The organism is Streptomyces sp. NPDC056161 (assembly GCF_042268025.1).
Taxonomy (GTDB): Bacteria; Actinomycetota; Actinomycetes; order Streptomycetales; family Streptomycetaceae; genus Streptomyces.
Genome location: NZ_JBHJUV010000040.1, coordinates 1 through 54,737, shown reverse-complemented (window position 1 = coordinate 54,737; position 54,737 = coordinate 1). Strand labels below are relative to the sequence as shown.

Annotated in this window: 56 protein-coding genes and 1 pseudogene (1 of these 57 running past the window's edge); 32 read left to right on the top strand and 25 right to left on the bottom strand. The window is 73.3% G+C overall.

What is annotated here, in order from left to right:
* Positions 1-178, top strand: partial view of a hypothetical protein gene (locus ACFC09_RS31185; protein ID WP_376533695.1) — the 3' portion only. The gene continues 482 nt to the left of window position 1, outside the view; the window shows 178 of its 660 coding nt (coding positions 483-660); the start codon falls outside the window, past its left edge; it ends in the stop codon at positions 176-178.
* A 291-nt stretch (positions 179-469) separates the two neighbouring features.
* Positions 470-925: a tellurite resistance TerB family protein gene (locus tag ACFC09_RS31180; RefSeq protein WP_376533694.1), complete on the top strand. Its 456-nt coding sequence runs from the start codon at positions 470-472 to the stop codon at positions 923-925.
* An 89-nt stretch (positions 926-1,014) separates the two neighbouring features.
* Here the strand turns inward: ACFC09_RS31180 and ACFC09_RS31175 are convergent, their stop codons facing one another.
* Positions 1,015-1,965, bottom strand: a complete 951-nt coding sequence (locus ACFC09_RS31175) for a M56 family metallopeptidase (RefSeq protein WP_376533693.1) — start codon at positions 1,963-1,965, stop codon at positions 1,015-1,017.
* A 5-nt stretch (positions 1,966-1,970) separates the two neighbouring features.
* Entirely contained in the window at positions 1,971-2,354 is a 384-nt protein-coding gene (locus tag ACFC09_RS31170; RefSeq protein WP_376533692.1) for a BlaI/MecI/CopY family transcriptional regulator, read from the bottom strand.
* Between the two features lie 329 nt (positions 2,355-2,683).
* On the opposite strand from ACFC09_RS31170, the gene ACFC09_RS31165 reads away from it, so the two are divergent.
* From ACFC09_RS31165 to ACFC09_RS31145, 5 genes are all read left to right on the top strand, one after another.
* Entirely contained in the window at positions 2,684-3,259 is a 576-nt protein-coding gene (locus ACFC09_RS31165; protein ID WP_376533691.1) for a TerD family protein, read from the top strand.
* 99 nt (positions 3,260-3,358) lie between these two features.
* On the top strand, positions 3,359-4,030 hold the full coding sequence (locus ACFC09_RS31160) for a hypothetical protein (protein WP_376533690.1): 672 nt from the start codon (positions 3,359-3,361) through the stop codon (positions 4,028-4,030).
* 37 nt (positions 4,031-4,067) lie between these two features.
* The gene (locus ACFC09_RS31155; protein ID WP_376533689.1) at positions 4,068-4,652 is read left to right on the top strand and encodes a TerD family protein; all 585 of its coding nucleotides are present in this window, start codon (positions 4,068-4,070) and stop codon (positions 4,650-4,652) included.
* A gap of 106 nt (positions 4,653-4,758) precedes the next feature.
* Entirely contained in the window at positions 4,759-5,973 is a 1,215-nt protein-coding gene (locus ACFC09_RS31150; RefSeq protein ID WP_376533688.1) for a TerD family protein, read from the top strand.
* A gap of 171 nt (positions 5,974-6,144) precedes the next feature.
* A complete protein-coding gene (locus ACFC09_RS31145; RefSeq protein WP_376533687.1) occupies positions 6,145-6,840 on the top strand; it encodes a lytic transglycosylase domain-containing protein in 696 nt (231 codons plus the stop codon).
* A 29-nt stretch (positions 6,841-6,869) separates the two neighbouring features.
* Here ACFC09_RS31145 and ACFC09_RS31140 read toward each other — a convergent pair whose 3' ends face one another.
* Positions 6,870-7,091, bottom strand: coding sequence for a twin-arginine translocase TatA/TatE family subunit (locus ACFC09_RS31140; protein ID WP_376533686.1), 222 nt, complete (start codon positions 7,089-7,091; stop codon positions 6,870-6,872).
* A 229-nt stretch (positions 7,092-7,320) separates the two neighbouring features.
* Between ACFC09_RS31140 and ACFC09_RS31135 the strand changes: the two genes are divergently transcribed.
* The 5 genes from ACFC09_RS31135 to ACFC09_RS31115 all read left to right on the top strand — a co-directional run bounded on the left by ACFC09_RS31135 (position 7,321) and on the right by ACFC09_RS31115 (position 11,684).
* Positions 7,321-7,719 (top strand): cold-shock protein, encoded by a 399-nt coding sequence (locus tag ACFC09_RS31135; RefSeq protein WP_376533685.1) that lies wholly within the window; start codon positions 7,321-7,323, stop codon positions 7,717-7,719.
* A gap of 158 nt (positions 7,720-7,877) precedes the next feature.
* On the top strand, positions 7,878-8,555 hold the full coding sequence (locus ACFC09_RS31130) for a hypothetical protein (protein WP_376533684.1): 678 nt from the start codon (positions 7,878-7,880) through the stop codon (positions 8,553-8,555).
* A gap of 215 nt (positions 8,556-8,770) precedes the next feature.
* Positions 8,771-9,016 (top strand): ferredoxin, encoded by a 246-nt coding sequence (locus ACFC09_RS31125; protein ID WP_376533683.1) that lies wholly within the window; start codon positions 8,771-8,773, stop codon positions 9,014-9,016.
* A complete protein-coding gene (locus tag ACFC09_RS31120) occupies positions 9,006-10,397 on the top strand; it encodes an NAD(P)/FAD-dependent oxidoreductase (RefSeq protein WP_376533682.1) in 1,392 nt (463 codons plus the stop codon). Before ACFC09_RS31125 ends, ACFC09_RS31120 begins: the two co-directional genes overlap by 11 nt.
* A gap of 48 nt (positions 10,398-10,445) precedes the next feature.
* Positions 10,446-11,684, top strand: a complete 1,239-nt coding sequence (locus ACFC09_RS31115; protein WP_376533681.1) for a cytochrome P450 — start codon at positions 10,446-10,448, stop codon at positions 11,682-11,684.
* 77 nt (positions 11,685-11,761) lie between these two features.
* On the opposite strand, the gene ACFC09_RS31110 is transcribed toward ACFC09_RS31115, so the two are convergent.
* The 3 genes from ACFC09_RS31110 to ACFC09_RS31100 form a co-directional block, all read right to left on the bottom strand.
* Complete coding sequence (locus tag ACFC09_RS31110; protein ID WP_376533680.1) at positions 11,762-12,670, bottom strand: PfkB family carbohydrate kinase; 909 nt, start codon at positions 12,668-12,670, stop codon at positions 11,762-11,764.
* Positions 12,671-12,745: 75 nt separating this feature from the next.
* Positions 12,746-13,723 (bottom strand): hypothetical protein, encoded by a 978-nt coding sequence (locus tag ACFC09_RS31105; protein WP_376533679.1) that lies wholly within the window; start codon positions 13,721-13,723, stop codon positions 12,746-12,748.
* A gap of 165 nt (positions 13,724-13,888) precedes the next feature.
* Complete coding sequence (locus tag ACFC09_RS31100; protein WP_376533678.1) at positions 13,889-14,581, bottom strand: alpha/beta fold hydrolase; 693 nt, start codon at positions 14,579-14,581, stop codon at positions 13,889-13,891.
* A 432-nt stretch (positions 14,582-15,013) separates the two neighbouring features.
* Between ACFC09_RS31100 and ACFC09_RS31095 the strand changes: the two genes are divergently transcribed.
* Positions 15,014-16,123 carry a GNAT family N-acetyltransferase gene (locus tag ACFC09_RS31095; protein WP_376533677.1) on the top strand — a complete coding sequence of 370 codons (1,110 nt, stop codon included), beginning with the start codon at positions 15,014-15,016 and terminating at the stop codon, positions 16,121-16,123.
* A 46-nt stretch (positions 16,124-16,169) separates the two neighbouring features.
* Here ACFC09_RS31095 and ACFC09_RS31090 read toward each other — a convergent pair whose 3' ends face one another.
* The 3 genes from ACFC09_RS31090 to ACFC09_RS31080 all read right to left on the bottom strand — a co-directional run bounded on the left by ACFC09_RS31090 (position 16,170) and on the right by ACFC09_RS31080 (position 18,833).
* On the bottom strand, positions 16,170-17,330 hold the full coding sequence (locus tag ACFC09_RS31090) for an oxygenase MpaB family protein (protein ID WP_376533676.1): 1,161 nt from the start codon (positions 17,328-17,330) through the stop codon (positions 16,170-16,172).
* A gap of 179 nt (positions 17,331-17,509) precedes the next feature.
* Positions 17,510-18,565, bottom strand: a complete 1,056-nt coding sequence (locus tag ACFC09_RS31085; protein ID WP_376533737.1) for a polyprenyl synthetase family protein — start codon at positions 18,563-18,565, stop codon at positions 17,510-17,512.
* Positions 18,555-18,833 carry a polyprenyl synthetase gene (locus ACFC09_RS31080; RefSeq protein WP_376533675.1) on the bottom strand — a complete coding sequence of 93 codons (279 nt, stop codon included), beginning with the start codon at positions 18,831-18,833 and terminating at the stop codon, positions 18,555-18,557. Before ACFC09_RS31080 ends, ACFC09_RS31085 begins: the two co-directional genes overlap by 11 nt.
* A 189-nt stretch (positions 18,834-19,022) precedes the next feature.
* Here ACFC09_RS31080 and ACFC09_RS31075 point away from each other — a divergent pair, with 189 nt between their 5' ends.
* The 4 genes from ACFC09_RS31075 to pgm all read left to right on the top strand — a co-directional run bounded on the left by ACFC09_RS31075 (position 19,023) and on the right by pgm (position 22,984).
* Positions 19,023-19,637 carry an O-methyltransferase gene (locus ACFC09_RS31075; RefSeq protein WP_376533674.1) on the top strand — a complete coding sequence of 205 codons (615 nt, stop codon included), beginning with the start codon at positions 19,023-19,025 and terminating at the stop codon, positions 19,635-19,637.
* Positions 19,638-19,679: 42 nt separating this feature from the next.
* The gene (locus ACFC09_RS31070) at positions 19,680-20,225 is read left to right on the top strand and encodes an AAA family ATPase (RefSeq protein ID WP_376533736.1); all 546 of its coding nucleotides are present in this window, start codon (positions 19,680-19,682) and stop codon (positions 20,223-20,225) included.
* Positions 20,226-20,418: 193 nt separating this feature from the next.
* On the top strand, positions 20,419-21,243 hold the full coding sequence (locus ACFC09_RS31065; RefSeq protein ID WP_376533673.1) for a DUF427 domain-containing protein: 825 nt from the start codon (positions 20,419-20,421) through the stop codon (positions 21,241-21,243).
* A gap of 100 nt (positions 21,244-21,343) precedes the next feature.
* Positions 21,344-22,984, top strand: a complete 1,641-nt coding sequence (pgm, locus tag ACFC09_RS31060; RefSeq protein WP_376533672.1) for a phosphoglucomutase (alpha-D-glucose-1,6-bisphosphate-dependent) — start codon at positions 21,344-21,346, stop codon at positions 22,982-22,984.
* Positions 22,985-23,178: 194 nt separating this feature from the next.
* Here pgm and ACFC09_RS31055 read toward each other — a convergent pair whose 3' ends face one another.
* Complete coding sequence (locus ACFC09_RS31055; protein ID WP_376533671.1) at positions 23,179-23,679, bottom strand: carboxymuconolactone decarboxylase family protein; 501 nt, start codon at positions 23,677-23,679, stop codon at positions 23,179-23,181.
* An 85-nt stretch (positions 23,680-23,764) separates the two neighbouring features.
* Between ACFC09_RS31055 and ACFC09_RS31050 the strand changes: the two genes are divergently transcribed.
* Positions 23,765-24,718: a pirin family protein gene (locus tag ACFC09_RS31050; protein WP_376533670.1), complete on the top strand. Its 954-nt coding sequence runs from the start codon at positions 23,765-23,767 to the stop codon at positions 24,716-24,718.
* 88 nt (positions 24,719-24,806) lie between these two features.
* Here the strand turns inward: ACFC09_RS31050 and ACFC09_RS31045 are convergent, their stop codons facing one another.
* Positions 24,807-25,010 (bottom strand): hypothetical protein, encoded by a 204-nt coding sequence (locus tag ACFC09_RS31045; protein WP_376533669.1) that lies wholly within the window; start codon positions 25,008-25,010, stop codon positions 24,807-24,809.
* 126 nt (positions 25,011-25,136) lie between these two features.
* Positions 25,137-25,709 carry a TetR/AcrR family transcriptional regulator gene (locus ACFC09_RS31040; RefSeq protein WP_376533668.1) on the bottom strand — a complete coding sequence of 191 codons (573 nt, stop codon included), beginning with the start codon at positions 25,707-25,709 and terminating at the stop codon, positions 25,137-25,139.
* A gap of 277 nt (positions 25,710-25,986) precedes the next feature.
* On the opposite strand from ACFC09_RS31040, the gene ACFC09_RS31035 reads away from it, so the two are divergent.
* The 3 genes from ACFC09_RS31035 to ACFC09_RS31025 all read left to right on the top strand — a co-directional run bounded on the left by ACFC09_RS31035 (position 25,987) and on the right by ACFC09_RS31025 (position 27,566).
* On the top strand, positions 25,987-26,919 hold the full coding sequence (locus ACFC09_RS31035; RefSeq protein WP_376533667.1) for an SDR family NAD(P)-dependent oxidoreductase: 933 nt from the start codon (positions 25,987-25,989) through the stop codon (positions 26,917-26,919).
* Between the two features lie 106 nt (positions 26,920-27,025).
* On the top strand, positions 27,026-27,322 hold the full coding sequence (locus ACFC09_RS31030) for a DUF6400 family protein (RefSeq protein ID WP_376533666.1): 297 nt from the start codon (positions 27,026-27,028) through the stop codon (positions 27,320-27,322).
* Positions 27,309-27,566: a hypothetical protein gene (locus ACFC09_RS31025; protein WP_376533665.1), complete on the top strand. Its 258-nt coding sequence runs from the start codon at positions 27,309-27,311 to the stop codon at positions 27,564-27,566. Before ACFC09_RS31030 ends, ACFC09_RS31025 begins: the two co-directional genes overlap by 14 nt.
* 56 nt (positions 27,567-27,622) lie before the next feature.
* On the opposite strand, the gene ACFC09_RS31020 is transcribed toward ACFC09_RS31025, so the two are convergent.
* Entirely contained in the window at positions 27,623-29,200 is a 1,578-nt protein-coding gene (locus ACFC09_RS31020) for a glycerol-3-phosphate dehydrogenase/oxidase (protein WP_376533664.1), read from the bottom strand.
* Positions 29,197-29,796: a TetR/AcrR family transcriptional regulator gene (locus tag ACFC09_RS31015; protein ID WP_376533663.1), complete on the bottom strand. Its 600-nt coding sequence runs from the start codon at positions 29,794-29,796 to the stop codon at positions 29,197-29,199. Before ACFC09_RS31015 ends, ACFC09_RS31020 begins: the two co-directional genes overlap by 4 nt.
* A gap of 125 nt (positions 29,797-29,921) precedes the next feature.
* Here ACFC09_RS31015 and ACFC09_RS31010 point away from each other — a divergent pair, with 125 nt between their 5' ends.
* Both ACFC09_RS31010 and ACFC09_RS31005 read left to right on the top strand, forming a co-directional pair.
* Positions 29,922-31,529 (top strand): FAD-binding oxidoreductase, encoded by a 1,608-nt coding sequence (locus ACFC09_RS31010; RefSeq protein ID WP_376533662.1) that lies wholly within the window; start codon positions 29,922-29,924, stop codon positions 31,527-31,529.
* 97 nt (positions 31,530-31,626) lie between these two features.
* Positions 31,627-32,508 (top strand): diacylglycerol/lipid kinase family protein, encoded by an 882-nt coding sequence (locus ACFC09_RS31005; protein ID WP_376533661.1) that lies wholly within the window; start codon positions 31,627-31,629, stop codon positions 32,506-32,508.
* A gap of 59 nt (positions 32,509-32,567) precedes the next feature.
* On the opposite strand, the gene ACFC09_RS31000 is transcribed toward ACFC09_RS31005, so the two are convergent.
* Positions 32,568-33,047 carry a hypothetical protein gene (locus ACFC09_RS31000; protein ID WP_376533660.1) on the bottom strand — a complete coding sequence of 160 codons (480 nt, stop codon included), beginning with the start codon at positions 33,045-33,047 and terminating at the stop codon, positions 32,568-32,570.
* 266 nt (positions 33,048-33,313) lie between these two features.
* Between ACFC09_RS31000 and ACFC09_RS30995 the strand changes: the two genes are divergently transcribed.
* The gene (locus tag ACFC09_RS30995; RefSeq protein ID WP_376533659.1) at positions 33,314-34,909 is read left to right on the top strand and encodes a M1 family metallopeptidase; all 1,596 of its coding nucleotides are present in this window, start codon (positions 33,314-33,316) and stop codon (positions 34,907-34,909) included.
* Positions 34,910-34,930: 21 nt separating this feature from the next.
* On the opposite strand, the gene ACFC09_RS30990 is transcribed toward ACFC09_RS30995, so the two are convergent.
* A complete protein-coding gene (locus ACFC09_RS30990) occupies positions 34,931-35,545 on the bottom strand; it encodes a flavin reductase family protein (protein WP_376533658.1) in 615 nt (204 codons plus the stop codon).
* Positions 35,546-35,714: 169 nt separating this feature from the next.
* Here ACFC09_RS30990 and ACFC09_RS30985 point away from each other — a divergent pair.
* Positions 35,715-36,382 (top strand): annotated as a pseudogene (locus ACFC09_RS30985) (abortive phage infection protein); the annotation flags it as partial.
* A gap of 87 nt (positions 36,383-36,469) precedes the next feature.
* On the opposite strand, the gene ACFC09_RS30980 reads toward ACFC09_RS30985, so the two are convergent.
* From ACFC09_RS30980 to ACFC09_RS30965, 4 genes are all read right to left on the bottom strand, one after another.
* Positions 36,470-37,387 (bottom strand): carbohydrate ABC transporter permease, encoded by a 918-nt coding sequence (locus tag ACFC09_RS30980; protein WP_376533657.1) that lies wholly within the window; start codon positions 37,385-37,387, stop codon positions 36,470-36,472.
* A complete protein-coding gene (locus tag ACFC09_RS30975) occupies positions 37,384-38,373 on the bottom strand; it encodes a carbohydrate ABC transporter permease (protein ID WP_376533735.1) in 990 nt (329 codons plus the stop codon). Before ACFC09_RS30975 ends, ACFC09_RS30980 begins: the two co-directional genes overlap by 4 nt.
* A 228-nt stretch (positions 38,374-38,601) precedes the next feature.
* Positions 38,602-39,846 (bottom strand): extracellular solute-binding protein, encoded by a 1,245-nt coding sequence (locus ACFC09_RS30970; RefSeq protein WP_376533656.1) that lies wholly within the window; start codon positions 39,844-39,846, stop codon positions 38,602-38,604.
* A 226-nt stretch (positions 39,847-40,072) separates the two neighbouring features.
* Positions 40,073-41,161, bottom strand: coding sequence for a LacI family DNA-binding transcriptional regulator (locus ACFC09_RS30965; protein ID WP_376533655.1), 1,089 nt, complete (start codon positions 41,159-41,161; stop codon positions 40,073-40,075).
* A gap of 131 nt (positions 41,162-41,292) precedes the next feature.
* Between ACFC09_RS30965 and ACFC09_RS30960 the strand changes: the two genes are divergently transcribed.
* A complete protein-coding gene (locus tag ACFC09_RS30960; protein ID WP_376533654.1) occupies positions 41,293-43,428 on the top strand; it encodes a glycogen debranching N-terminal domain-containing protein in 2,136 nt (711 codons plus the stop codon).
* Positions 43,429-43,980: 552 nt separating this feature from the next.
* On the top strand, positions 43,981-44,886 hold the full coding sequence (locus tag ACFC09_RS30955) for a serine hydrolase (protein WP_376533653.1): 906 nt from the start codon (positions 43,981-43,983) through the stop codon (positions 44,884-44,886).
* Positions 44,887-44,941: 55 nt separating this feature from the next.
* On the opposite strand, the gene ACFC09_RS30950 is transcribed toward ACFC09_RS30955, so the two are convergent.
* From ACFC09_RS30950 to ACFC09_RS30940, 3 genes are all read right to left on the bottom strand, one after another.
* A complete protein-coding gene (locus tag ACFC09_RS30950) occupies positions 44,942-46,108 on the bottom strand; it encodes a S1 family peptidase (protein ID WP_376533652.1) in 1,167 nt (388 codons plus the stop codon).
* A 234-nt stretch (positions 46,109-46,342) separates the two neighbouring features.
* Positions 46,343-47,107 carry a GNAT family N-acetyltransferase gene (locus ACFC09_RS30945; protein ID WP_376533734.1) on the bottom strand — a complete coding sequence of 255 codons (765 nt, stop codon included), beginning with the start codon at positions 47,105-47,107 and terminating at the stop codon, positions 46,343-46,345.
* A gap of 306 nt (positions 47,108-47,413) precedes the next feature.
* Positions 47,414-48,100, bottom strand: coding sequence for a class I SAM-dependent methyltransferase (locus ACFC09_RS30940; protein WP_376533651.1), 687 nt, complete (start codon positions 48,098-48,100; stop codon positions 47,414-47,416).
* A gap of 123 nt (positions 48,101-48,223) precedes the next feature.
* On the opposite strand from ACFC09_RS30940, the gene ACFC09_RS30935 reads away from it, so the two are divergent.
* The 3 genes from ACFC09_RS30935 to ACFC09_RS30925 all read left to right on the top strand — a co-directional run bounded on the left by ACFC09_RS30935 (position 48,224) and on the right by ACFC09_RS30925 (position 51,128).
* Positions 48,224-49,498, top strand: a complete 1,275-nt coding sequence (locus ACFC09_RS30935) for a sensor histidine kinase (RefSeq protein WP_376533650.1) — start codon at positions 48,224-48,226, stop codon at positions 49,496-49,498.
* Entirely contained in the window at positions 49,495-50,166 is a 672-nt protein-coding gene (locus ACFC09_RS30930; protein WP_376533649.1) for a response regulator, read from the top strand. The genes ACFC09_RS30935 and ACFC09_RS30930 overlap by 4 nt, the downstream gene beginning before the upstream one ends.
* Positions 50,167-50,345: 179 nt before the next feature.
* Positions 50,346-51,128: a maleylpyruvate isomerase family mycothiol-dependent enzyme gene (locus ACFC09_RS30925; RefSeq protein WP_376533648.1), complete on the top strand. Its 783-nt coding sequence runs from the start codon at positions 50,346-50,348 to the stop codon at positions 51,126-51,128.
* Positions 51,129-51,274: 146 nt separating this feature from the next.
* Here the strand turns inward: ACFC09_RS30925 and ACFC09_RS30920 are convergent, their stop codons facing one another.
* The gene (locus ACFC09_RS30920; protein ID WP_376533647.1) at positions 51,275-52,459 is read right to left on the bottom strand and encodes an AI-2E family transporter; all 1,185 of its coding nucleotides are present in this window, start codon (positions 52,457-52,459) and stop codon (positions 51,275-51,277) included.
* 257 nt (positions 52,460-52,716) lie between these two features.
* On the opposite strand from ACFC09_RS30920, the gene ACFC09_RS30915 reads away from it, so the two are divergent.
* Positions 52,717-53,553, top strand: a complete 837-nt coding sequence (locus ACFC09_RS30915; RefSeq protein ID WP_376533646.1) for a chitosanase — start codon at positions 52,717-52,719, stop codon at positions 53,551-53,553.
* 35 nt (positions 53,554-53,588) lie between these two features.
* Here ACFC09_RS30915 and ACFC09_RS30910 read toward each other — a convergent pair whose 3' ends face one another.
* A complete protein-coding gene (locus tag ACFC09_RS30910; RefSeq protein ID WP_376533645.1) occupies positions 53,589-54,401 on the bottom strand; it encodes a TetR family transcriptional regulator in 813 nt (270 codons plus the stop codon).
* Positions 54,402-54,483: 82 nt separating this feature from the next.
* Between ACFC09_RS30910 and ACFC09_RS30905 the strand changes: the two genes are divergently transcribed.
* Positions 54,484-54,737 (top strand): acyl-CoA dehydrogenase family protein (locus ACFC09_RS30905; protein ID WP_376533644.1); only part of this gene is annotated, 254 nt, incomplete at its 3' end.

Sequence of the window (54,737 nt, the reverse complement as noted above, 5' to 3'; positions counted from 1 at the left end):
GGCGCGCAACCATCCCGGCAGCGAGCCCGGCGGCGCCCTGCCCGACACCGGCCCCGAGGTGGCCGCGGCGCGGGCGGCGTGGGAACTCGCCCTGCTGGAGCGGGGGATGGTGCCGTTCCTGCTCGGCCGCATCGAGGAGGCGCGCATGCGGGAGCGGGGCGATCACGCTGTGCGCTGAGTGCCCGCCGTACGGGCCGCGCCGCGCTGCCGTACGGGCGGTACGGCGTCGTCGTACCGCCCGTGCCGGCCCTGCTGTGTCCCTGCCGTACGGGCCGTGCGGGTACCGGCCGTGCCCCGCGAGGCGTCGCCGCACCGCATCGGCCGCCTCGCTCGACCCGCCCCCGGCGGGGCGGAGGCGGCCGCCGGGCCGGACGCCCGCCCTGCTATCTTCTACAGAACTGTAGAAGGAAGTTGGCTGCCGGTCCGTCTTGGGGCGTGGCGCGGCGGCCCAGGAGCGAGGGAAGCCGACATGGCCCTGTGGGACCGCATCAAGGACTCGGCGTCGCAGATGCAGACTCAGTTGGTGGCGAAGAAGAACGACCTGAAAAGCGGTGCGTTCCGGGACGCGAGCATGGCGATGTGCGCGCTCGTCGCCGCCGCCGACGGGACCATCGACCCGAGCGAGCGGCAGCGGGTCGCCCAGCTGATCGCCACCAACGAGGTGCTGCAGAACTTCCCGGCGGACGACCTGCGGCGCCGTTTCGAGGAGAACCTGGGCAAACTGACGGCCGACTTCGACTTCGGCAAGGTCAGCGTGCTCCAGGAGATCGCCAAGGCGAAGAAGAAGCCCGCCGAGGCCCGCGCTGTGATTCAGATCGGCATCGTCATCGGCGGCGCCGACGGCGACTTCGACGCCACCGAGCGAGCCGTGGTCCGGGACGCCTGTTTCGCGCTGGACCTGCCGCCCCACGAGTTCGACCTGTGAGCTAGTGCCCCGGCACTGGCCCCCTGTGGGCCGGACCGCGTCGCGCGGGCGAGGGGCTGCGGCCCGCCCGCCGCGTCACCGGGACCGGATCACAGGGGTGTGGCCGCGTGCAGGAGCAGCAGCAGCGTGAAGGCCGAGTTGGCCGAGAACATCGCCGACAGCAGGGCTCCGGTCGCGGCGGTCCACAGGGCCAGGCCCACGGCGGTGAAGACGGGCGGCCAGGCGCGCCCGGCCGGTGCCGGTCCGAGCAGGGCCGCCACCCGGCGGGGGAGCGGTCCCGGCGAAGCGAACGGGGCGAACGGGGCGAACGCGGCGAACGGGGAGGCGGGCGTGGAGCGTGAGACGAGCGCCGCCTTGCCGATCGCCCGAGCGACCACCCGGCGGCTGCCGACGGCCTGGGCCGCCGCCTCGTCGGCCCAGCGCTCCGTCGTATAGGCCACGGCCCTCCGCAGCGGCCACAGGAACGGGTTGGCGCAGGCGGCCAGCCGGACCAGCAGCAGATGGCGGTGGTGCCGGGCCGTGAGATGGGTGCGCTCATGGGCGAACAGGGCCCGGCGTTCCGGCGGGGCGAGGTGGCCGAGCATGCCCGTCGAGACCACGACGCGGTCACGCGGGCCGCCCGGCAGCGCGTAGGCGTACGACTCGGTGGCGGGCAGCACCGCCACCTCCGTACGGGGCAGCCCGGCCAGGGCCTGGTGGGCGCGGCGCCGCAACCAGTGGTGGCGCAGCAGCGTGCGCAGACCGCCGCCGAGCACCGCGAGCAGTGCGGGGATCGCGGCCTTGCCGACGATCTCGTGGCGCGGCACGCTCTCCCGCACCTCGGAGTCCGACCAGGCGTCCGGCAGCGGATTGCCGGGCAGCTGTGCCGTGCCGACCACCATCAGCAGTGCCAGGCACACCGTGCTGCACAGGGCCATGACCGAGGAGACACCGGTCAGCAGCAGTGTCGCGGTCCGGGGATGGAGGCGGTGTTCGGCCAGGCGGGCGATCGGCCACGCGGTCAACGGCAGCAGCAACGGGAGGAAGACGAAGATCCCCATGGTGGTCAGTCCTCGTCGTCTGCCTGGTCCAGCAGCTCGCGCAGCAGCTGCTCGTCGTCCTGCGGCAGCGTGGTGACGAAGCTGGCCAGCACTGCCTTGCGGTCCCGTTCGCCGTCCAGGACCCTGTGCATCTTCAGCGCGGCGAGACCGGCCTCGTCCGCGGCGGGCAGCCACACGAACGAGCGGCCTTCGCGCCGGCGTGTGACGGCGTCCTTGGCCAGCAACCGGGCCAGCACCGTCATCACGGTGGTGTAGGCGAGGCCGGCGGCCAGCCGGTCCTGCACCCAGCCGGCGGTCACCGGGCCCCCTGCCTCGTGGAGCGCCGCGAGCACCTGCGTCTCCAGTGCGCCCTGCGCCCGGCGCGGCCGGGTCGGATCCGGCTTCGCCACGTGCCCTCTCCCTTCTGCTCCCCCTGTGCCCGGCCTCTCCGGCCGGCGGCGTCACATCGTATAGAGCCGGCGTACGGAGCCGGACCGCAGCGGTCCGTCACCCGGCAGGGGCGTTCGGACCGGAGCCCGCCGGGAGCGCGGCGGCGGGGATCGCTACCGCCGAGGGCCCCGGCTCCCGCCCTCCGGCCGCCTGCGGCTGTGCGGCGACCGCCTGGCGCATTCGATGAGGTCCGCACGCGCCGTCTCCACGATTACTTCTACAGTGTTGTAGATTCTAGTTCGGGTCCCGACCCGGACCCGAACCGACCGTGTGTGTGGAGGAATGGAACATGGGTGTTTCCCTGGCCAAGGGCGGCAATGTCTCGCTGAGCAAGGAGGCGCCGGGTCTGAGTGCGGTGCTCGTGGGGCTGGGCTGGGACGTACGGACCACCACCGGGGCCGACTTCGACCTGGACGCGTCCGCGCTGCTGCTGAACTCCTCCGGCAAGGTCGTCTCGAACCAGCACTTCGTCTTCTACAACAACCTCAAGAGCCCGGAGGGTTCGGTGGAGCACACCGGCGACAACCTCACCGGCGAGGGAGAGGGCGACGACGAGTCCATCAAGGTCGATCTGGCCACCGTTCCCGTCGAGATCGAGCGGATCGTCTTCCCGGTCTCGATCCACGACGCCGATTCGCGGGGCCAGAGCTTCGGCCAGGTCCGCAACGCCTTCATCCGCGTGGTGAACCAGGCGGGCGGCGCCGAGATCGCGCGCTACGACCTGTCCGAGGACGCCTCGACGGAGACCGCGATGGTCTTCGGCGAGCTGTACCGCAATGGTGCCGAGTGGAAGTTCCGCGCGGTCGGGCAGGGATACGCCGCGGGCCTCGCGGGCATCGCCGCCGACTTCGGAGTCGATGTCTGAGCAGCCGGCGCACATCACAGACCCGTGTGAGGGCCGCGCCCCCGGCCCTCACACGCCTGTGCGGCCGACGGCGGGCCCGGCCGCCGGCCGGAGCGGAGCGTGAGCGACCGGCCGGGCCTGCGCCCGGCGGACCGGGCGGACTTCGGGCAGGTGGTCCTGGCGGCCCTGGACACCGCGGAGATCCGCGGCGCCCTGAGCGCCGATCCCACCGGTAGGGCCGCGCTGCGGCTGCGGACCTGGGCGCTGGCGGCGGAGACGGAGATCGCCGCGGCGGTCCCCGACGAATACGCCGCCCACGTGGCAGCCCGGTCGGCCACCGACGGCGTCCGGACCACTCCGTCCGCGCGCAACCGGCCCACCGGCGGGGATCTCCGGCTGCCGCCCGCCGCGCTGATGCCCCTGATCTCCGCCCTCTCCGCAGCCGTCCTGCTGCTCATCGGCTACGGGCTGCGCCTCGCCGGTGCGGCGACCCGGTTCGCGGCCTCGGTCCGCACGGCGGGCTGGACGCTGGCGGTGGTCGCGCTGGCCGCCGCCGGGATCGGGCTGTCGGCGCTGTCCCGGACGGTCCTGCGCACGGACGGCGGGCCGGACGCGCGGAGCACGCCCGGGACGCCGCTCCGACGCAGTGCGCCGGGGCAACCGGCCGGACCGTACGGGTCCGGGACGGCGGCGGACGCGGAGCGGGCCCGGCAGGCGTGGCGGCAGGCACTCCTGGACCGTGGCGTCCTGCCGTACCTGCGGCGCCGACTGCCCGAATCCCTCATTCCCTAGGCACCGAACACCCCCGTGACAGAAAGAGAGACGACGCATGTCGGTCAATTTGAGCAAGGGCCAGCAGATCAGTCTGAGCAAGTCCGACGGCAGCGCGCTGACCGCCGTCCGGATGGGTCTCGGCTGGCAGGGCGCCCAGCGCAAGGGCTTCCTGGCCAAGCTGGCCGGCTCCCGGGACATCGACCTGGACGCCTCGGCGCTGCTCTTCGGCGGTCGGCAACTCGCCGATGTCGCCTTCTTCCAGCACCTGACCAGCGACGACGGATCCGTACGGCACCTCGGTGACAACCTCACCGGCGGCAGCGGCGCCGGCGACGACGACGAGGTCATCCTCGTCGACCTCGACCGGGTCCCCGGGCACGTCGACCAGATCGTGTTCACGGTCAACTCGTTCACCGGACAGACCTTCGCCGAGGTGCAGAACGCGTTCTGCCGCCTGGTCGACGAGAACACCGGACAGGAACTGGCCCGGTACACGCTCAGCGGCGGCGGCTCGTACACCGCGCAGATCATGGCCAAGCTGCACCGCGGGACGGGTGGCTGGCAGTTGCAGGCCATCGGCGAGCCCGCGGCCGGCCGCACCTTCCAGGACCTGCTGCCCGCGATCGTCGAACACCTGTGAGCCGGGCATGGCGTTATTCATCCATTGCGCAATCGGGGAACTGTATGGGTCCGACGCCCGTTGATCACGATGGACGCGGGACGCGGAGCAGTAGCGGAGGACATGCATGAGTGTGCCCCTGACCAAGGGCGGCAATGTGGCACTGGGCCGGCAGGCCCCCGGCCTGACCGCGGTGACGGTCGGCCTGGGCTGGCAGGCGAAGACGGGTTACGACCTGGACGCCAGCGCGCTCCTGTGCGACGCCTCGGGCAAGGCACTGTCCGATGAACACTTCGTCTTCTTCAACAACCTGAGCAGCCCGGACGGTTCGGTCCGCCACTCCGGTGGCGGCCGCCCGGCGGGCCCGGACGACCAGCAGATCCAGGTCGACCTCGACCGCGTCCCGGCGGACGTGGTGAAGATCGTCTTCCCGGTCTCCCTCTACGAGGGCGTGGCCCGCGGCCAGTCCTTCGCACAGGTCCACCGGGCGCACATCCGCGTCCTCGACCAGCACGGCGGCGCCGAACTGGCCCGCTACGACCTCGCCGCGGGCGGCCTGTCGAACGAGACCGCGCTGGTCTTCGGCGAGTTGTACCGGCAGGGCGCGGAGTGGAAGTTCCGCGCGGTCGGCCAGGGGTACGCGTCCGGGCTCACGGGCATCGCCACCGACTACGGCGTGGACGTCCTGCGCGAGCCGGAGCCGCAGCCGGAGCCGGACCCGGTGCCCTTCGCCCCGGCGCCTTCCGTCCCCGCCCCGCCCCCGGCGGGCGCGGCGGCCCCCGCCCCGCCCCCGGCTGCGTACGGATCACCGCCCGCCTCCATGGCACCGCCGCCGACCGTCGTCTCCGCGCCCGCACCGACGTACCCCGTGTCATCCCCAGGGAGTTCCTCCGTGACCTGCTTCTTCGACCCCGACCACGGCCCCGGTGCGATGACGGTGAGCTGGTCCCCGCAGTGGGGCGTGCCGCGCCCGGTCCAGGCGTGCGGCGGTTGCGCGCAGCGCGTGCAGACCACGGCGCCGCCGTTCTACACACCGCCCCAGCCGGGATATCCGCAGCCGATGCAGCAGGGGTATCCGCAACAGGCACCCGTGCAACAGGGGTATCCGCAACAGGCACCCGTGCCGCAGGGGTATCCGCAACCGGGCCCCGTGCAGCAGGGTTATCCGCAGCAGGGCTACCCGGCTCCGCACGACGACCAGCACCAGCAGGGCGGCCGTCGTTTCGGCACCGGCGCGCTCATCGGCGCGGGCGCCGCGGGCCTGGTCGGCGGCGCCCTGCTGAACGAGGCGTTCTCCGACGACGAACCGGACGTAGTGGTCAACAATTACTACGAGGAGTGACCGGCATCGGCGAAGAGTGACCGGATGCCATGAGAAGTGACCGGCCGTACCCCGCGGCAGCACGCCGTCGCGGGGTACGGCCGGGACCGCCCGGCGCCGCCTCACCTGGCCCCAGGCCCAGGTGAGGCACAAGGACGCTGGTCGCGGGAGGGACACGAGGAAGGACGGGACATGTCCGATGCCCGAGGGCCGAGGCGCCTGCGCTGGCTGCTGGCCGTGGTGGTCTTCGCCCTCGCGGTGTACGTCATCGTGCGCGCGGCCAACACTCCGCAGGGCGAGGCATCGCAGGGCGATTCCCCGCCGTCGCCGGGGCCGTCGGTCTCCTCCTCGGTCACCCAGGCCGGTCGGCCCACCGCCCCCGAGTCCCCGGTGGCCGCGTCCACCTATGACCCCGCCGACTACGCCTCCCAGGTCCGGGACTGGGCCCGGCGCACGGGGGTCGGCGCGCAGTTGCTGATGGCGGTCCTCTACAACGAGGCGTACAAGCCCCACGACCCGAGCTTTGAGCGGGCCTGGCAGAAGATGAAACCGGACGCCGCCTTCGGGATCGCGAACATGCACCGCGCCACCTTCGACGAGGTCAAGAAGGGCCGCGACTTCGCCGGCCGCCGGTGGGAGGAACTGCCCGACGACCGGGACCTCGCCATCGAGTCCGAGGCGTGGTACCTGCACGACCTGGGCGCCCAGCTCCCCGCGCAGTGGCCCGCCTCCTACGACAGGGACGAACTGCTGGCCCTCGGATACAACACCGGCGCGAGCAACATGCTGGCCTTCGCCCGGGGCACGTCTCCGGGCAGCCAGGCCCGGTCCTACCTCGACAAGCTCCACGCCAACTGGGACAAGGCGGGCCGGGCGGTCGGCGCCTGACCCCGGGCGACCGGATGCCGGGGCGCCCGTCAGCTACGGGGTGTGCCGTCCCGGTCGACCACCCTGCCGGTGATCACGGTGCCGGCGGCGGACGAGCCGTTCGGCGGGTCGGTCTCCCTGAGCGCCTTGGCCTCGCTCTTGAAGATCCGCGCCGCCTTGCCCGCCGAGCGTGTCAGCTCGGGCAGCTTCTTGATGCCCAGGACCACGATGACGACGATGAGGATCACGGCCAATTCGCTCAAGCCGAACATCAGAGAAGCCCTTTCCCGGTGGCGGAGCCGACCGGCACGGCGCACCGGCGACACTCGGCAATCTACACTGCTGTAGAAGTCTCCCCCGGAGGGAGACCCCTCGACAAGCCCGCCCGCCGGCCGCGAAGCCCGCCGGCCGTCACCGGCCCCGTGACGGAGCCCGGGGTGACTGCTAAAATCGCGGGTCGATTCATTTCGGGCAGGTGGCCCGGGTTGTTTGGGGGTTGGTGTGGCAACAGGTCGTGTGGTGAGGTTCGACAGCGCTCGCGGATATGGGTTCATCTCTCCGGATCACGGGGACGAGGACGTCTTTCTGCACGTGAACGACCTCAAGATCGCCGAGTCCATGGTGCGTACCGGACTTGAGGTCGAGTTCGAGATCGAGGAGGGGGAGCGCGGCCCCAAGGCGTCGTTCATCCGGCTGGCACCGGGAGCGAGCGCACGGATCGGCTCCGCGGGGGCCGCCGGTGACGACTCGCTCTGCGACGTCCTGCAGACGGTCGAGTTCACCAACGAGATCACGGAACTCCTGCTCCAGGCGGCGCCGACCCTGACGGGTCAGCAGATCGTGCAGATCCGCCGCGAGTTCCTTTCGTTCGCCAAGAAGCACGGCTGGACCGAGGACTGATCCTCCGGCCGGCCAGGACGGACGCCGGGGCGGCAGCCGCCCCGGCGACTCCGTAGGACTCACCCGCGGCGGTTCCGTTCGGGTGTCCTCCGGTGGCGCCGGGGCTCGCGAAGCGGCTTGCTGGTGGCATCAGCCGCCGGACAGGAAGCGAGCCGCGGATGCAGACGACGGCGTCGGGCAAGCCGGTGCTGCGGACCCCACGGGCCGCCGGCGTCGCGGGGATCGTCTTCGCGCTGCTGCTCGGCGCGGCCATGGTGCTCATCCGGCTCGGCATCCCCGAAGGCGCCGAGGCGGTCACCGCCGCCGGTTTCGCCGACACCACGCGGCGCGACGCGGTGCACGCGGCGCTCGTCCTCGTACCCTTCGCCGGGATCTTCTTCCTGTGGTTCGTCGGCGTCGTACGCAGCTACGTGGGCGAGGCCGAGGACCGGTTCGTCGCCACCGTCTTCATCGGCAGCGGCCTCGTCTTCGTCGCCACCCTGTTCGCGGCGGCAGCGGCGGCCCAAGCGGTACTGGCCACCGCGCACACCCACGGTCCGCCCCCGGGACTGCCGACCTGGGACTTCGGCCGCCACCTGGCGTACACCCTGATGACCGGATACGCGATGCGCATGGCGGCCGTCTTCACCTGCTCCCTGTCGGTGATGGGCCACCGGTTCGGGGTCCTGCCGCGGTGGCTGACCCTGCTGGGCTTCCTCACCACCCTCACCCTGGCCTTCGTCTCCTCGAACGTCCCCTGGGCCGAGCTGGTGTTCCCGGCATGGGCGCTGGTCGTCAGCGTCCACATCCTCGTCGTCGGCGACCGCCCACCCCTGGCCCCGACGGCGGGGGCCTGACCGGTACGCGGCCGTGGTCCCGTGACCCGCACGCCCCTCAGGGCCGCAGCCGTACCGCCCGGGGGCGTCCGGCCGCGTCCCTCACCCGATCGGTCCGCGCCGACGGGCGGGGCCCGCCCCGCCGCTCCCATCCTGGCGAGGGGAGACCGCCGTCCGGAAGTGGCCGCCGAGCGGGCGGGGCGCGACGGACCTGGCCGCCGGAGGGCCGAGCGCTGATGAGGCTTGTCGTCGATCTCAACAAGTGTCAGGGATACGCCCAGTGCGCGTTCCTCGCACCGGACGTCTTCGTCATGCACGGCGAGGAGTCGCTCATCTACGACCCGCGGGCCGAAGAGGAACAGCGCGAACGAGTCGCGCGGGCCGTCGCTGCCTGCCCCGTACAGGCGATCACGGCCGACGGCATGGACGGCCACCCGGACCGGCCCGGCGGTTCTGCCCAGGAGACGACCCATGGCCGCTGACTACATCGAATGGCTCCGCCGCGAGGGCCGGATCGTCGTCGTCGGCGCCTCACTGGCCGGCCTGCGGGCCGCCGAGACGCTGCGCGCCGAGGGCTTCGCCGGGTCGCTCACCATGATCGGTGACGAGCCCCACGACCCCTACGACCGGCCGCCGCTGTCCAAGGCGGTCCTGCTCGGCATGGCCTCCGCGCACCACACCGAGTTGCCCAGGCGCCTGGAGATCGATGCGAAGTGGCGCCTCGGCGTCGCGGCGACCGGCCTCGACCTGACCGCCAAGAAGGTCCGGCTGGCGGACGGGGACGAGGTCGAGTACGACCGGCTGCTGATCACGACCGGCGTCCGGGCCCGACCCTGGCCCGACAGGTCCGAGGCATCCCTGGACGGCGTCTTCCTGCTGCGTACCCGGGACGACGCGGCCAACCTCTACCGCCGGCTGAAGGCCGGCCCGCGCCGGGTCTTCGTCATCGGCGCCGGTTTCTCCGGTTCGGAAGTCGCCTCCGCCTGCCGGGAGATGGACATTCCGGTCACCGTGGCGGAACGAGCCGGTGGACCCCTGGTGGGCGCCCTCGGCGGGGTGATCGGCGCCGTCGCCGCCGACCTGCACCGGGAGAACGGCGTCGACCTGCGCACCGGCGTCACCGTCACCGCCCTGCAAGGCGACTCGGTGGGCAGGGTGCGCGCCGCGCACCTCTCCGACGGGAGCGTCATCGAGACGGACGTCGTGATCGTCTCGCTCGGCGCGATCCGGAACACGGACTGGCTCACCGGATCGGGGCTCGCCGCGGGCCCGCGGGGCATCGCCTGCGACGCGGGCTGCCGCGCCTTCGACTTCCGGGGCATCGTCACCGACGACGTCTTCGTGGCCGGTGACGTCGCCCGCTCCCCGCACGCCCTCTTCGGCTACCAGTTCCTCTCCCTCGAACACTGGGGCAACGCCGTCGCCCAGGCCGAGGTCGCCGCGCACAACATGATCAGCCACGGCGCGGACCGACGGCCGCACCTGTGGGTGCCCGCGTTCTGGTCGTCCCAGTTCGGCGTGAGCATCAAGTCGGTCGGCGTGCCGCCGATGGGCGAGGAGATCATGATCACGCAGGGTTCGCTCGCCGAACGCCGGTTCGTCGGTGTCTACGGCCACCAGGGCCGGATCATCGCCGCCGTCAGCTTCGACAACACCCGGTGGCTGGAGTTCTACCAGCGGATGATCGAGGAGGGCGCGCCGTTCCCGGTGGAGTTCCCGACCGTCGACCGCCGGCCCGAGGGCCGCAGACCGGTCCCGGCCGACTTCCCCGATCCGTCCCTGCCGACGCACGGCCCGACCGTCACCCTCACCGGCTACTCACCGTCGGACCGGCGGCTGGTCTTCACCCCGGCCCGGCACTGACGGACCCCGGCCGCCGCCCTCGACCCCCCCACGCCCGAAGGACCCGTCATGACGCACGCCTCGCTCCTGCGCCAGATCACCGATTACGCCAACCGCGCCGACCCCTACCCGCTGTACGAGGAACTGCGCAAGACCCCGGTCCTGCACGAGGAAGAGGGCGGCCCGTACGTCATCAGCGGGTACTACGACATCGAGAGCCTCCTGCACGATCCGCGCATCAGCTCCGACGCCACCAACCTCGCCGCGATCGGCGACGACCAACCGACCGGGCCGGAGGCGGCGGGACTGCCGCCGAGCTTCATCCGGCTCGACCCGCCGGAACACGACCGGCTGCGGCGGATCGCCAACAGCTCCTTCGGCCCGCCGCACCGCCCGCGGCGGCTGGACTCCATGCGCGACGAACTCCTGGAGATCGTGACCGACCTGATCGACGGTTTCGGGGACGCCCGCCGGATCGACCTGGTCGACCAGTTCGCCTACCCGTTCCCGGTGACCGTGATCTGCCGGCTGCTCGGCGTCCCGCGCGAGGACGAACCGCGCTTTCGCACCTGGGTCGACCCGATCGTCGCGAGCCTGGACCCGGCCCTCCACGCGCAGGAGAACGCCGACCAGTGCAGGGCGGCGCAGGAAGCGCGGGTCCAGCTCGGCATGTACCTGGCCGGACTGGTCGAGCAGCGCGCCAAGGACCCCCACGACGACATGCTCTCCGACCTGGTGACCAGCCACGGCGAGGACGGCGCCATGACGATGATGGAGGTGCTCAGCACCTCGGTGCTGCTGCTCATCGCGGGCCACGAGACCACGGTGAACCTGATCACCAACGGCATGCTCACCCTGCTGCGCCACCCCGAGTACCTGCACCGGCTGCGCGACGACCCCGGCCTGGCCGCCAGGATCGTGGAGGAACTGCTGCGCTACGAACCCCCCGTGCAGTTCGTCACCCAGCGCACCAGCATCGCGGACGTCGACGTGCGCGGAGTGACCGTCCCGAGGGGCTCACGCATCTGGCTCGTCCTCGCCGCGGGCAACCGCGACCCGGAGCGCTTCCACGAGCCCGACCGGTTCGACCCCGACCGCGGGGACCTCCAGCACCTCGGTTTCGGCAGCGGCATCCACAGCTGCTTCGGCGCGCCGCTGGCCCGGATGGAGACCCAGATCGCGCTGTCGGAACTGGCCCGCCGCCTGGACAACCCCCGCCTCGTCGAGGACCCGCCGCCCTACCGGGAGAACGCACTGCTGCGCGGCCCCCGCCACCTGGACGTCAGCTTCGACGACCTGCGGCCCTGACCGGCGGCGCACCACGGGGACGATCACCGATCCCGGCGGGCCCAGCCACGAGGAGCCGGTCCGCCACGGCGGACACCTCACGTCCTGAACATCCAGGAACGGGTACCGAACGCCGTGCACGACCGCGACGCCACCTCCGCGGCCCGCGTCAGGGCCACGGCGAAGTGACCGGCGCGGTCCCGTTCGCCGTCCCGCCCGGCCGACGCCCAGTGGTAGGCGAACGCCCCGTGCAGGAAGTCGCCCGCGCCGAGGGTGTCCACCACCGCCGTCGGCCCCACCTCGACCAGGCCCTCCCCGTCGGGACCCGACCAGATGAGAGGCTCCGCGCCCCTGCTGACGGCGGCCCAGGTCACCCCCTGCTCATGCAGGTACGCCAGCGTCGAAGCGGGCGTCGTCGCGCCCGGCGGCCGGAAGTCGGCCGAGCAGACCGCCACGTCGACGAAGGACAGCAGGGTCTGCGTGCCCTCCTTCCAACTGCCGCCGTCCAGCACGGTGGGACGGCCCGCGGCACGCGCCGCCCGTGCGACGGCGATCGCCACCTCCATGTGGTGACCGTCGAGTTCCACGACGTCGCGGTCGGCCACCAGGACGTCAAGGTCGTCCGGCGCGACCAGCCGGTGGCGGGAGGCGTTGGTGGAGGCGACCGCCCGCCTGCCGGTCGCGGCGGTCACCAGGACCGACGAGACCGTGGGCGGCTCCGCCGTGTCACCCGCCAGGTCGTCCACCGTCACCCCCAGGGCCGCCAGATCGGCCGCGGCCGTCAGTGCCAGCGGATGGCGGCCGAGCCCGGTGAGCAGTCCGGCCCGGCCGCCCAGATGGCCGAAGACGGCGGCTGCGTTGGCGGCGGGCCCGCCGGCGGCCACCGTCTGGTCGAGGGCCGTCAGTTTCTCGTCGGGTCCGGGCACCCGGTCCACCAACTGGACCACGTCCAGGGTGCACAGGCCGACGAACAGCCCCGCGGGACGCCGCCGTGTGCCGTGTTCCATCCGCCGGCTCTCCTCCCGCCGTGGCGCCAGACGATCAGTGTACGAACGTGCCCGGCCCGCTACGGGGTGCGCCCGCTACCTGCTGAAGTGCCGGCGCAACTGGGCGACGAGCAGGTTCGGGTCCTTGCGGGTGGAGCGGGCGGCGCCGGGCACGTAGACGGTGCGCCCGCGCACGGCCACGGAGGTCGGGTCGGACAGGCCGTCACGCTGCACGAGCACGACCGAGTGGGTGCCGTCCGGGCGGACCAGAGCGACCCGGTTGCTCTCGGACAGCGCCGCGAAGACGGTCGTACCGGGCCCGGGGAAGGCGAAGTCGTCGATCCCGTCAAGACCGGTCGCCCGGGTCTCGATCGCGCCCGCCGAACCGTCCGCCCGGACCGGGATGCGCAGCAGCGTCCCGCGGTCGGAATTGGACACCCACACGGCGTCGCGGTGCACCTTGACCCCGTTGGCCCCGAAGCCGTCCGTCCGGCGGGCGGAGGCCGGCCGCAGCGCGGACGCCCTGGCCCAGGCAGTGGGCGTGCCGCCGTCCCGCGGAATGCGCCACACCGTGCCCAGCACCGAGTCGGCCGCGTAGAGCACGCCCCGCCGCTCGTCCAGGGCGAGGCCGTTGGGCAGCCCGTCGGTGGGCAGCCGGGCGATCTGCCGGGGCGCGGAGCCGTCCCGGCCGATGCGCCAGACGCCGGTCCTGCCGGTCCCGGTGGCGTAGGTGACGTACAGCGTGCCGTCCTGGGCGCGGGCGATACCGAAGACCAGGGCGTCGTGCACGACGGGCGTGTCCGGGTGGGCCTCGGCGGGCAGGGTGGCCACTACCCGGGTGCGGCCCTGCGGGGTGACGTTGGCGACCTGCCGGGCGGACGCGAAGGTCAGATCGGCCGAGCCGTCCGGCTCCAGCGCGATGTTCTCCGGCGTCTGACCGGCGGCCAGGTCGAAATGGGCGACGACCCGCGGAGCCGACATCAGCGGCTCGCCGCTCACCGCGGGAGCCGACGTGAGCACGCTGAGGCCGACCGCGGCCGCGGCGACACCGGCCAGGCGGGGGAGTCGGGGCATGGGTACCTCTCTTCGGGCGGAGCGGGTGGCACCGGCGTGCGGCGCGGCGCGACACCAAGATGGCGGCGGTCGTCCCGGGCGGCGGCAGCCGTGGCCGGAATGTCGCCCGAGCGGCCCATGCGGGTCGGCTGCTTGCCACGCGCCCGGGTGACGCCTGGACCGCCCTCAGACCCAGCCGTTCAGCGCCGCCATGAAGCCGTCGAAGTCGTCGCGGTGAAGGGTGTGGCCGGCCCCGCTGACCGTCCGCACCTCGAAGCCACGCCGCGTCAACTGCCCCTGCAGGGCGGCGGTGACGAGGGAGCTGGGGTCGGCCGCCAGCACCAGCGAGGGCACCACGGCACGCGCCGGGGTCCGGCTGACCGCGTACACGTCGGCGATCGCGTACGCGGTCGTGGGATCCCAGTCCGCGAGTGTGGCCAGTTCCACCTCCACGTCGGCCTCCTCCCAGCGCGGGTTGAGGCCGGAGATCACCTCCCGGGTGGCGTGCTTGAAGGCGGTGAACCGCGCCGCCCCGGCCCCGGCCGCCGGCCTCATCTCCCAGGCCGGGTCGCAGTAGACGGCGCGGGCCGGAACGAGCCGTTCGACGGCGCCGGCCAGCGCCATCGCCCCCAGTGAATGCCCGATCGCCAGCTCGGGAGCGGCCGGAAGGGTGTCGACCAGGTCGTCGGTCCAGCTGTCGGCGCCGTACTCGCCCCGTGCGCTCGCGCCGTGGCCGCGCAGGTCCACCGCGACCACCCGGTAGCCCCTGTCGGCCAGCGCCGGACCGACACGGCGCCAGGTCCTGTGGTCCGCCATGATCCCGTGGACCAGTACGGCGACCCGGTCGCCGTCGCCCCACTCACGGGTGTGCAGCTTCATCGGCATGTCCCTTCCGGCCCGGTTCGCCACGATCCTGGGCGCCGGGTTCCGCCGATCCTGTCACCGGACCGACGCCGGGACCGGGAACGGCGGCGCCGACGGCCTCCGTCTGCGGCGCGGGCGTCACCGTCCCGGCGCCCCGGGACGCGCTCCGCTGACTTCCGCTGCTTCAGGCGCCCTTGACAGTGTGCGTGGTGTTTCGCGACGTTTGACGCTCATGCAACGACGCGGAAACCGGCACGGGCCGACGGCCGGGGACGGGCAGCGCCGGCCGAGACGCACGGTGGCGGCGGGACGCGGCCACCGCGTCACAGGGGGGAAGGTCGACGATGCGAGCCATGAGCCGTGAACCGGACGGCACACACGTTCTGTCAGCCCGGTACGGGACCGGAACGTCCTGCGCGCAGCCCGCGGAAGGACGGTCGAGCTGAGGTGGACATCACCATCCACAGACCCGAGGAGCTGACCGCCGCCCACATGGGCTCCTGGCACCGGGCGATGGACGAATCACCCGAGTACGCCAATCCCTTCCTGGCACCCGAGTTCGCGCTGGGGATCGGCCGGCACCGCGGTGGCGCGCGGGTGGCTGTGCTGCACGAGGACGGCCGACCCGTGGGGTTCCTGCCCTACGAGCGCACCGCCCTCGGCGTCGGCCGGGCGATCGGCCTCGGCCTGTCCGACCGCCAGGCGCTCGTGCACCGGCCCGGTGTCTCCTGGGACACCCGCGAGCTGCTGCGCGCCTGCGGTCTCTCCCTCTTCGAGTTCGACCACCTCGTCGAGGAGCAGCGGCCGTTCGCCGCGCACGTGACCGGAGTGTTCGCCTCACCGGTGATCGATGTGAAATCCGGTGACGGCGGCTATCCGGAGTGGCTGCGCGGCGCCTACCCGTCGCTGGCCAGGACGACGCTGAAGAAGGAACGCCGCATCGGTCGCGACGTGGGCGAGGTGCGGTTCGTCTTCGACGAGCGCGATCCCCGGATGCTACGGCTGCTCATGCGCTGGAAATCCGCCCAGTACCGCAGGACGGGACGCATGGACCGGTTCGCGCGGCCGTGGATCGTCGACCTGACGGAGCACCTGTTCGAGGTCCGTGAGGAGCACTTCACCGGGGTGCTGTCCGTGCTCTACGCCGGCGACCGGCCGGTGGCGGCGCACTTCGGACCGCGGTCGAGCACGGTGCTGGCGGCCTGGTTCACCGCCTACGACCCCGACCTCCAGTACTACTCGCCGGGCCTGATGATGCATCTGCGCACCACCGAGGCGGCGGGCCGGCACGGGGTGACGCTCGTGGACCTGGGGCGCGGGGACAAGGAGTACAAGGACTGGCTCAAGACCCGTGAGCTGCGGGTGGGGGAGGGGTTCGCCACCCGCCCGCACCCGGTGGCGGCGGTCCACCGGCTGTGGCGCCGGCCGGTGCGCGGCCTGCGGAACACCGTCCTGGCCCATCCCGCGCTGCGCGCCCCGGCCGACCGGCTGTTGAGGACGGCCGGCGCACTGCGCACGTCCCGCAGCGCGGGCCCCGGGCGTCCCTACGCTTCCTGATCCGCCGGCCGGCGCTCCCGTCCTCCCCGCGCGCCCGGGGCCGGGTTCAGCCCAGTGTGGGGGCCGGCGGGGTCCAGCGCCGGCTGCGGCGCGGGCTGGTGGAGACGCCGTAGTCCTTCTTCAGCTGTTCCGGGATGGCGTAGTGCATGACGCGACCGCGGGTGAGGGACGACAGCTCGAAGACGGTGGTGAGATGGCCGAGCCGGTCCAGGGCCCACGCGCCGAGCGGGGAGCGGTCCTCGATGGCCTCCAGGACGCCGAGCAGGTGGGGGGCCGTCCTGACGACCGTGTCCCAGGGGGTGCGCGGCACGTCCAGCCAGTCGGCGCAGGTGTCGCCGACGAGGTAGCGGATCAGGGCGGAGACGATCGGGTCGAAGAAGGTGCCGGGCACGACCTCCTCGTACAGGTCGATCAACTGCCGGGTCAGCTCGGCGCCCTCCTCGGACGGCCCCATGTGGGTGACCATGTACAGGTCCAGGAACGCGCGGGCCTCGGTGAGGTTCTTCGGTACGGCGTCCTGGTCGACGCCGAGGATCGCGCCGACCACGCGCCAGGCGTAGAAGTACGCCTCCGCGCCCTCCGGGTTCATGTGGATGCCCAGCCGGTGCAGGCTGTCCAGGACCACCAGGGAGAAGAACATCTGCCCGCCGATCATGTCCTCCTGACAGATCGGCGTCCCCCACTCCGCGACGTCCCAGCGGTCCTCGCGCTTCAGGTGGTGGCGGATGGACGCGTGCAGCAGGCGGACCTTCTGGGCCGCAGGGATGAACCGGCTGCCGGCCTCGAACGCGTCGGGCTGCATGAGGTAGACCGTGAACTGCCCGGTCTCCGCCATCCGTTTGGACGGGTAGCGCAGCGAATGGGTCGCCGACAGCAGCCGGGCCACCCGAGGGACGACGTAGCAGGCGGGCATGGCGGCGAAGGACAGCGCGGTGGAGATGTGGACGTTGTTGTCGATGAAGAACAGCCGCGCCTTCTCCATCTCCGCCCAGTCCACCCAGTCCGGCGGGGCGCTCGTCGCCGCCAGGTACTCGCGGGCCGCCTCGGGCAGTCCGTCGGGCAGCGGGGCACCGGCTGTGGAGACGTACCGCATCAGGGTGTTGAACTTTCCGACCTCCCCGCGCTCGAAGAGTGCGGCCACGGTGGCGTCGGCGAGTTCGTCGCCGCGGTGCCGCAGCGCGTGGATCGACGTCTCGGTGTAGGTCATCGCAGAACTCCTTGTCTCACCGGGACGTACTGGTCCTTCACGTACCGGTCCTGGGCGAATCGGTCCTGGGGTACGGGGGCTGGGGGAAGGGGCGCTGGAGGAATCGGCCCTGGGGGAACCGGTCCCGTACGGACCGGTTCCGGCAACCAGGGATCGGGCGGGCCGCCCGGGGCGGGCGGTCAGTGCCGGCGTACCGTCGCGGTGTGCGCCAGGACGGTCAGGGCGTCGGCGGCATGGTCCGGGACGTCCATGTCGTGCACGGCGCGGACGGCCTCCTCGACCCGGGCACCGATCATGCTCTCGACGCGGGCGGGCGCCTTCAGCCGGTCCATCACCTCGCGCACCGACCGCAGCCGGTCGGCGTCCGCTCCGCGCCGGCCCAGCGCGGAACGCAACTGCGCGCGCTCGGCCTCGTCAGCGAGCCGCCACGCCTCGGCCAGCACCGCCGTCGGCCGGCTCGCCCGCAGGTCGTCCGCGCTGGCCTTGCCGGTACGGGCGGGATCGCCGAACAGGCCGAGCAGGTCGTCCCGCAACTGGAACGCCTCGCCCAGCGGCACCCCGTACGCCGAGTAGTCCTCGCGCAGTCGGCGCGAGGCACCGGCCAGCGCGCCGCCGATCAGCAGCGGCTGCTCCACGGTGTACTTGGCCGTCTTGTACCGGATCACCTTCAGCGAGGCCGACGTGTCCGGCGCGGACCCGGTGCGCAGGATCTCCAGGCACTCACCGGCGACCAGGTCACGAGCCAGCGCCGCCCACAAGGGGCGGGCCCGCGCCAGATACGCGGCGGGCAGCCCGCTGGTCGCGAACAACTGCCCGGCCAGCGACATCAGCAGGTCGCCCACCAGCATCGCCAGCGAGCGGGCCGCGCTCGCCGCCCGCGGCCGTCTGCGCAACGCCTCCCGCAGGGCCACATGGGCGGTCGGTCGGCCGTGCCGCAGCGGACTGTCGTCGATGAGGTCGTCGTGCACCACGGCCGCCGCGTGCACGAGTTCCATGGAGGCCGCGGCCCGCAGCAGCGCTTCGCTGTCGGGCTGGCCGACGGCCCGCCATCCCCAGTAGCAGAAGGCCGACCGCAGCCGTTTGCCGTCCGCGACCGCGGCCTCCACCTGCTCGGCGACCGGGCCCAGGTCGGCGTCGATGGCGAGCAGTTGGTCCGTCTCCTGTGCCACGAACCGCGTGAGCACCTCGTCGACCCGGGCCTTGAACGCGGCCGGCTCGTAGCGGTCACCCGCCATTACGGGCCTGTCGGGCCACGACATGCCGGGCCAGCACCTCCAGGTGGGCCGGCGGGACGACCGCGTACCGGTCGAGGGCCAGCCGGCCGCGTGCCGCCAGCTCCCGTTCCGCGTCCGACGCCAGCTCCGCCGCGTCCGAGCGGCGCAGCAGCCCGCGCACCGTCCCCACGGCCGAACCCAGGGTGCTCACCGCCAGATCGGCCAGTCCCGCGGCCAGCAGCACCGCCTGCCGGTCCAGTGCCCCGCCCTGCCCAGACTCGCGCGTCATGTCCCTCCCCGCCCGAAGGCCACCGGGGCGGCGCCGGTCGTGCGCCACCCCCGCCCAGCGTCGCCCCGTCCGGCCGGTCGCGGGCGGCCGAACTCACCAACGAGTGAGCACCGCGTACGTGTGTACGAAAACTCCGGAGTGGCCTGGCCGGACCGGGAGCAGGTTCCCGGAGCGGGGGAGACTGGAGCCATGTCGATGGAGGGCACCGCCGCCTACCGCGCCTGCCGCGGACCACTGCCGGATCTCGTCGAACGGGCCGTGCGGGCCGCCCGCGCGCACGGCTTCGGGTTCTCCTGCCGGCCCGAACAGGGACGGCTGCTCCAGGTGCTGGCGGCCGGAGCCCGCGGGCGGATCGCGGAGACCGGGACCGGGTGCGGGGTGGGTCTCGCCTGGCTGGCCGAAGGCGCCGGACCGCACGTGGAGTTGGTCAGCGTCGAACGGGACCCGGTGCGGGCGCGGGTGGCCGCCGAGGTGTTCGCCGGTCTGCCCCGGGTGCGCGTGCTGTGCGCGGACTGGACCGCGGTGTACGAGCACGGTCCCTACGATCTCCTGGTGCTCGACGGCGGCGGCCAGGCGAAGGCGGACGGCGTCGCCGACCCGCGGCGGCTGCTGGAGCCCGGCGGGGTGCTGGTCGTCGACGACTTCACCCCTTCCCGGTCGTGGCCGCCCACCCACGGCGGCCGGCCCGACACCGCACGGCTGCACTGGCTGGCCCATCCGGCGCTGCGCACCGTCGAACTGCCGCTCGCGGCCGACCTGAGCGCGCTGGTCGCCGTGCGGCGTGCTGACGGCGAGGACGGCTGACGTCCGTCCGGGCGGTCGGCGCGGGGGCCGGAGCCGGGTAACCTGACGGCCGTGAGGGTGGGCACTGCGGAGACCCGGCTGATCGTGCTGCGCGGCAACAGCGCCTCCGGCAAGTCGTCGGTCGCGGCGGGTCTGCGGGACCGGTTCGGCCGCGGCCTGGCCCTGGTCGGCCAGGACAACCTGCGCCGCGTCGTCCTGCGCGAACACGACCGGCCCGGCGCGGCGAACATCGGCCTGATCGACCTGACGGCCCGCTACGCCCTGGACGCCGGCTACCACGTGGTGGTGGAGGGCATCCTCTACGCCGACCACTACGGCGACATGCTCGCCCGGCTGCGCGCCGACCACCGGGGCCGGACCCACGGCTACTACCTCGACGTGCCGTTGGAGGAGACCCTCGCCCGGCACGCCGGCAAACCGATCGCCGACGAGGTCGACGCGGACCGGCTGCGCGAGTGGTACCGGCCGTCGGACCTCCTGCCCGGCGGCGTCGAGACGGTCGTCGGCGCCGACAGCACCCTGACCGCGACCGTCGACCGCGTCATGCTGGACACCGGCCTCGCGGGACTGCCGGCGCGGGACCGCTGACGGCTCCGCCGTGCGTCGCGCGCGGCCCGGTCGCGGTCCGCGGCATCCGGGGGGCCCAGCCGTTGCCGTGCCCCGGCACCGGCGCCTCGCCCGGCCGCGGGGCGCGGGCCGTCGTACGCTGCCGGAGTCGGCTGCCGGGAGGGTCCGAGGCGAATCCACCGGCGATCCGCAGTCACTCCGAAGGGAACGGGACATGAGCACACGCCGCACCGCCGCACCGGTCCGTGTCACGCCCGAGGGCCTGGGCTGGGAGCCCAGCGGACGCTGGGTGCGGGGCCGTACGAAGGGCGTCACCGTCGTCGACAGCCGGCACCCTGTGCTCGTGTGGGAGCCCGGCGTGCCCGTGCCGCTGTACGCCTTCCCGCGCGAGGAGGTCCGCGCGGATCTGCTGCGCCCGGCCCAGCACCCCCGCACCGGCACCCACACCGGTTCGCGGATCTTCTACGACCTCCGCGTCGACGGCGAGTGGCTGGAGAACGCGGCCTGGACCTTCCCGGCCGCCGACCTGGCCGGCCACCTGGCCTTCGAGTGGTCCGCGCGCACCGGCCGGGGCCTGGACCACTGGTACGAGGAGGAGGAAGAGATCTTCGTCCACCCCCGCGACCCGTACAAACGGGTGGACGCCCTGCCCAGCGGCAGGCACGTCCTGGTCGAGATCGACGGCACGGTCGTGGCCGACACCCGGCACCCGGTCCTGCTCTTCGAGACGGGCCTGCCGACCCGCTACTACATCCCCCGCGAGGACGTCCGCCTCGACCTGCTCCGCTCCACCAGCCACAGCACGGCGTGCCCGTACAAGGGCACCGCCGAGTACTGGTCCTGGCGGGGCGGGGCCGACATCCCGGCGGACATCGTCTGGAGCTATCCCGAGCCCCTCGCGGCGGTCGCGGCGGTCAAGGGCCTGCTCGCCTTCTACAACGAGGCCGTCGACATCACCGTGGACGGCGAGCGTCTGGCCCGCCCCGACACGCACTTCGGCGCGGCGCTGTCGGCACGGTCCGCGGACCGAGCCCCCTGAGGCGCCGCGCCCCGGACGGGGGGCCGCTCGCGGACCCGGGCCGCGGGGAGGAAAGAATGGGACGCCGAGCGATGGATCAACGACGCGGAGGAACGGACCCATGCCGCACGAGCGAGCGGGCACGCCGGCCCGGCCCGAGGACCTGGTCGACGTGGCCCGGCTGGTCACGGCGTACTACGCGCTGCACCCCGACCCTGCCGAGCCCGCCCAGCGGGTGGCGTTCGGGACCTCGGGACACCGCGGGTCGTCCTTGGCGACCGCGTTCAACGAGGACCACATCGCCGCCACCAGCCAGGCGATCTGCGAGTACCGCGACAGCCAGGGCGTGACCGGTCCCCTGTTCCTCGGCGCCGACACCCACGCGCTGTCGGAGCCCGCGAAGGTCACCGCGCTGGAGGTGTTCGCGGCGGGCGGCGTGCGCGTGCTGATCGACGACGCGGACGGCTACACCCCCACACCGGCCGTCTCGCACGCGATCCTCACCCACAACCGGGGCCGCTCCTCGGGCCTCGCCGACGGAGTGGTGATCACTCCCTCGCACAACCCGCCCGCCGACGGCGGCTTCAAGTACAACCCGCCCAGCGGCGGCCCCGCCGCCTCCGACGCGACGGCCTGGATCCAGGACCGCGCCAACCAGATCATCGCGGGCGGCCTGAAGGACGTACGGCGGATCTCCTACGTCCGGGCGCTCGCCGCGGACACCACCGGGCGCCACGACTTCCTCGGCCGCTATGTCGCCGACCTGCCGAGCGTGCTGGACCTGGACGCGATCCGGGCGGCCGGTGTGCGGATCGGCGCCGATCCGCTGGGCGGCGCGTCGGTCGCCTACTGGGGCCGGATCGCCGAGGAGCACCGGCTCGATCTGACGGTGGTCAATCCGTACACCGATCCCACCTGGCGGTTCATGACGCTGGACTGGGACGGCCAGATCCGGATGGACTGCTCGTCGCCGTACGCGATGGCCTCGCTCATCGCACAGCGGGACCGCTTCGACATCGCCACCGGCAACGACGCCGACGCCGACCGGCACGGCATCGTCACACCGGACGCGGGGCTGATGAACCCCAACCACTATCTCGCCGTCGCCATCTCCTACCTCTACGGCCACCGCCCGCAGTGGCCCGCGGGCACGGGGATCGGCAAGACGCTGGTGTCGTCCTCGATGATCGACCGGGTCGCCGCCGACCTCGGCCGCCGACTGGTCGAGGTTCCGGTCGGGTTCAAGTGGTTCGTGGACGGGCTCTCCGACGGAACGCTCGGCTTCGGCGGCGAGGAGTCGGCGGGCGCGTCGTTCCTGCGCCGGGACGGTTCGGTGTGGACGACGGACAAGGACGGCATCCTCCTGGCCCTCCTCGCCTCCGAGATCACGGCCGTCACCGGTCACACGCCCTCCGAGCACTACGCCGGGCTCACCGCCCGCTTCGGCGAGCCCGCGTACGCCCGTGTCGACGCGCCCGCCTCCCGCGAGGAGAAGGCCCTCCTGGCGAAGCTCTCCCCGGCACAGGTCACCGCCGAGACCCTGGCCGGGGAGCCCGTGACCGCCGTCCTCACCGAGGCCCCGGGCAACGGCGCCGCCATCGGCGGCATCAAGGTGGCCACCGAGCACGCCTGGTTCGCGGCCCGGCCCTCGGGCACCGAGGACGTCTACAAGGTCTACGCCGAGTCCTTCCGCGGGCCGGACCACCTCCACCAGGTCCAGGAGGAGGCCAAAGCGGTGGTCCTGGCCGCGCTGAAGGGCTGAGCGACCGCGCCGCGGCCGAGGCCGGCCGCGGCGTGGTTCACGTCGGCGGTGTCAGGCGGGGACGCCGGCGGTCAAGTCCACGCGCGGGCAGTGGCAGCCGCCGGCGATCCACCGGGCGAGGACGCGTGCGCCGGCACCACCGGTCCTGCCGGGGACCGCGCGGACCGCGGCACCAGCCTTCGGTCACCCGCCGGTCATGGGGTGGTGCCGTGCGGGACCGCGGCGCGCACCGGGTGCTTGCTCATGACCGAGACCCGGTTGAAGGCGTTGATGGAGATCGCCACCCAGATCACCGCGGATGTCTCGGCGTCCGACAGCACGGCCCGCGCCTGCGCGTAGGCGGCGGTCTGGGCGGCGTCGTCCGCGGGGTGCGTGGTGGCCTCCGCGAGGGCGAGCGCCGCGCGCTCCCGGGGTGAGAACAGCTCGGTGTCCCGCCAGGCGGGCAGTACGCCGAGCCGCTGGGTGGTCTCACCGGCCCGCAGGGCGGCCCTGGTGTGCAGGCTGAGGCAGTAGGCGCAGGCGTTGAGCTGGGACACCCGGATGTTGACCAGTTCGACGAGGGTGCGTTCGAGGCCCGCTTCGGCCGCCGCGTCCCGCACCGCTTCGGCCGTTGCGGTCAGCGCGCGGTACGCGCCGGGGCTCTGCTTGTCCACGTAGACCCGCCGGTCGGTGGCCGCCGCTGCCGTCTCTGTCACCGGTACTCCCTCACTCCGGACCGCTCCTGGCGTGTCCCGTGCGATTTCTTGTCTGATCGATCGTTGTCCGTCCTATCATCGCCCTATGACTGTTGAAAGCGGAACTACCCTTCGTGAGGGTGACGGGTCCGGCGCGGGTGTCGAGATCCTCGGCGCACGGGACGTACCGCTCGGCGGCCCCCGTTCGATGACGGTACGGCGCACGCTTCCGCAGCGGGGCCGCACGCTCATCGGCGCGTGGTGCTTCGCCGACCACTACGGCCCCGACGACGTCACCGCGACGGGCGGGATGGACGTCGCCCCCCACCCGCACACCGGCCTGCAGACGGTGAGCTGGCTGTTCAGCGGAGAGATCGAGCACCGCGACAGTCTGGGCAGCCACGCCTTCGTCAGGCCGGGCGAGCTGAACCTCATGACGGGCGGATCCGGGATCAGCCACTCCGAGGTGTCGACGCCCGGCACCACGACCCTGCACGGGGTGCAGCTGTGGGTGGCGCTGCCCGACGAACACCGGCACGCCGCACGGGACTTCCAGCACCATGTCCCGGAGCCGGTGTCCCTGGACGGCGCCGAACTGCGTGTCTTCCTCGGCTCGCTCGCCGGCGTCACGTCCCCCGTCCGCACCTTCACCCCGCTGCTGGGCGCCCAGCTGACCCTGTCCGCGGGCGCCTCGGTGTCCCTCGACCTCGACCCCGGCTTCGAGCACGGGATCCTCGTCGACGCGGGCGACGTCCACGTCGACGGGACCGCGGTGCGGCCCGCCGAACTCGCCTACGTCACGCCGGGACGCACGACACTGACCGTGACGAACGGCACGCGCGAGGCCGCCCGGCTGATCCTGCTCGGCGGTCCGCCGTTCGGCGAGGAGATCGTCATGTGGTGGAACTTCGTCGGCCGTACGGACGAGGACATCAGGCAGGCGCGCGAGGACTGGGAGCACGGTGACAGATTCGGCGTGGTGCACGGCTACGACGGGGACCGGCTGTCGGCGCCGACGCTGCCCAACGTGCCTCTGAAGCCTCGGCGAAACCCATCCTGAGCAGCTGTTTTTGATCGTTGCTAGTTCTGCGGGGTGAGGCTGCTCAATGGCCACCGCATGGCCGCGGCAGGTGGGAGGAGCAAAGGGCTCACGAAGGGAGAGGCTGTCCCTTGGTCTCCGGTCCGACGGACCAGACGAAGGCGAGCGCGATCACGTACGACACCACTCCTACGCCGGTGGCGGCGGCGGAGATCCCGCCGAGCAGGCTGACGAGTGGTCCCGCAGCGAGGGTGACCAACGGGTGGTCGCCCTGCTCGACGAGTTCGTCGAGACAGCGAACGGACGCGATCATGATCGTCCGCCTCGCCCACGCGGTCGGCTTCGGATCGCTCTGCGGCGCCGCACAAGAAGCCGCCCCTTGCCGGCGCCCACGTGCGGTGACGCCGACTCGTACGGCCCCGTACGCGGTCGCTCCCGGTCAGGGGTGAGGGTGGAGCCCCCGGCAGAGCAGGTCGATCATGCGCGCGGCCTGCTTCCGCTGCTCCGGGGCGCCCGCGGCCATCGCGATACCGCTGAGTGACATCAGTACGTCGTCCGCCGGGACCTCGGGCCGGGTCAGTCCCGCGGCGGCCGTCGCGGCGAGCAGTGCAGCCAGCGCGGCGTTCAGACGTTCCCGGCTGTGTACGAACGGATTTCCGCCCGCGGCCACCACCGCGCGGATCGCGTCCCCGAGGCCGACCTTCATCGTCATGTAGTCGATGAAGCGGTCCATCCAGGCGCGCAGCGCCCGCTCCGGGGGCAGGGACCGCAGCAGGCAGTCGGCCGCGGCGCAGACCGCGTCGAGTTCGGAGCGGTAGGCCGCCTCGATCAGCTCCTCGCGGGTGGGGAAGTGGCGGTAGATCGTGCCGACCCCGACCCCGGCCCGCTTGGCGATCTCGATGTACGGCGCGTCCGGGCCGCGCTCGACGAACAGCTCCGAGGCGGCCGCCAGCAGGCGCGCCCGGTTGCGCTGGGCATCGGCGCGTGGTCCGCGCGGTGCTCCCTCGCCCACGGCCGCCTCCACCCCCGTCGTCGCACCGGTCCGCAACCGCGTGCGGAATCGTTCTGCTCGAAGGATACGCAGACCCGACTGCATCCTTGCTGCCGCGTGTTCCCGGACCCCCTCCCCTGCTCGCCGCGCACCCCCGCTTGATACCGGAATCAATTCCGCTTAGTCTCGCCCTCAACCGGAATATATTCCGGTTGGCAGTCTGCCGCTCGCACCGCCAACGGCCCCGGCCGCGTCGCGGTGCGCAGATACGAACGGATCCCGCACCATGAGGCCCAGCATGCGGTTCACCACTCCCTACAGCTTCGAGACCACCGCCGACGAGGTCCTCGACGGCGTCGACCTGACCGGGAAGCGCGCGGTCGTCACCGGCGGTGCCTCCGGCATCGGCGCCGAGACGGCCCGCGCCCTGGCCGCCGCCGGAGCCGAGGTCACCCTCGCGGTCCGGGGCATCGAGGCCGGACGCCTGACCGCGGCGGACATCGCGGCGCGCACCGGGAACGCCGCCGTCACCGCCGCACAGCTCGAACTGACCGACCAGGCGTCGGTGGCCGCGTTCGCCGAAGGGTGGCGCGGTCCACTCCACATCCTGGTCAACAACGCGGGCATCATGGCGCTGCCCGAGGCGCACCGCACGGCGGCGGGCTGGGAACTCCAGTTCGCCACGAACCACCTCGGCCACTTCGACCTCACGCTCGCCCTGCACCGAGCCCTGGCCGAGGCGGGCGGCGCCCGGATCGTCTCGGTCAGCTCGAACGCCCATCGGACCTCGCCGATCGTCTTCGACGACCTCCACTTCGAGCGCCGTCCCTACGAGCCGTGGCTCGCGTACGGGCAGTCCAAGACCGGGAACGTACTGCTCGCCGTGGAAGCGGCCGAGCGGTGGGCGGGCGACGGCATCACCGCCAACGCCCTGATGCCCGGCGGTATCCGCACCAACCTCCAGCGCCACCAACTCGCGAACATCACGCCGGAGATCCAGGAGATCTTCGACACCTACCGCTGGAAGACGGTGCAGCAGGGCGCGGCCACCTCGGTCCTGCTGGCCGCCTCCCCGCTCGTGGCCGGGATCACCGGTCGCTACTTCGAGGACTGCAACGAGGCCGAGGTCACCACCGACCCGCAGGCGGAGCGCGGTGTACGCCCCCACGCCCTGGACAAGGGCGACGCCGAGCGGCTGTGGGCGGTGTCCAGCGCCCTGCTGGGCCACTGACGGCTCACCGCGCCCCGGCACCGGACCGCCGTCTCCCGGTGCCGGGCCTGTGACTTCGCCCACCTGCTCTTGCCGTAGCGGGGAAGGTAAACCTAAGTTCGGCCGTATGTCCGCCTTCGACCCCCCACCGCCCACCGGTCCCGGTGAACCCGCCGCCGGGCACCCGGGCGGCTCCGCCCGGTTCGATTTCGATGTCGACCTCACCCGGCACGAGATGCTGCGGCGGGCCCATGTCCTGGAGGCCCTCGGCCCGGACTGGGATCCGATCGAGGCACTGCGCGGCGAGGAAGCGGCCCAGGACCTGCTCTACTCGGGCCTGGACCCGGAACAGCAGCGCGTCTACGACGACCTGGTCGCGGCCGGTGTGCTGCCGCCGCGCGGGGGTGGCCGTGCTGCCACTTGATCCGCAGGCGGACATCGGCCGCCGAGCCTGGGTGCCCTGCCCGCACTGCGACGACAGCCACGGCTGCGCGACCTGCGAACAGGGCCGTACCTGCGCCGACCACTGGCGCTACCTGCTCTCCAACACCGGCAGCCTGCTGCATCTGCAGTGCCCCGCGTGCGCCCATGTCTGGGACCACGAGACCGGCTTCGGTGCCACCCGCTCCGGCTGGCGGCGCACCACCAGCGGCCTGCCCCGCACCTGATCCCGGTCGCCGCCGCCCCGCGACGTCAGGCGGATCCCGGGCGCTGTCCCGCGACGTCAGGCGGACGTGGCCGCCGCCCGGTCGAGCGCGTCCCGCGCCGCGCCCAGCGCGGCGGCCCGGTCCTGCGGCACGAGCCCGATGCGGGTACGCCGGTCGAGCAGGTCGGCCACGTCGAGTGCGCCCTCGTGCCGGACGGCCCACACCAGCTCGGCACGGGTGACCGGATGGCCGGGCAGGACGGGCTCGGCCAGGTGCGGCTCGCGCTCGGCGAGCGCCCGCACGGCGGGCGCCTCGGTGCCGTGCCGGCGGACGAGCCGGGCGGGTGCGGCCAGTGTGCCGAGCCGGTCCGGCGGTGCCGCGCCGACCAGCGGCAGCGACGCGGTGGGGGACGGTCCCGCGGGCAGGCGGCGGGCGGCCACGGCGGTGTCGACCGCGTCCTGCGCCATCCGCCGGTACGTCGTGAGCTTGCCGCCCACCACCGTGATCACGCCCTCCGCCGAGGTCAGCACCGCATGCCTGCGTGAGATGTCCGAGGTCCGGGCGGGTGTGCCGGAACCCGCGGTGTCCAGCAGGGGCCGCAGCCCCGCGAAGGCGCCGACGACGTCGGCGCGGCGGACGTGAGGGTCCAGGACCGAGCCGAGCACGTCCAGCAGGAACCCGACGTCGGTCTCCGGCACGTCGGGCACGTCGGGGACGCCGCCCTCGACCGGCTCGTCGGTGAGACCCACGTACACCCGCCCGTCGTCCTGCGGCAGCACGAGCACGAAGCGGTTCGTCTCGCCGGGGACCGGGATGTGCAGGCCCGCCGGGAGCGCGCCGAGACGGTCCGAGCGCAGCACCAGATGGGTTCCCCGGGAGGGACGTATCCGGATGCCGTCCACCAGTCCGTCCGCCCACACACCGGAGGCGTTGATCACCGCGCGGGCGCGGATCTCGCCCTCCTCGCCGGTGAGTTCGTCTCGGACCCGGGCGCCCGTGCGGGTCAGCTCCAGCGCCCTGACCCGGGTGAGGATCTTCGCGCCGCGGGCGGCGGCGGTCCGGGCCAGCGCCGTGACCAGGCGGGCGTCGTCGACGACCCGGCCGTCCCAGGAGAGCAGCCCGCCGCGCAGCCCGGCGGCTCGAATCGACGGCGCCAGACGTCGGGCCCCGGCGGCGGACAGCCGGCGTGGCACGGGCAGCGTCGCCCGGGACGTGCGGGCGGCCCGCCGCAGGGCGTCCCCGGCCAGGAGGCCGGCCCAGGCCAGGGACGCCTGGCCGCGCGAGACCAGCGGGGTCAGCGGCAGTACGAAGGGCTGGGCGCGTACGAGGTGCGGGGCGGTGCGGGCCATCAGCACCCCGCGTTCGACGGCGCTTTCGTGGGCGACGTCGTACTGCGCGGCGGCCAGATAGCGCAGCCCGCCGTGGATGAGCTTGGAACTCCAGCGCGAGGTGCCGAAGGCGAGGTCGTGGGCGTCCACGGCGACGACGTCCAGCCCGCGGGCCGCGGCGTCCAGGGCGGCCCCCGCCCCGGTCGCACCCAGACCGACGACGAGGACGTCGGCCGTGCCGTCGGCCGCCGCCGCGAGGTCACGGACGCGGCGGGCCGCGGAGAGCGACGAGCCGGGGACGGGGATGGGGGTGTGGGCCGGGCTCATGGCGTCAGGATCCTCTCCAGGACGAGGCGCAGTTCGGCGAGGAACGCGGCGGCGGTCAGGTCGGTGTCGGCCTCGTCGGTCATGGTCCGCAGGGACAGCGTGAAGGACTGGACGATCAACAGCAGGGAACGGGCCTGCCGTTCGACGGGGGCGGGACGCACCGAGCCGTCGGCGTGTCCCTCGCGCAGGGCCTCGGTCAGCAGGTCCAGCAGGGCGTCCTGGCTCGCCCCGCGGCGGTCGAGCACGTAGGGGAGGAGCAGTTCGGGATCGACATCGACGATCTTGCGGAACAGCGGGTGTGCGCGGAAGGCCCCGACCCCCGTGACCAGTCCGTCGACGATCAGCGCACGGGTCTCCCCGCCGGGCCGCCGCTCGGGCAGTGCCGCGGTGGCCACGCCGATCCACTCACGGGTCATCAGGTCTCCCACCAGGGACCGGATGTCGGGCCACCGCCGGTACAGCGTCATCCGCGAGACACCGGCGCGGCGGGCCACGTCGGTGAGGGTGGTGCGCCGGACCCCGACCGCCAGAACGCAGTCGCGCACCGCGTCCAGGATCGGATCGCCGTCCGAGTCGTTGTGACGAATGGGCGTCATGTGTCACAGTGTAACGGCGCCACCGCCGGTCCGCGGAGTGCGGGGGAGACACGGCCCCGCGGGCCGGGCCGACCCGATCGCGGACCGGGCCGGCGTCGCGATCCGACCGATGAGGACGACCGTTCATGGACATGCTGTGGAACGGCTGGGGCGACCCGGCGAAGGCGGCCCCGCTGCCCGAAGCGGTGATCGGACTGCTCGGCCAACTGCTCGGCGTCGCACCGCGCGACGCCCCCGCACTCGCCCTCGACGACGTCCACGTCCCCGATTCCCCGCTCGACGCCGCCGCCTCCGGGGCCCTGGCGGACGCCGTCGGCGGCGCGGCCCACGTGCGCATCGACGCGGTCAGCCGCATCCGGCACACCCGGGGCAAGTCCACCCCGGACCTGCTGCGGATCCGGGCCGGTGACGTCACGGACGTCCCGGCGGCCGTCGTCCTGCCCGCGAGCCACGACGAGGTGCTGGCCGTGCTGCGCGCGTGCGCCCGGCACCGTCTGGCGGTGGTCCCGTTCGGCGGCGGCACCTCCGTGGTGGGAGGGCTCGCCCCCGCCCGCAACCGTGACGTGGTCGTCGTGGACCTGCGCCGCATGAAGGACCTGCTCGATCTCGATCCGGTCTCCCGCACCGCCACCCTCCAGCCCGGCCTGCGCGCCCCGCAGGCCGAGGCACTGCTCGCCGAGCACGGCTTCACCCTTGGCCACTTCCCGCAGTCCTACGAGTGGGCCACCATCGGCGGCTTCGCCGCGGCCCGTTCCAGCGGCCAGTCCTCCGCGGGATATGGCCGGTTCGACGACATGGTCCTCGGCCTCACCGTCGCCACCCCCGAAGGCACCCTCGACATCGGCCGCGCCCCGCGCTCGGCGGCCGGACCCGACCTGCGCCAGTTGATCCTCGGTTCCGAGGGCGCGTTCGGCGTCATCACCGCGGTCACCGTACGCGTCCGCCCCGTCCCCGCGGCACGGCACTACGAGGGCTGGCGCTTCGCCTCGTTCGCGGAGGGAGCCACCGCGCTGCGCCGGCTCGCCCAGGACGGGCCGCTGCCCACGGTGCTGCGGCTGTCCGACGAGACCGAGACGCTGATCGGACTCGCCGAGCCCGCCGCCATCGGCTCCGCCGGCCCCGAACGGACCACGGGCTGCCTGGCCGTCGCCGGTTACGAGGGCACCGAGGAGGAGACCGCGCACCGGCGGGAGCGGGCCGCGGCCGTGCTGAGCGCGTGCGGCGGCACCCACCTCGGCGCCGCTCCCGGCGAACGCTGGGCCCACGGCCGCTACGCGGCCCCGTATCTGCGCGACTCCCTGCTGGACGCGGGCGCGTTCGCCGAGACACTGGAGACCGCGGCCTTCTGGTCCCGTCTCCCCGGGCTGTACACCGCCGTCCGGGAAGCGCTCACCGGCACCCTCACCGAGGCGGGCACGCCACCGCTGGTGATGTGCCACATCTCGCACGTCTACGAGAACGGCGCCTCCCTGTACTTCACGGTGGTCGGCGCTCAGGGCGCGGACCCCGTCGCGCACTGGGCGCCCGCCAAACGCGCCGCGAACGAGGCCGTCCTCGCGGCCGGCGGCACGATCAGCCACCACCACGGTGTGGGCACCGACCACCGCGACTGGTACGTCAGGGAGGCGGGCCCGCTCGGTGTCGAGGCGCTGCGCGCGGTCAAGCGCCGGCTGGACCCCGAGGGGTTGCTGAACCCCGGCATCCTGCTGCCCGTCGACGGGCCGGCGGGCTGACCCGCCCGGGTCCTGCCGCACCACGTGTCCTGTCCGGCAAGCCCGCACCTTCGTCCCTGTCCGGCCCGTACCCCCGTCCAAGTCCGGAGGCTCACCGATGCGACAGTTCACGGCCGTCGTCAACCCCACCGCGGGCGGCTCCTCGGGGGCGGCGGCCCTGCTGCGCGTCGGTCGGCTGCTGCGGGAGGCCGGGGCGGAGCTGGAGACCGAGTACAGCCGCAGCCTGGTCCACGCCCAGGACCTCGCCCGCCGGGCGGGCGAGCGCGACCGGGTGGTGCTCGCGGTGGGCGGCGACGGCATGGCCGGATGTGTCGGCGGCGCCCTCAGCGGGACCGGCAGCGTGCTCGGCCTGGTCCCCGCGGGCCGCGGCAACGACTTCGCCCGCGCCCTCGGTCTGCCCGCCGACCCCGCGGGGCTGGCCCGGATCCTGCTCGACCACTCCCCGCGCGCCGTCGACACCATCGAGGTGGAGTCGGCCGTCCACCGGGGCACCGTGGTGCTGGGCAGCGTGTACGCGGGTGTCGACGCGCTCGCCAACCGGCACGCCAACAACGCGCGCCTGCTGCGCGGCGCCGCGTCCTACTACGCCGGCGGGCTGCGCGCGGTGGCCACCTGGCGCCCGGCGGCCTACCGCGTGACCGTGGACGGACGGGAATTCGCCCACCGCGGCTACACCGTGGTGGCTGCCAACTCCGCGTACTACGGCTCCGGCCGGGCCATCGCCCCCGCCGCCCTCCTCGACGACGGACTCCTCGACGTCGTGCTGATCCGCGAGGCCCCGCGCCGGCTGTTCTTCGCCCTCATGAACGAGCTGTCGACCGGCGCCCATGTCGACCGGCCCGAGGTACGGGTGCTGCGTGGCCGGGAGATCCGTATCGAGGCCGACCGGCCCGTCCCGTACGGCGCCGACGGGGAGGTCGGGGCCACCCTGCCCGTCACGGTCAGGGTGCGGCCCGGCGACCTCGCGGTGCTGTGCTGACGTCGCGGGCGCGGACGGTCCCGCGGCCTGCGGGAGCCGGACTCACCGGCCGCCGGCACCTACGCGTCCCGCGGCCCGGCGATCCGCGTGTACGTCACGTCGAAGTCCGGGAGCCACAGCTCGCCGTCCACCGACCGTTCCCAGCCACCCTCGACGGTGGCGCCCCCGGCGCCGATGACGGCGGTGAAGCGCTGGTGGAAACCGGGCGCGGCGCGCCACTGCCGCCACACGCCCTCGCTCAGGCTCGTCCGGTAGGTGCGGGCGGCGCCGCGGCCGTCCGCGTACAGGGTGGTGAAGGCGCCGGAGGTCTCGTCGTAGCCGGTCAGCGTCACGGTCGGGAAGGGCGCGTGCGCGCTCCACTCGGCGGGCAGGGCCGTGTCCGGTCCCACGTCCGCGCGTTGCACGAGGAAGGCGCCGCCCTCCAGCCACGTGAACTCGGTCCGGACCGGCCCGGCCCGGCGGTCGGCGGCCCACATGTCCCAGGCACCCACGAGGACGTCGAGCCGGCGTAGCGCTTCGTGGGGTGTCGGTGGCCGCATCGGGCCCTCCTCCGTCTCGTCGCAACCCTGCCGACAGGTCATGACCGGCGACCCGCGCCGAACTCATCGGCCCGAACTCCTTCTGGCATGGCCGTGACAAATCTGGCAGGCTTCCGGCAGCCGTCGCCCCCACCATCAGGACGCGGCCGGCACCGCACGCCGATGATCGCGCAACCGAACCGCGTCACCCACGGTCGCCCGCCGGTCCACCCGGCCGGACGGCCGACGAGCAGGCCGCAATCCCGGCCTCCGCAAAGGAGTTCCCCGTGAGACCAACCCCCCACAGCTCCCTGGTCACGAGCGTGGTCGCCCTCGCGGCTCTGGCCGCCGTCGCGCTCCCGGTGTCCACGGCCGCCGCCGCGCCGACCGCGTCCGCGTCGCCGGCCGCCGTCTGCGCCCCCGCCCGGCCGATCGCCGACGGCGGTTCCGGGAGCGGCACTTCACCCGGGTCCCGGTCGTCGTCCGCAGCGCTCACCGGCTCGGCGCGGACCGCCCTCGGCGGCACCGGCCTCACCCGGCCGGACGGGGCCGGCGACGCCCCCACCGACACGCGCATCCGGCGCGCCACCGACCCGGCCGGGTGCGCCACGGCGCTGCCGGCGGACTCCACACGCACCCCGTCCGCACCCTCGTACACCGTCAGCCTCAGCAGCGACACCACCGGCTCCGTCTGGACCGGCCAGGAGAGCGTGACGTTCACCAACTCCTCCGCCACCGCGCTCGGCGAGGTGTACCTGCGGCTGTGGGACAACTCCCACGGCACCTGCTCGGCGATGCCGATCAAGGTCAGTGACGTCACCGGCGGCACGGCGGGCGCCCTGTCGGCCGACTGCACGTCCCTGCGGATCGCCCTCCCCACGCCGCTGGCCCAGGGACAGACCGCCACCATCGGCTTCGACCTGGGCATCACCGTCCCCACCGGCGCCGACCGGTTCGGCCGCGACGGGGCCTTCAGCTTCGTCGGCAACGCCCTGCCCGTCCTCGCGGTCAAGGACACGGCGGGCTGGCACCTGGACCCGTACACCGACAACGGCGAGTCGTTCTACTCCCTGGCCGCCGACTTCAAGGTGAGCCTCGACCACCCCAGCACCCTGCTGGTACCGGCCACCGGCCGGTCGACCGACACCCCGGGCACCGCCGGACGCACGGTCACCACCGCCACCGCCACCCAGGTCCGCGACTTCGCCTGGGCGGCCGGACCCTTCACCCGGATCTCCGGCACCTCGGCCGCCGGCACCCCGGTGAACGTCTACTCCGTGACCGGCATCAGCTCCTCCAGTGCCCAGTCCATGCTGACCACCGCGACCTCCGCCGTCGACGCCCACGCCGCCCGGTTCGGCGCCTACCCCTACGGCGAACTGGACGCCGTGATCGACAACAACTTCTGGTTCGGCGGCATGGAGTACCCCGGATTCGTCCTCGACGTGGTCAGCACCACCGCGCTCACCCATGAGATCGGGCACCAGTGGTGGTACGGCATCGTCGGCGACGACGAGTACACCAGCCCCTGGCTCGACGAGGCGTTCACCGACTACGCCACCGACCTGGCGCTGGGGAAGACCGGCAGCAACTGCTGGAACAGCGTCTCGTGGGCCTCGTCCACCGAGAAGATCACCAACTCGATGGCCTACTGGGACACCCACGCCTCCCGCTACTCCACCGTCGTCTACGGCTACGGCAAGTGCGCGCTGCACGACCTGCGGCGCGTCCTCGGCGACACCGTCATGGCGAAGCTCCTGAAGGACTACGCCACCGCGCACTGGTACGGAGTCTCGACCACCGCCGACTTCAAGGCCGCCGCCCAGGCCGCCACCGGCACCGACCTGACCTCGTTCTGGACCCAGCACCGCATCGACGGCTGACGACGGCGCGCGGGAGGCGGATCAGCGCGATCGGCGGGGCCAGTCCCGGTACCGGATCCGGGCCATGTCACGGACTTCGCCGATCGTGCCCCACTCGTTGCGGCCGAGCCGGGACAACGGACGCAGCCGCCCGATGTCCGGATGGCCGTCCACCAGGACGTCCTCGCTGACGGCGGCGTGCACCACCCGGCCCAGCACCAGAGTCGAGTCGCCGAGTCCCAGCGTCGTGTGCAGTGTGCACTCCAGCGCCACGGGCGAGGCCGCCACCCGGGGCGTGCGCACCCGCAGCGACGGCTCGCGCGCGACACCCACCGCGTCGAACTCGCCCTCCTGCCGGGGGAAGTCCGTCGCGGTCGCGTTGATCTGCTCGAACAGCGGCTCGGGCGCGAAGTTGACCACGAACTCGCGGGTCGCCTCGACGTTGCGCAACGAATCCTTGCGTCCCACCGAGGTGAACTGGACGATCGGCGGGTCGGTGCAGGCGACGGTGAAGAACGAGTGGGGCGCCAGGTTCGCCGTCTCGCCGTCCTCGGCGAGGGTCGAGACCCACGCGATGGGCCGGGGTACGACGACGGCGGTGAGCAGCCGGTAGAAGGGACCCGGACCCAGGGTGTCCGGTGAGTAGTCGACGCGCATGCCAGCACGCTATGCCCCGGGACGGGCGGACGCACCGGCAGCCCTCTCGCACGGCAGGAGGACGACCGGCGTACGGGCCGACTTTCGCCGACGGATCGCATCCTTGGGTCGCGGCACCGTGGACCGCCGGCGGACGGCGAGACGGCGGGCGGCCCGGCACCGTGACCGGATGGAGAAGACGAAGGGGATGGGCCGGGCCCGGTTCCTGGCCGCGGCGGCGTCCGCCGCCCTCGCGGGCGCGCTGCTGCCGACCGGACCGGCGCGAGCGGCCGGCAGCGGGCGCGGACTGCGGCACCGGGGTGTCGTCCACCGTCGGCGCGGGCGAGACACCGGGCACGGCGTTCAGCACCGCGCGGATGCGCGAGGACATCCGGGTGATCCGTGACCACCTGCACGCCGACACCGTCGAGGTCACCGGCGGCGGCGTGGAGCGCCTGACGGCCACCGCCGCGGAGGCCGCCGAACGAGGAGTGCACATCTGGCTCCAGCCGACCCTCGGCGATCTGCCGGAACGGGACGTGCTGGAACACCTCGCCGAGACCGGCCGGTTCGCCGAACGGCTGCGCCGGCACGGAGCGAGCGTCGACCTCGGCGTGGGCTGCGGGTTCTGGTTGTTCGTGCCGGGGATCGTGCCGGCGACACGGCCCCGGAACGCATCCGGAACCTGCTGGACGGCACGGTCGACCCGGTTCGTGTGCAGCGCCGCCTGGACCGCTTCACCGCGCGGGCGGCGAGGACCGGCGTTCGGTCTTCCAGGGCCGGCTGAGCTACGCGGCGGCCCAGGACGACGAGGTCGACCGGCGGCTCTTCGACGTCGTGGGCATCGACTACTACTCGCCGCAGGCCGCCGCGACCGACCGAGGGTTCGGCCCGGCAGCGACCTGGCGGCTTGAGTTCACAGGGTTCGCACAGCCGGGCCGGCCGTCACTCCTTGACCGCGCCCGCGTTGGCGCCCTGCACGAAGTACCGCTGGAAACAGAAGAACAGCACCGCGACCGGAAGGGTCGAGAGCAGGGCCGCCGCGAGTTTCAGCGGGTACTGGGTGCCGCCGCCCAGACCGCCGGAGACGAACCGGGCGAGCCCCGTGGTGAGCGTCTCGTACTGGGCGGACTGGGTGGCCACCAGGAAGTGCGTGAACTCGTTCCACGAACTCTGGAACGACAGGACGGTCAGGGTCAGCAGCGCGGGCCTGGCCATCGGCAGCACCACCGACCAGAAGATGCGCAGGATCCCGGCGCCGTCCACCCGGGCCGCCTCCTCCACCTCCCGCGGAACCGACTCGAAGAACTGCTTCATGATGAAGACACCCGCGGCGTCCACCAGCAGCGGCACGATCATCCCGGTGTACGTGTCGAACAGCCCGAAGGTGTTCAGCACCAGGAACTTCGGGATCAGCAGGGCCACCCCGGGCACCGCCATCACGGCGAGCACGAGGGCGAACAGCAGGGTGCGCCCGGGGAAGCGCAGCCGGGCCAGCGCGTACCCCGCCATCGAGTCGAACAGCACCCGCCCGGCGGTGACCAGGACCGCGACCACGGCGGAGTTGCCCAGCCAGCGCAGGAACGGCACCCCGTCACCGGCCTCGCTCAGCCCGAACAGCCGCTGGTAGGCGGCGGTCGTCGGGGTGAGGGGCACCAGCGACAGCGGATGCGCGGCGGCCTCCGGGTCGGTCTTGAAGCCGGTCACCAACTGCACCAGGAACGGCAGGACGTACAGCAGGCCGAGTCCGGCCACCAGGACGTGTCCCGCGATCCGCAGCGGCAGCGGATAGCGGCCGAGCACCGGACGCCGCCGCGTCCGGACCGCCCGTGCCGTCCGTGTCGTCCGTGTCGTCGATGTCATCGGTTCCTCCCCGCGGGGCGTGGGTCGCGCTCCCGCATCACCCAGCGCTGCACCGCGGTCAGCGTCAGGATCAGCCCGAGCATGATGAAGGCGATGGCCGCGCCCTGCCCGAAGTCGGAGCCGTCGAAGGCGGACGAGTACGACAGGAAGGCCGGGGTGAGCGTCGTGTTGCCGGGATTGCCCTGACCCATCACGTACACCTGGTCGAAGACCTGCCAGGTGGCGATCAGGCCGAGGGTGAGGACGAGGAACAGCACCGGCCGCAGCGCGGGCAGCGTGATGTGCCGCAGCATCTGGAAGCGGTTGACGCCCTCCAGGGCGGCCGACTCCTCCAGTTCGCGCGGGATGTCCTGGAGCGCCGCGAGGAAGATCAGCATGAAGGTGCCGGAGGTGGTCCACACGGCGAGCAGGATGATCGTGCACATCGCGACGGACGGCCCGGACAGCCACTGGAACCAGGACAGACCGAGGAAGGAGTGGTCGGCCAGCAGGCCGGGGGGACGTGCGGGGTCGACGACGCCCACGGCGTCGAGCAGCAGGGAGAGCACCCCGCGCGGGTCGGCGAACCAGTTCGGACCCTTGACCCCGACCCAGGAAAGCAACGTGTTCACGGCCCCGCTGCCCTGGAAGAGGAACAGGAAGACGGTGGACACCGCGATCGAACTGGTCACCGACGGGAAGAAGAACGCGGTCCGCAGCGCGCCGCGGGCCCGCAGCAGCCGCTGGTTGACGATGAGCGCCAGCACCAGGGCCAGGCCGGTCTGCAACGGCACGGTCAGCAGCACGTAGTAGGCGTTGTTGCGCAGCGAGGTCGCGAAGAGGGTGCGGTCCAGACCGTCCTCGGTCAGCAGCGTCCGGTAGTTGTCCAGGCCCACGAAGTCGGCCCGGCCGCTGAACGGATTCGACTGCCCGTCCCAGTGCAGCAGGCTCACCCACAGGGCCATCAGGATGGGCAGCAGCAGGAACAGACCGAGGACGAGCACCATGGGGCTGACGAACAGCCAGCCCCATGGGCCCTCGCCGCGGCGGCGCCCCGCGCGCGGGGCGTGGAGGGCGCGGGGCGCCGCGCTGGAACCGGTCCCGCCGGGCGCGTCAGGAGCGTCCGGGGAACCGGTCGACCGGGAGCGTGCCGCGGCGCGCGGCAGCCCGGAGCCGGAGGAACCGTCGCCGCGCGGGTGGTCCGCGGCGCGGGTGGTACGCAGGGACATGACGGCTCAGTCGCCCTTCGTCAGCGCCTGCTCGCCGTTGCGCTGCAGGGCGGCGAGGATCGTCTTCGGATCGGTGTCGCGCAGCGCCTGCAGATCGGTGTTGAACTGGCCGAGCACCTTGTCGAACCCGGCTATGGTCACCGGGCCCTGCGCGTACGCGGCGGAGTCCACCCACGCCTCGGCCGCCGGCGCCTGCCGCGCGTAGTCCGCCAGCGCGCTGGTGCGCGAGGGCATCACACCGAAGGCGTCCGCGAACTTCAGCTGCTGCTCGCCGGTACTGAGGTACTTCACCAGGTCGACGGCGGCCGTCCGGTGCGTGCTCTCCGCGGCCACGCCCCAGCAGTTGCTGAAGGCGAGCGAGCCCTTGCCGGCCGGTCCCGCGGGCAGTTCCACCACCTTGTAGCCGACGTCGGGGTAGTCGGCCTTCATGGCCCCGGCCAGCCAGTTGCCCTCGATGGTCATCGCGGCCTTGCCCTTGCCCAGGGCCTCGCCGCCCCAACTGGTGTCGACGTCCTGGGCGTACTTCATCGAACCCGACTTCAGCAGGGACCGCGCGAAGGCGAGCCCCTGCGCGTTGCCTGCGTCGTCGGCGGTCATCTTCGTCTGCCGCGGATCGGTGACCCAGCCGCCGGCCTCCTTCATGAAGACGCCGAGCCGCTGGTACTCGTTGGTGGTCACCAGCCCGGTCACCCCGTCGCCGGTGAGCTTGCCCGCGACCTGCTTCAGCTCGGCCCAGGTGGTCGGATAGTCCTGGTCGGTCAGCCCGGCCCGCTGCCACAGCTCGGTGTTGACGGCGAGCCCCAGCGTGGAGGTGTCCTTCGGCAGGCACACCAGCTTTCCGTCGTAGGTGAAGGAGGAGCGCAGCTGCGCCGAGAAGTCGTCCGCGTCCTCGATCCGGTCGCCGTACGCGTACAGCGAGCCCGCCTTGGCGTAGTTCGCGAACTGGTCGGAGTTGACGTAGAACACGTCCGGCGGCTTGTGCCCGGCGAAGGACTGGGCCAGTTGCTGGTTCATGTCCTTGGCGACCTCCACGGTCACCGTGTTGCCCGACTGCTTCTGGTACGCGGCGGCCGCGGCCTTGACGGCGTTGGTCTCCGCGTCGCCCGACGTGGCGATGAGCACCGTCAGGTGCTGCTTGGCGCCGGCGTCCTGCTTCGTCTCCTTGTCGTCGCCGAAACTCGACGAACAGCCGGTGACGGTCGTCAGCGCCGCGCAGGTGGCGAGGGCCGCGACGGCGGTGCGGGTGATCATTGCTTTCCTCCGTGTACTCGGTGTGGGTGCGGCTCCGCCCGGGTGCCGCGGGCACCCGGGGTGGGGAGGAGAAAGGGGGAAGATTCTGGGCGAGCGCCCCCGAGGGTGCGCCGGGAAGGTGGGTGACCGGTCGCCGCGCCGTCGCCCGGGGCCCGACTCCGAGCCGACATCGGGGACTCGGCACCGGCGGGAACGACGACAGAGCGCGGCCCGCTCGGCGGAGCGTCTAGCGGGCCACCGGTCCGTCCGGGGCCGGACCGGCGTGCTCGGCGTGCTCGGTGTCGGGAACGCTGTCGCGCAGGATCAGGGACGGCTTCAGCAGGACGCGTTCCGGGGGCGCGGCGGGGTCCGCCATCCGGGCCAGCAGCAGGCGCAGGCACTCCCGGCCGATGGCTTCCAGGGGCTGGTCGACCGAGGACAGGGCGGGCGAGACGAGCGCCGTGGTAGGGGAGTCGTCGAATCCGATCACGGCGACGTCCCGGCCCGGTGCGGCGCCGCGCTCACGCACCGCGTCGTAGCAGCCCATGGCCAGCGTGTCGCTGGCCGTGACCACGGCGGTCGCGCCCGCCTCCAGGAGCGGTTTGACCGCGTCGTGCGCGGCCCCGATGTCGTCCACGCTGTGCGCGCGCCGCCCGCGGGTGGCGAGTCCGTGCCGGCGCATGGCCCGCTGCCAGCCCTCGGCACGGTCGTCACCGACCCCCGAGCCGCGCGGCCACCCGAGGAAGGCGATCCTGCGGTGCCCGAGGCCGACCAGGTGCTCGACCGCGGCATCCGTGCCCGAGGCGCCGTCGACGTCGACCCAGTCGCCGATCGGACGTCCCGACCACATCCGGCCGAAGCCGACGAACGGCACGCCGCGCTGCGCGAGCCACGCCTGGCGCGGATCGCGGCGCGCGGTGCCGCTGAGGACGAAACCGTCGACCTCGTGGCGCCCGAGGAGTTCCTCGTACCCGTCCAGGGCGGGCTCGCCGGGCGGGCTCGCGAACAGCAGGATCCGGTATCCGGCGGTGTCGGCCGCCTGGGACAGGGCGTGCAGGAAGCGGTCCATGACCGGGGCCGTGGCACCGCGCGGGGCGGGCTGGATGCCGTAGCCGATCAGCTTGCTCGAACGGGTGCGCAGCGCCTGCGCGGCCCGGCTCGGGCGGTACCCCATCTCGTCGACGGCACGGCGGACCCGCTCCAGGGTCTCGGGGCGCAGCAGGTCCGGAGAGTTGAGCGCATTGGACACCGTCTGCGGGGAGACGCCGGCCCGGCGGGCGACCATGGCGAGGGTGACCGGGCCCTGGGCGGACGGGGAACGCGAGGTGCGGGACATGCGGAACTCCGACGAGAAAGGGCCGGATGAGAGCCCTGAGGACGAATTTGAGCGTTCCAAAGGCATTGTCATCGCGTTGACAAGGACATTAGTGTCTTTGGAACGATCTAACGCTGAGAGGTTCTTCTCATTTGGATACCACTGTCAAGCCCCAGGACGCAGACGACCCGGAAACGCGGGCCGCGGACCCGACCAGGAGACTGCAGCCGTTCCTGCACGACGCGGTCGTCGCACTCCGCGCGCCGAGCTTCGCCCTCTCCCGCCCGGACGGGCAGATCGAGCACGGTGTCGACGGCTTCTACCACGGCGACGTCAGGGCCCTGTCCAGGCTGACCGTCGCGGTCGACGGCATCCCGCTCGCGCCGGTCACGGGCGGCTTCGACGGCACCGACCGGGCGGGCTTCCGGGCCGTCCTGCGCGGGCTCGGCGAGACCACCGCGGACCCGGCCGTGGAACTGCACCGCCACCGCACCGTCACGGCCGGCCGCCTGACGGAGGAGTTCACCGTCGCCAACGCCGGCCGGCGCCGGGTGGCCTTCCGGCTGACCGTCACCGCGGCGACGGACCTGGCCCTCATGGAACGGGTCAAGACGGGCGAGCCCTGCCCCCTCGTTCCGGCCCGCGCGGCTGACGGAACCACGCTGACCTGGTCCGGTGACGCCGTCACCGTCCGCCTGACCGCCGACCCCGCCCCCGGCCTGCTCGACCCGGCGACCGGGCGCCTGGTCTACGACGTCGAGCTGGACCCCGGTACCGGCTGGACCATGACACTGCACGGCACGGCGGCACACGCCGACGGCGACCAGTTCCCGGCACCCCCGGCCGGCGCCGTACCGTGGCGCACTCCCGCCGTCCGCTCCGCGGACCGCCGCCTCGACCGCTGGGTGCGGCAGTCCCTCGCGGACCTCGACGGGCTGCGCCTGACCGACCCGCGGTCCAACGAGGGCGGCGCCGGCGGCGGTCGCGTGGACCAGTTCCTCGCCGCGGGCGCCCCCTGGTTCCTCACCCTCTTCGGCCGCGACTCCCTGTGGGCCGCCCGCATGCTGCTCCCGCTCGGCACCGAACTCGCCGCCGGCACCCTGCGCACCCTCGCCCGCCGGCAGGGAGCCGTCACCGACCCGGCCGCCGAGGAGCAGCCGGGCAAGATCCTGCACGAAGTACGGCGCGGCACCCAGGAGTTCACGGACACCTTCGCGCTGCCGCCGGTGTACTACGGCACGGTGGACGCCACCCCGCTGTGGCTCGTCCTGCTGCACGACGCCTGGCGCTGGGGCCTGCCCCCGGAGCAGGTCGAACAACTCCTGCCGCACGCCGAGTCCGCCCTCGCCTGGCTGCGCGACCACGGCGACGCGGACGGCGACGGCTTCCTGAAGTACGTCGACCTGACCGGCCGCGGCCTGGCCAACCAGGGCTGGAAGGACTCGGGCGACGCCGTCCGGTACCAGGACGGCCGCCTCGCCGAGCCGCCCATCGCGCTGTGCGAGGTACAGGCGTACGCGTACGAGGCCGCACGCGGCGGCGCGGCCCTGCTCCGGGCGTTCGGCCGGCCCGGCGCGGACGCCTGGGAGGAGTGGGCCGAACGCCTGGCCACGCGGTTCCGTGAGCGCTTCTGGACACAGGACGCGGCAGGACCGTACCCCGCGCTGGCACTGGACCGGGACGGCCGGCCCGTGGACGCGATCACCTCCCAATTCGGGCACCTCCTCGGCACGGGCCTGCTCGACCAGGAGGAGAGCGCACTGCTGGCCGCCCGGCTGACCAGCCCCGATCTGGACTCCGGGCACGGGCTGCGCACCCTCAGCTCCGCCGCCTCGGGCTTCAATCCGTACGGCTACCACATCGGATCCATCTGGCCGCACGACACGGCCATCGCCGTGCACGGCCTGGTCAGGGCCGGATTCGCGGACGCCGCGGCCTCCCTGGCGGCGAGCCTGCTGACCGCCTCGGCGGCCTTCGACGCCCGGCTGCCCGAACTGTTCGCGGGCCACGGCGACCAGGCCGGCCCGTGGCCCGCCCCCTACCCGGCTTCCTGCCGCCCCCAGGCATGGGCGGCGGCGTCCGCGGTGCACGTGCTGCGCGCGGGTCTCGGCCTGGAGGCGGACGTACCCGGCGGCACGATCACCGTGGCGCCCGGATTCGCCCGCGCCTACGGGCCGTTGACGGTCACCGGGCTGGAGGCCGGTGGGGAGCGGCTCGATGTCACGGTTGCCGCGGACGGCACGGTGAGCACACGGGCGCCCAAGGGCCTGCGGGTGATCACCGGCTGAGTGGGAGGGCCCCCGGCACCGCGGGCGCCCGGCGTGCCGGGGCGCCCTTCCGCGCGTGCGGACCGCCGCTCGCGGCGCGCGGGCGCCGCGCCGGGGCCGGGACGGAGCGCGGCACGGCCTCGTGGCACGGCCTCCCGTTACGGTCCCGGCTGATCGGCGTCGACGGGGTGCCGGGCGCCCGCCGCGGACTCCGCTCTCGGGGCCCGTCGGCCGAACGCGTCCGTGCCGTGGTGCGGTTCGCGGCGCTCGCGCGGCGGCGGATCGCCCCCGTGTGCGCTGTGGGCCGGGGTGACCGTGCTCACCTCCGGGGCCGGGGCCGAGGTTCCGGGCGTGGCCCTGACGACGGCGCTCGGCCTCGCGGTCGTAGCGCGGACCCGGACCGTCCCGCGCGCCCCGGATGCCGCGGTGCCCCCTGGCCGGTGCTGTGTCCTTCCCCACAATGCCCGGGTGAAGCGGCCCCGAGGTGGCGGCCGTCACTTCGCACCAGGGGCGTTTTGTTTACGTTCGTTGTGCTGTGACCGGTCCCCGATGAACTGCCGAGGTCCCCCCACCATGCCCCATGAGCCGTCACCCCCGTCCCCTCCGCGGCAGTCGGGAAAGCGCAGGCGCGCAGCGGCCGGCGTCACCGCCCTGGCGGCGTCGGTGGCGTCCTTCTTCTCGATCGGTGCCCTGGTCCCGGAACCCGCGGCCGCCGCGACGGCCGCGGCCCGGTCCGACTCCGCCACCGCCGGGTTCCTCGCCCAGGTGAGCCCGCAGGGCAAGGAACGGGTCACCGCCGCGGTGCTCGACCTGGACGCCGCGGCCCGCACCCCCACGGTGTACGGCGCCGGCGGCGCGTACGACACCGCGAGCATCGTCAAGGTCGACATCCTCGCCGCACTGCTGCTCAAGGCGCAGGACGCCGGGCGTGCCCTGACCGCGCAGGAGCGCGCCCTGGCCGAACCCATGATCGAGCGCAGCGACAACGACGCGGCCGACGCGCTGTGGCGGAGCATCGGCCTGGCCCCGGGCCTGGACGCGGCGAACAAACGCCTGGGGCTGACCTCCACCCAGGGCGGCCCCGGCTTCAAGTGGGGGCTCACCCGGACGACGGCGAGCGACCAGATACGGCTGCTGCGGGCGGTGTTCGCCCCGTCCTCCGGCGCGTCCGCGGGCACCGGAGGACTGAGCGCGGACTCCCGGAGCTACCTCCGCACGCTGATGTCCCACGTCGTGGACGAGCAGTCCTGGGGCGTCTCGGCGGCGTCGGCGGCCGGATCCGCCCGGGAGCTGAAGAACGGCTGGCTGGAACGGGAGACGACCGAACTGTGGGACGTCAACAGCATCGGCTGGATCACGGCGGGCGGGCACCATTACCTCGTCGCGGTCCTCTCCGACGGCAGCCCGACGATGGACGAAGGCGTCTCGCTGGTGGAACGCGCGGCCCGCACCGCGCTCGCTCCGGCGACCGCCGGCTGACCCGAGAGGACGGGCCCCGGCCGACGGCCGGGGCCCGCTGCGGTGCGCCGGTGGATCAGGCGGTGTGCAGGGTCAGGCCGTACCGGCTGAGGATCTCGTTGACGGGCTGGAACCAGGTCTCGCCGCCGGAGCTGCAGTTGCCCCAGCCGCCGGAGGTGACTCCCTGCGCCTGGTCGCCGCTGATGAACGAGCCGCCGGAGTCGCCCCCTTCGGCGCAGACGTTGGTCTTGGTCATCTGGTGCACCGCGCCCTGGCTGTAGTTGACGGTCTCGTTCTTCGCGAGCACCGTGCCGCAGTGCCAGTGCGTGGTCGATCCGGACCGGCAGATGGAGGCGCCGATCGGTGCCTCGGCCGAGCCGCGCACGAGCTGGTCGGAGACGGTGCCCCAGCCGAGCACGACCGGGACCGTCCACCAGCCGCTGCCCACGTTGACCCAGGCGTAGTCGTTGTCCGGGAACGACGAGCCCTGGAAGTTGCCGATGTAGCTGCCGTCCCAGCCGCTGACCCCGGCGCTGGGCTGGCCGCAGTGTCCGGCGGTGACGAACCCGCCGTACACGGAGAAGCCGATCGAGCAGCGGACGTTGCCGGTGTAGTACGGGTCGCCGCCCACGGTGCCCGCGGCCAGGGTCGCCGGCGCGCCGGGTATCGACTCGACGGTGACCGGGCCGGCCTTGCGGGCCCGGTCGACGAACGTACGGACATCGTTGTCAGTCTGCTGGCCCTCGGCGACGTTCACGACCACCGTGCTCGCCTGCGGGTCGACGTGCCAACTGGTGACGCCCGCCGGTGCGGTGAGCTTGTCGAGGCGCGCGAGGGTGGCGTCCAACTGCCGCGCGCTGTGCTCGACGGTGGTGACGGTCGCGCCGGTCGCCCGGATCGCCCGGCGGGTCCCGTCGGCGGTGCCGGGGGTGATGCCGACGGTGAGGGTGCCGCTTGAGGCGTCGAACCAGGAGCCGCCGAACGACGTCCCGGCGGCCCGGCGCGCCGCGGGCTCCGCGGTCGTCGCCCGCTGCTCGGCGGCGAGCCTCGCCTCCGCCTCGGCCTTGGTCAGGTGCAGGTCCTGCTGCATGGCGGTGAGCAGTGCGCCCGACGCGGGTGCCTCGGCGGACCGGGTCGCGGCGGGTGCGTCGCTGGCGGAAGCGGGCAGGGCGCCCGCCGTCACGCCGGCGCCGAGCATGAGCAGGACGGCGAGGCCGGCATGCGTGAATCTGGTGCGTCTCATGGGGGTTGCCCTTCGTCGTTCCAACGGGGTGGGGGTGGAACAGCAGAGACGGTGAGAGCGCTCTCAGCCGTGTGGCGGAGCCGAGCCTAGCCGCTGATCATGGGCAGGTCCATGCCAATGCGGCTCGTTCGTGACGGGGCGTCGGACGTCGGCGACGCCGGGGGAGGGCAGGGCGGGCGCGTCAGGCCGACCCCGCCCCGGGGGTGCGCGGCGCCCTCTTCCGGCGCCGGGCGGTCACGGATTGACGGCGTGTTCGGTGAACCGGCCGCAGGCACGGAAACCCAGCCGGTGGTAGACGGGCTCACCGTCGCCGGACGCCTGAAGGACCGCGACGCGCAGGCCCTCGGTCCGGGCCGTGTGCAGCGCGGCGAGGGTGACGGCCGTGCCGTAGCCGCGCCGCCGGTGACCCGCGAGGGTGGAGACGTTGTAGAGCCCGGCGACCCCCGCGTACGCGAAGACCTCGGCCGAGCAGACGGCACGGCCCGCCGCGTAGCCGACCAGGTAGCGGGCGGGGCAGTCCGCGGCGAGCGCCCGGGGCGCGGTCCGCGCGAAGAAACGGCGGACCGTCTCGGCGGGCGGACTCCAGTTCGCGGCGAGGACCGCCGCGTAGTCGTCAAGCTGCTCGGGCGTGGCCACCGGCCGGATGTCGAGCCCTTCGACGGTGGCCGGCGGCGGGGAGTCGTCCAGCCGCGCCCACATGGCCGTCTCCTCCTCGGCGGCCGGCAGACCGGCGGCGGACAGCCGGTCGGACAGGTCGGCCGGGGTCGAGTCGGGCCCCACCCACCAGGAGAAGCGGCGGCCGGTGGCGGCCAGCGTCCGCACGGTGCCGGCGATGCGCCGGGCGGCGTCGTCCGGCGTGAAGCGGGCCGCGGCGACGATGTTGAACGTGTCGTCGTCCAGGCCGCTGTCCGCGACCAGGAGATCAGCGCTCTCCGTGACCGTGGCGCCGCTCAGCCCGCGGTGCAGGTGGCAGGCGTGCTCGGCGAGGTTCCGCGCCATGCGGGAGGTCAGGTCGGCCGGGTCGATGAAGGCAACGTCCAACGGGGTCACGGCGGTCGACTCCATCACGATCGCGCGGGACGCGCATCCGATTTCCGGAGGGCGGACCATGCGTCCCCCCGGTGCCGGACTGTGCGTCTTCCGAGTGGCGGACCGCGTGTCCTCCGGGCCCGGAACGGGGGACTCGACTCCCGGTGCCGGACTGCGCCCGCCGGTCCGGCCGGCTGCCGTGGGTCCTCTTCGTGTCGGACCGCGCGCCACCGGTCTTCCTCGGTCCGGACTGCGTACCGCTGGGTTTCCTCACGCTCACGTCGTCGGACCGGGTGCCGCCGGTCCTCCCGCACGTGAGCGCGTCACCCGCCCGCCACCCGTGACGGACCGGCGGTCGGCGGCGGACCGTGGCGTGGACGCGGCGGACGGCCGCGGGGCGGCGGCCCGGTACACGAACGCGGGCGGCACGTTGGGCCACACCACCGGGCCGCGTTCGACCAGGGCGAAACGGTCGCGCAGATCGGCGACGAACCGACGGCCCGGCGGGGTCCAGGCGGCGTGCGGATAGGCGAAGGTGGTGAACCGGCCGCCGGGCACCAGGCTGCCGGCGACCGCGTCCAGCGTGCGATGCCGCTCCGCGGCGGGCATGACCGTCCACGGCAGGCCGGACACGATCGCGTCCACCGGACCGCCCGCCGCCCGCGCCAGGTCCGCGGCGGCGCCGGTGACCACCGTGAGCCGTGGGTCGCGCTGGGTGGCGGCCAGGCGCGCCGCGAGCCGCGGATTCAGCTCGATCGACACGAGCCGCGCGTCCGTGGGCAGCAGCCGCAGCAGGACATCGGTGAACACACCTGTCCCGGGACCGAGTTCGACGACCAGAGCGGCGTCCGCGAGACCGACGCCGTGGGTCATGGCGCGGGCCAGCCGCCGCGAACTGGCGGCCACCGCTCCGGTCATGAGGGGATGCCTGAGGAACTGCGTGGTGATCGACACGGCAGCCATGCTGGGCACCCGTGGCGTGGCCCGGCGTCGTTCTCCCGGTCCGTGCGGGTCCTCCTCGGGTAGTACCCCGGTGCAGCCCACGGGCTGACGTCCCGCCGTCCGGGACCGCCGTAGCGTGAGGCGGTGCTTCGTCTGATGGAGAGCCTGGCCGGGTGGCGTCGGCGCCATCCCCGGCAGATGGACGTCCTGCTCGTCGTGTTCGTCGCCGTACCGCCGGTGATCCGCGAGCAGCCCGGCTGGCGGCCCGTGTGGGCGCAGCTCACGGTGTACACGGCGCTCGTGCTGCCCCTGCTGTTCCGGCGCCGGTACCCGGTCGTGGCCGCGGCGCTCGTCACGGCCGCCTTCTGGGCGCAGTACCTGGGCGAGGTGTGGGGCCGGGAACCGGGGCGCGGAGCCCTCGCCATGGCCGCGGTCTTCTACACGCTCTCGGTGCGCGGGCTGTGCCGCGCCGCCATCGCGACGGCCCTCTGCGCGGGGACATGCGTGCTGGTGTGGATACCCGGCTGGGTCGCGGACCACCCGCGCGCCGGGGCCGGCGGCGACGCCTGGCTCACTCCGCTCTCCGTGGTCCTGTGGCTCACCGGGGCCTGGACCTTCGGCGCGTACGTGCGTGCCCGCCGCGCCTATCTCGCCGAGTTCGCCCGCCGCGCCGAACTCGCCGAGGCGCAGCGGCTGGCACTGGCCCGCGCCGCCGTGGCCGAGGAACGGACCCGCATCGCCCGCGAGATCCACGACGTGCTGGCGCACGGCATCACCGTCATGGTCCTCAACGCCGAGGGAGCCAGGCTGGCCCATCCCACCGACCCCTCGGCCCCGGACCGCGCGCTGCGCACCATCGGCGCCACCGGCCGGGCCGCGCTGCGCGAACTCCGCGGACTCCTGGACGTCCTGCGCGCCGACGACCCGACCGGCCGGACCGGGGACGCCGAGCGGGCCGGTGACCGCCGGGTCCGGGCGGGCGGGACCACCGGGCGCGGCCTGGCCCTCGACGACCTGCGCGTCCTGGTCGAGGGCCTGCGCGCCGACTGCCGCCTGGAGCTGACCGGCGAGCGCGACGGCGTGTCCGCGGCGGTGATCGAGCAGACGTACCGCATCGTGCAGGAGGCGCTCACCAACGTGGTCAAGCACGCCTCGCCCGACGCGGCCACCCGGGTCCGCGTCGACCTCGGCGACCCGGGACCGGAACGCCGGGTCCGCATCCGCGTCGACAACGCGGTGGGCACCGGGGCCGCGCCCCCGGCCCTTCCCGTCTCGGCGGGCCAGGGGCTCGTCGGCATGCGGGAGAGGGCGGCGCTGTACGGCGGGACCGTCGAGGCCGGCCGGCTGCCCGACGGCGGCTACCGGGTGGACGCCTGCCTGTGGCTGACGCCGTGTCGGCCCGCGGCGGTGAACCGGTGAGCGGAACGCCCGCACCGCACCGGGTGCTGCTCTGCGACGACCAGGAACTGATCCGGAGGGGACTGCGCATGGTGATCGACAGCCAGCCCGATCTGACGGTCGTGGGCGAGGCGGCCGACGGACGCACCGCCCTGGAGCGCAGCGCCGAACTCCGGCCGGACCTCGTGCTGATGGACGTACGGATGCCCGAACCGGACGGTCTGGCCGCGACCCGGCAGCTGTGTGCCCGGCCGTCACCGCCCAAGGTGCTGGTCGTCACCACCTTCGACCTCGACGAGTACGCCTACGAGGCGCTGCGGGCCGGAGCCAGTGGATTCCTGGTCAAGGACGCGCTCGGCGAGGAGATCCTGGTGACCGTCCGGGCGGTGCTGCGAGGGGACGTCATGATGGCGCCGTCGGCCGTGCGCCGCCTCGTGGAACGGTACGTCCTGCCCGCGCCGTCCGCCGTCCGGCGCGGCGGCCTCGCCCGGCTGACCGACCGCGAGCGGGACGTCCTCGCCCTCGTCGCCCGCGGCCTCAGCAACTCGGAGATCGCCGCCCGGCTGTGCCTCGGCGAGACGACCGTCAAGACCCATCTGGGCCGCATCCTGGGCAAGCTGGACCTGCGGGACCGCGTGCACGCGGTGATCTTCGCGTACGAGAGCGGTCTGGTCCGGGTGGCCGGCTGACCGGTCGCCGCGCGGGTGCCCGCCGGGGTGCAGCCGGATACGCCCGCGGCCGGATACGCCCGCGGCCGGATACGCCCGCGGCCGGATACGCCCGCGGCCGGACACGCCCGCGGCGGTCCTGCCACTCGCGCCGCAAAAGAGGCTGCGGCTGCGGCGGCCCGGTCTCGTAGTGTGGCCCCATGCCTCGTTGGGACCTCGACCGCTACCGGGCCGAAATCCTCACCCAGACCGCTCTGTTGCGGGACCTGCTGGCCGGCGCCGATCCCACGGTCCGCGTGCCGACCTGCCCGGAATGGAACCTCGGCCAGTTGGCGCGGCACGTGGGCGGTGCCCACCGCTGGGTGGAGACCATCGTCCGCACCCGGGCCACCGAACCGGTGTCCGACGCGCTCGTCAACGACGTCTTCGGCTACGGCGACGAGGACACGGCGGTGCTCGACGCCTGGCTGGCCGACGGCGCACGCCGGCTCGCGGACGCGTTCGCCGACGCCGGTCCCGACACTCGCGTGTGGACCGTCGTGCCCGACCAGCCCCTGGTGTTCTGGGCCAGGCGCATGCTGCACGAGACCGTCGTCCACCGCGCCGACGCCGCCCGGACCCTGGGCGTCGGCCACGAGGCCGCCGCGGCCGTGGCCCGGGACGGCCTCGACGAGTGGATGTCCTTCGGCGCGGTTCCCGAGGCGTACGACCCCGGGACCGACGAGCCCCTGCTCGGGGCCGGCCGCACCCTGCGCCTGTCCGCCACCGACGATCCCGCCGGGGACTGGTTCGTCGACCTCACCGGTGACGTTCCCCGCTGGCGGCACGCGGGCGACGCGGCAGCGGTCACCGTCCGGGGACCGGTCATGGACCTGCTGCTGCTCGTCTACGGTCGGCCCGTCGACGCGCGGACCGAGGTGCGGGGCGACCGGTCCCTGCTCGACCTGTGGCTGCGGCGGACGGGCTTCTGGCTGCACGAGTGACCCGGCGCGGTCGAACCGGCGCCGGACGCGCCGCGCCGCCGGACGTGTTCACCGCGCCGGTGGACGCGAGGTGCTGCCGATGCCCGATGCCCGATGCCCGATGCCCGATGCCCGACGTCCGATGCCCGGTGGCGTCGGCACGGTCGCTACGGCGGCGGTGTCGCCCGCAGCGCGCGCAGCACCGCCCAGACGACGGAGACGAGCGGGACCGCCACCACCGCGCCGATCACGCCCGCGACGATGCCGCCCGCGATGACGGAGACGGCGACGACCAGTGGGTGGAGCCGGACCGCCCAGCTCATCACCAGCGGGTGCAGCACATGGCCCTCCAACTGCCCGATGACGACGATGAGCACCAGGACCGCCGCCGCCGTGACGGGGCCGCGCCCGGCGAGGGCGACCACGGTGGCGACGCCGAGCGCGATGGGCGAACCGATGAGGGGCACGAACGCGGCGAAGAACTCAAGGAGGGCCAGCGGCAGCGCGAGCGGCACCCGTAGCAGGAGCAGCGCGGCACACACCAGCACCGCGTTGGTGGCGGCCACGATGATGATGCCGCGGGTGTAGCCGGCGAAGGTGTGCCAGGCCGCCCGGCCCGCGCGGTCCCACCCGTCCCGGGCGCGGGCGGGCAGCAACTGGTCCCGTGCCCAGTCCCACAGCCGCTCGCCGGAATGGATGAAGAAGACGGAGGAGAACAGCGCGAGGGCGATTCCGGTCCCCACCTCGATGACCCTGCCGAGACCGCTGACGGCGCGGCTGAGCAGACTCCCGCGGTGGGTGTTGAGGTAGTTCATCACCTGGCGTTGCAGGTCGGCGAGGCGGCCCCGGCCGAGCCGGAACGGCGGATGCTGGAGCCACTCCTCGATCCGGTGGATGCCGCCGCGGAACTCGCCCGCCAGCTTCGTCGACTCGCCGGCCACCGCGTTCCCCACGAGCGCGAACAGCCCGAGGACGACCAGCACGCTGCCGATGAGCGCGACGGCCACACTCAGCGGCCGCGGGAGCACGCGGCTCAGCAGGTCGGCGATGGGGCGCAGCACCGCGGTGAGGACGCAGGCGAGGAACAGGGCCACGGCGACGAGCTGGAAACGGCCCAGGACGGTGAACAGGCCGTAGACCGCGAAGCCGACGAGGATGAGCCGCCAGGCGTAGGCGGCGGCGACTCGCAGCCACGGCACCGTCCACTCGGCCGCTGCGGTCGTGACCTCCCGCGGTCCGGAGCGGGTGCGCGGGGGCAGCCGCACCGGGCGCGCCGGCCTGCTGCCCAGGACCGCACCCCGCGGGCCGCGCCCGCGGCCCGCGTCTCCCTTCCGTCCCTGATGACCAGTCATGTCTAGAGCACGGTAAGCGCAAGCGCGACCGCCGACGGGGTGCAACGCGCCCGGACGGACCGGGCGGCGCCGGCCCGGACGCCCGCCCGCGTCGTGGGCTTGCCCGTATGCGTCACGACTTCGTCTCGTCCGATCCTACGAACTTCCCGCGCCGGGGCTTCCCCTGCCACGTCTAATAGGAAACCTTCCTATCAATGCATGGCAGGCACCGAACCAGATTCCGAACCCCCCACCCCCACCCTCGGTTGGAGTCCCTGATGCATCTCGGCCATGACGCAGCATCATCGACCGGCGTGTCCCGCCGGACGTTCGTCGCCCTGACCGGAGCCGTGGCGATCGGCGCCCTCGTCGCCGTGCCCCGCGCCACCGCGGCGCCGGCGGCGGCGCCGGGCCTCGACGACCCGGCGAAGAAGGAGATAGGCATGAAGCTCGTGTCGAGCGCGGAGAACTCCTCGCTCGACTGGAAGGCCCAGTACAAGTACATCGAGGACATCGGCGACGGCCGGGGCTACACCGCGGGCATCATCGGGTTCTGCTCGGGCACCGGTGACATGCTCGACCTCGTGGAGCTCTACGCCGCCCGCAAGCCCGGCAACGTCCTTGCCAAGTACCTGCCCGCCCTGCGCCAGGTCGACGGCACCGACTCGCACGACGGGCTCGACCCGAACTTCCCGCGGGACTGGCGCACCGCCGCCCAGGACACCGTCTTCCAGCAGGCCCAGAACGACGAGCGGGACCGTGTCTACTTCAACCCCGCGGTCAGCCAGGGCAAGACCGACGGACTGCGCGTGCTCGGCCAGTTCGCGTACTACGACGCCATCGTCATGCACGGCGACGGGGGCGACGCCACCAGCTTCGGCAACATCCGCAAGCGGGCGCTGCGCTCCGCGAAGCCCCCGGCGCAGGGCGGCGACGAGACGGTCTACCTCGATGCCTTCCTCGACGCCCGGGTGTGGGCCATGAAGCAGGAGGAGGCGCACAGCGACACCAGCCGGGTCGACACCGCGCAGCGCGTCTTCCTGCGCGCGGGCAACCTGGACCTGAACCCGCCGCTGGACTGGAAGGTCTACGGCGACAGCTACCACATCGGCTGACCTTCGAGGGAACTGAGTGCTCTCGAAACGAGCAATCAGTTCCCTCTCGGTGCGCCCTCGTCCCGCCTGCCCTCCAACTGCTGCACGATCTGCCACATGGGCGTGCTGCTGCGGGTGATCACGACGAGGGTCTCCCCGGTGTCGCCCCAGGTGCGGTGGACGAGGTCGAGGGCCCGGTCGATGCCCGCGGCGGCGTCGCCACGGGCACCGGAACGCAGCCAGGCGCGCAGCCCGTAGTTGTGCGCGGCCACCACGCTCGCGGCGACCGTGTACGCGCGGACGTCACCGTCCGGCTGGGTCGCGAACCGCCCCCTGAGGTAGTCGGCGAGGGCCCGTTCGTAGCGCCGGACGACGGACGTCTCGTGGGTCTTGAGCGCCGGCACCTTGCGGGTGAGCGCGTACCGCCGCACCGAGAACTCGGCGTTCTCCGCGTACATGCGCATGACCAGCCGGGCCGCCCCGCAGGCGCGCGCGACCGGATCGGGGTCCCGGGCCCCGTCCGCCAGGTACGCGACCATGTCGGCCAGCGCCCCCTCGTGGTCGGGGAAGACGACTTCCTCCTTGGTGGGGAAGTACCGGAAGAAGGACCGGCGGCCCACCCCGGCCCGGCGCACGATGTCGTCGATGGTCGTGCTGTCGTAGCCGCGCTCCGTGAACAGGTCGAAGGCGGCGGAGACGAGGAGGTCCCTGATGGGGGTCTTCTCCCGGTCGTCGGCGGTCCCGGCGCCGTCCGTCCCGGCGCCGTCCGTCCCGGCGCGCGCCGTGCCGTCGTGAGCGGTGTCGTCGTGAGCGGTGTCGGCGCGCGGGGTGTCGTCGCGCGTCGTGTCCTCGTGCTGCTGGTCCGCCATGGCCCGAACGTACCTCTTCCCTTCCGGCATGGCACTCAATATGCATAATGAGGGTACTGAGTGCCACTCCATGGGAGAGCTGATGTCGGACTTCGACCTGTACCGCCCGTCCGAGGAGCATGGGATGCTCCGTGATTCCGTGCGTTCGCTGGTGGAGGCGAAGATCGCGCCGTTCGCGGCGGTGGTGGACGAGGAGGCGCGTTTTCCGCAGGAGGCGTTGGAGGCGCTGGTGGCGAACGATCTGCATGCGGTGCATGTGCCGGAGGAGTACGGGGGTGCGGGTGCGGACGCGTTGGCGACGGTGATCGTGATCGAGGAGGTGGCGCGGGGGTGTGT

Excerpts from the sequence above, each read along its gene's own strand:
- ACFC09_RS31180 (WP_376533694.1), top strand. The coding sequence starts at position 470 with ATGGCCCTGTGGGACCGCATCAAGGACTCGGCGTCGCAGATGCAGACT.
- ACFC09_RS31175 (WP_376533693.1), bottom strand. The coding sequence starts at position 1,965 with ATGGGGATCTTCGTCTTCCTCCCGTTGCTGCTGCCGTTGACCGCGTGG.
- ACFC09_RS31165 (WP_376533691.1), top strand. The coding sequence starts at position 2,684 with ATGGGTGTTTCCCTGGCCAAGGGCGGCAATGTCTCGCTGAGCAAGGAG.
- ACFC09_RS31155 (WP_376533689.1), top strand. The coding sequence starts at position 4,068 with ATGTCGGTCAATTTGAGCAAGGGCCAGCAGATCAGTCTGAGCAAGTCC.
- ACFC09_RS31150 (WP_376533688.1), top strand. The coding sequence starts at position 4,759 with ATGAGTGTGCCCCTGACCAAGGGCGGCAATGTGGCACTGGGCCGGCAG.
- ACFC09_RS31145 (WP_376533687.1), top strand. The coding sequence starts at position 6,145 with ATGTCCGATGCCCGAGGGCCGAGGCGCCTGCGCTGGCTGCTGGCCGTG.
- ACFC09_RS31140 (WP_376533686.1), bottom strand. The coding sequence starts at position 7,091 with ATGTTCGGCTTGAGCGAATTGGCCGTGATCCTCATCGTCGTCATCGTG.
- ACFC09_RS31130 (WP_376533684.1), top strand. The coding sequence starts at position 7,878 with ATGCAGACGACGGCGTCGGGCAAGCCGGTGCTGCGGACCCCACGGGCC.
- ACFC09_RS31125 (WP_376533683.1), top strand. The coding sequence starts at position 8,771 with ATGAGGCTTGTCGTCGATCTCAACAAGTGTCAGGGATACGCCCAGTGC.
- ACFC09_RS31120 (WP_376533682.1), top strand. The coding sequence starts at position 9,006 with ATGGCCGCTGACTACATCGAATGGCTCCGCCGCGAGGGCCGGATCGTC.
- ACFC09_RS31115 (WP_376533681.1), top strand. The coding sequence starts at position 10,446 with ATGACGCACGCCTCGCTCCTGCGCCAGATCACCGATTACGCCAACCGC.
- ACFC09_RS31110 (WP_376533680.1), bottom strand. The coding sequence starts at position 12,670 with ATGGAACACGGCACACGGCGGCGTCCCGCGGGGCTGTTCGTCGGCCTG.
- ACFC09_RS31105 (WP_376533679.1), bottom strand. The coding sequence starts at position 13,723 with ATGCCCCGACTCCCCCGCCTGGCCGGTGTCGCCGCGGCCGCGGTCGGC.
- ACFC09_RS31100 (WP_376533678.1), bottom strand. The coding sequence starts at position 14,581 with ATGAAGCTGCACACCCGTGAGTGGGGCGACGGCGACCGGGTCGCCGTA.
- ACFC09_RS31090 (WP_376533676.1), bottom strand. The coding sequence starts at position 17,330 with ATGACCTACACCGAGACGTCGATCCACGCGCTGCGGCACCGCGGCGAC.
- ACFC09_RS31085 (WP_376533737.1), bottom strand. The coding sequence starts at position 18,565 with ATGGCGGGTGACCGCTACGAGCCGGCCGCGTTCAAGGCCCGGGTCGAC.
- ACFC09_RS31080 (WP_376533675.1), bottom strand. The coding sequence starts at position 18,833 with ATGACGCGCGAGTCTGGGCAGGGCGGGGCACTGGACCGGCAGGCGGTG.
- ACFC09_RS31075 (WP_376533674.1), top strand. The coding sequence starts at position 19,023 with ATGTCGATGGAGGGCACCGCCGCCTACCGCGCCTGCCGCGGACCACTG.
- ACFC09_RS31065 (WP_376533673.1), top strand. The coding sequence starts at position 20,419 with ATGAGCACACGCCGCACCGCCGCACCGGTCCGTGTCACGCCCGAGGGC.
- pgm (WP_376533672.1), top strand. The coding sequence starts at position 21,344 with ATGCCGCACGAGCGAGCGGGCACGCCGGCCCGGCCCGAGGACCTGGTC.
- ACFC09_RS31050 (WP_376533670.1), top strand. The coding sequence starts at position 23,765 with ATGACTGTTGAAAGCGGAACTACCCTTCGTGAGGGTGACGGGTCCGGC.
- ACFC09_RS31045 (WP_376533669.1), bottom strand. The coding sequence starts at position 25,010 with ATGATCGCGTCCGTTCGCTGTCTCGACGAACTCGTCGAGCAGGGCGAC.
- ACFC09_RS31035 (WP_376533667.1), top strand. The coding sequence starts at position 25,987 with ATGCGGTTCACCACTCCCTACAGCTTCGAGACCACCGCCGACGAGGTC.
- ACFC09_RS31030 (WP_376533666.1), top strand. The coding sequence starts at position 27,026 with ATGTCCGCCTTCGACCCCCCACCGCCCACCGGTCCCGGTGAACCCGCC.
- ACFC09_RS31020 (WP_376533664.1), bottom strand. The coding sequence starts at position 29,200 with ATGAGCCCGGCCCACACCCCCATCCCCGTCCCCGGCTCGTCGCTCTCC.
- ACFC09_RS31015 (WP_376533663.1), bottom strand. The coding sequence starts at position 29,796 with ATGACGCCCATTCGTCACAACGACTCGGACGGCGATCCGATCCTGGAC.
- ACFC09_RS31010 (WP_376533662.1), top strand. The coding sequence starts at position 29,922 with ATGGACATGCTGTGGAACGGCTGGGGCGACCCGGCGAAGGCGGCCCCG.
- ACFC09_RS31005 (WP_376533661.1), top strand. The coding sequence starts at position 31,627 with ATGCGACAGTTCACGGCCGTCGTCAACCCCACCGCGGGCGGCTCCTCG.
- ACFC09_RS31000 (WP_376533660.1), bottom strand. The coding sequence starts at position 33,047 with ATGCGGCCACCGACACCCCACGAAGCGCTACGCCGGCTCGACGTCCTC.
- ACFC09_RS30990 (WP_376533658.1), bottom strand. The coding sequence starts at position 35,545 with ATGCGCGTCGACTACTCACCGGACACCCTGGGTCCGGGTCCCTTCTAC.
- ACFC09_RS30980 (WP_376533657.1), bottom strand. The coding sequence starts at position 37,387 with ATGACATCGACGACACGGACGACACGGACGGCACGGGCGGTCCGGACG.
- ACFC09_RS30975 (WP_376533735.1), bottom strand. The coding sequence starts at position 38,373 with ATGGTGCTCGTCCTCGGTCTGTTCCTGCTGCTGCCCATCCTGATGGCC.
- ACFC09_RS30970 (WP_376533656.1), bottom strand. The coding sequence starts at position 39,846 with ATGATCACCCGCACCGCCGTCGCGGCCCTCGCCACCTGCGCGGCGCTG.
- ACFC09_RS30965 (WP_376533655.1), bottom strand. The coding sequence starts at position 41,161 with ATGTCCCGCACCTCGCGTTCCCCGTCCGCCCAGGGCCCGGTCACCCTC.
- ACFC09_RS30955 (WP_376533653.1), top strand. The coding sequence starts at position 43,981 with ATGCCCCATGAGCCGTCACCCCCGTCCCCTCCGCGGCAGTCGGGAAAG.
- ACFC09_RS30950 (WP_376533652.1), bottom strand. The coding sequence starts at position 46,108 with ATGAGACGCACCAGATTCACGCATGCCGGCCTCGCCGTCCTGCTCATG.
- ACFC09_RS30945 (WP_376533734.1), bottom strand. The coding sequence starts at position 47,107 with ATGGCGCGGAACCTCGCCGAGCACGCCTGCCACCTGCACCGCGGGCTG.
- ACFC09_RS30940 (WP_376533651.1), bottom strand. The coding sequence starts at position 48,100 with ATGGCTGCCGTGTCGATCACCACGCAGTTCCTCAGGCATCCCCTCATG.
- ACFC09_RS30925 (WP_376533648.1), top strand. The coding sequence starts at position 50,346 with ATGCCTCGTTGGGACCTCGACCGCTACCGGGCCGAAATCCTCACCCAG.
- ACFC09_RS30920 (WP_376533647.1), bottom strand. The coding sequence starts at position 52,459 with ATGACTGGTCATCAGGGACGGAAGGGAGACGCGGGCCGCGGGCGCGGC.
- ACFC09_RS30915 (WP_376533646.1), top strand. The coding sequence starts at position 52,717 with ATGCATCTCGGCCATGACGCAGCATCATCGACCGGCGTGTCCCGCCGG.
- ACFC09_RS30910 (WP_376533645.1), bottom strand. The coding sequence starts at position 54,401 with ATGGCGGACCAGCAGCACGAGGACACGACGCGCGACGACACCCCGCGC.